Here is a 55,500-nt window from a genome sequence, read left to right as displayed (position 1 = left end):
TACTTCGTGCGGGTGGTGGAGCTGGGCTCCATGGGCCGGGCCGCGATCGACCTGGATCTGGTGCAGTCCGCCCTGAGCCAGCAGATCAGCCGTCTGGAGAGTGAGCTCAGCACCCGCCTGCTGCAGCGCACGCCGCGCGGCGTGGTGCCCACCGATGCCGGTGCCGCCTTCTTCCGCGAGGCCCAGCTCACGCTGCGCCACGCCGCCCAGGCCGTGCGCGCCGCGCAGCAGGCCCGCCTCTCGGGCACGGTGAGCGTGGGGCTGGCGCCCACGACCGCTGCCATGCTTGGCCTGCCGTTGATCCAGGCCATGCAGGCGCGATACCCGGATGTGCGCCTGCACATGGTGGAAAGCATGTCCGGCCACCTCGCGGCCATGCTCAACGCGCGCGAGCTCGATCTCGCCGTGCTGTTCGACGCCCGCCTGCAGACCCAGCCCGACGGCCGTGGCAGCCGCCTTTGGCAGGTGCAGCCGCTGTTGTCGGAAGACCTGTTCCTGATCGCGCCGCGGCACGACCCCCGACCGCGCCCGGCCAGCATGCGACTGGCCGACCTGGGCGACGAACCCCTGATCCTGCCCACCGGGCCGCACGGCCTGCGCAGCGCGCTGGACGCCGCGTTCGCCCGCGCCGGCGTGGTGCCGCGCGTGGTGCTGGAGGTGGACTCGCTCTCGCTGGTGATGCGGGCGGTCGACGCCGGGCTGGGTGCCACCCTGCAGCCGCATGCCGCCGTGGGCCCCGCACCCGACGCCGCGCACCGTTACGCGCTGGTGCGCATCGACGACGCGCAGGCCAACCGCGTCAACCTGCTGTGCAGCCTGTCCGAGGGCGAACTCTCGCCCGCCGCGCTGGCCACCCGGGTCGTGATCCGCGACACCCTGCAGGCGCTGGTGCAGGGCGGCCAGTGGCCCGGCACCCGGCTCTGGCATCACGATCCGTGATGCCCCCATGCCGCCGGTGAGCTTCACCGGCGGCCGTTCGCTCCCTACAGTGCGGGCCATGGTCGGGCGGTCCCGGCGAGCCGTGAGGAGCGATTTTTGTTGGAAGAACCCGATGTCCTGGTGATTGGGGGCGGCAATGCCGCCCTGTGCGCCGCCTTGATGGCGCGCGAAGCCGGCGCCCGCGTGCTGCTGCTCGAAGCCGCACCGCGCGAGTGGCGCGGAGGCAACTCCGGCCACACCCGCAACCTGCGCTGCATGCACGACGCGCCGCAGGACGTGCTGGTCGAGGCCTACCCCGAAGAAGAGTTCTGGCAGGACCTGCTCAAGGTCACCGGCGGCCAGACCAACGAACACCTCGCGCGCCTGACCATCCGTGCCTCGTCGAGCTGCCGCGACTGGATGCGCCGCCACGGCGTTCACTTCCAGCCGCCACTCTCGGGCGCGCTGCACGTCGCGCGCACCAACGCCTTCTTCATGGGCGGGGGCAAGGCGCTGGTCAACGCCTACTACCGCAGCGCTGAAAAGCTCGGCGTGCGCGTGCGCTACGAAACGCCGGTGGACCGCATCGAGGTCCAGGACGGCCGCTTCGTCGCCGCGCTCACGCGCAGCGGCGAGCGCATCACCGCCAGAAGCTGCGTGCTCGCCGCCGGGGGCTTCGAGTCCGACCGCGACTGGCTGCGCGAAGCCTGGGGCCAGAACGAGCGCGGCGAATGGCCGGCCGACAACTTCCTCATCCGCGGCACGGCCTACAACAAAGGCGTGTTGCTCAAGCACCTGCTGGACGACCACGGCGCCGACCGCATCGGCGACCCCACGCAGGCCCACATGGTCGCCATCGACGCGCGCGCGCCGCTCTACGACGGCGGCATCTGCACCCGCATCGACTGCGTCTCGCTCGGCGTGGTGGTCAACCGCGAGGCGCGCCGCTTCTACGACGAAGGCGAAGACTTCTGGCCCAAGCGCTACGCCATCTGGGGCCGCCTCGTCGCCCAGCAACCGCAGCAGATCGGCTACTCCATCATCGACAGCAAGGCCATCGGCCGCTTCATGCCGCCCGTGTTCCCGGGCGTGAAAGCCGACACCCTGCCCGACCTCGCGCGCCAGCTTGGCCTGGACGTGGACACCTTCATGCAGACCCTCGACAGCTACAACGCCGCCTGCCGCGTCGGCACCTTCGACCACACCGCGCTCGACGACTGCCACACCAAAGGCCTGACACCGGCCAAGACCCACTGGGCCCGCCCCATCGACACCGCCCCCTTCTATGGCTTCGCGCTGCGCCCCGGCATCACCTTCACCTACCTCGGCCTGCGCACCGATCACACCGCCGCCGTGCGCTTCAACGACCGGCCCAGCCCCAACCTCTTCGTGGCCGGCGAGATGATGGCCGGCAACGTGCTCGGCAAGGGCTACACCGCCGGCGTGGGCATGTCCATCGGCACCGCCTTCGGCCGCATCGCCGGCACGAACGCGGCGCGGGCCGCCGTGAAAGGAGCGCAGCATGCAGGCGCTTGAAGCCCTCGCGCGCGACGCGCGCGCGCTCGCCCAGGGCGAGGTCGTGCTCTCCGCACCCGAAACCGAGGTGGCGCGCCAGATGCAGATCTGCAACGCCTGCCGCTACTGCGAGGGCTTCTGCGCGGTCTTCCCGGCCATGACGCGCCGGCTCGAGTTCGGCAAGGCCGACATCCACTTCCTCGCCAACCTCTGCCACAACTGCGGCGCCTGCCTGCACGCCTGCCAGTACGCACCGCCGCACGAATTCGCCGTTAACGTGCCCCAGGCCATGGCCGAGGTGCGCGGGCAGACCTATGCCGACTACGCCTGGCCGCCCACGCTGGGCGGGCTCTACCAGCGCAACGGCCTCACGCTCAGCGTGGCACTCGCCGCCGGCCTCGCACTGTTCCTGCTGCTTGCCGTCGCGCTCAAGGGCAGCCTGTGGCCCAGCGACCTGGCCGGCAACTTCTACCACCTGTTCCCGCACAACCTGCTGGTCAGCCTGTTCGCGCCCGTGTTCCTGTTCGTGGTGTTCGCGCTCGGCATGGGCGTCACCCGCTTCTGGCGCGACGTCACCCCCGCCACCAGCGGCGGGCCCCTGAACTTGCCGGCCACCGGCGAAGCCGCGCACGACGCGCTGCGGCTCAAGTACCTCGACGGTGGCCACGGCGACGGTTGCCCCAACGAGGACGACGCCTACACCCTCTCGCGCCGCCGTTACCACCACTTCACCTTCTACGGCTTCATGCTGTGCTTCGCCGCCACCAGTGTGGCCACGGTCTACCACTATGTGTTCGGCTGGGTCGCACCCTACGAACTGCCCAGCCTGCCCAAGCTGCTCGGCGTGGTGGGCGGCGTGAGCCTGCTGATCGGCACCACGGGTCTGTGGCGACTCAACCGGCGCCGGCATCCGCTGCATGGCGACATCGCGCAGAAACCGATGGACCTCGGCTTCATCGCCCTGCTGTTCCTCACCAGCGCCACCGGCCTGGCGCTGTGGCTGTTGCGCGGCACGCCGGCGCTCGCCATCGCGCTGTGCCTGCACCTCGGTGCGGTGATGGCCCTGTTCGCCACGCTGCCCTACGGCAAGTTCGCGCACGGCGTGTTCCGCACCGCCTCGCTGCTGCGGTTCGCGGTGGAGAAGCGGCAGCCGAACCCCGTTGGCCTGAGCGCGGATTGAACTTCCCCACCCCAGAAAGAAGAGACCCACGATGAAGAAACGACAACTGCTGTGGGCCGCCGTGCTCGCGACCTCCACCCTGGCACTCGGCCACGCGCAAGCCCAGGACTTTCCGCCCAGGAAGCCGGTCACGCTGGTGGTGGGTTTTGCGGCCGGCGGCGCCGCCGATGCGGCCGCCCGCCTGATCGCGAAGAAGCTCGCGGCCAACATCGGCCAGTCGGTGGTGGTCGACAACAAAGGCGGTGCGGGCGGCAACATTGCCCACCAGTTCGTCGCCAACGCCGCGCCCGACGGCACGGTGCTGCTGTTCGGTTCGATCGGTCCGCTGACCATCGCCCCGCACCTCATGAAGCTGCCCTACGACCCGTTCAAGGACCTGGCCCCGGTCTCCGGTGGCGTGAACTTTCCGAACGTGCTGGTGGCGCGCAAGGGCCTGGGCGTGAAGACCCTGGCCGAGTTCGTGGCGCTCGAGAAGAAAAAGCCAGGCAGTCTGGACTTCGCCTCCACGGGCGCCGGCTCAGCCTCGCACCTGGCCGGTGAACTCTTCAACCAGCGCGCGGGCATCGACATGGTGCACGTGCCCTACAAGGGCGGCGCGCCCGCGCTGCAGGACCTGCTCGGCGAGCGGGTCGCGTCCTACTTCTCCGCGCCGCCCACCGCCCTGCCGCACATCGAAACCGGCAAGCTCGTGCCGCTGGCCACGACCGGGCCGACCCGGCCGGCCTACCTGCCCAATGTCCCCACCGTCGCCGAAGCGGGATACCCGGGCTTCGAGGCCTTGAACTGGTATGCCTTTGTCGCTCCCGGCAAGACGCCCGTGGCCTTGCTCGACCGCTGGAACCAGGAGATCGTCAAGGCGCTCAACGACGCCGAGGTGAAGGCGGCCCTCAACGAGCACGGGCTCACGCCTCAGCCCACGTCCCGCGCCGAACTCACCGAGTTCATGAAGAAGGAAGACGCCAAGTGGGGCGCGATCGTGCGAGAGCGCAAGATCACGGCGAACTGAGGCGCGGGGCGTTTCGCGGCCGAGGCCGCAGGGCGCCAGCTGCTAGCGCGTCGAGGCGACGCCCAGCGAGCTGCTCCACGAGGCCATCGCGCAGTCCACGATGCGCAGCAGCTGTTCCTCGCCCATGCCGTCGCGCGCCTGCATCGACAGGCCCTCGAGCACCGTGGTGTAGTACATCGCAAGCAGCGCCGAGTCGACCTGCGGCGGCACGTCGCCGTCGGCGATGCCGCACTCGATGCGGTGCTGGATCGCGTCCTGCGCGCGCAGGCGCAGCTCGCGCAGGTGGGCGCGCACCTTCTCGTTGGCCGGCACGCCCACGGTGGCGCCGAGCACCACCATGCAGCCGCTGGGCCGGCTCGGGTTCACGTAGGCGATGGCGTGGCTGCGCAGCATGGCCGCGATGGCCTCGAAGGCCGTGGGTTCGTCGGTCAGCGCCAGCTCGGCCTCGGGGTTTTCCGTGCGCTCGTAGAGATCCACCGCCTCGCGGAACAGCGCCTCCTTGGAGCCGAAGGCCGCGTAGAGGCTGGGCGGGTTGATGCCCATGGCCGTGGTGAGGTCGGCGATGGACGTGCCGTCGTAGCCGCGGTCCCAGAACACCAGCATGGCCTTGGCGAGCACGGCATCGCGCGCGAAACCGGGTGGGCGACCTCGGGTGGCCATGGCGTTTCCTTTCTGTATGAGTGGTCGAAGAATTCGGGCCGGGCGCGAACCGGCACGCCTTTCTACCATTTTGAAGTCATCACTACGAAAAGGACTCGACATGAAACCGCTCCAGGGCAAAGTGGCGCTCGTCACCGGCGGCAGCCGGGGCATCGGCGCGGCCATCGCGCGCCAGCTCGCGCAGCACGGCGCCGAAGTGGCCTTCACCCACCAGCACCCCTCGGCGCAGGCGCAGCGCACCCGCGACGGCATCGTGGCCGAGGGCGTTCGCTGCAGCGCCATCCAGGCCGACAGCGCGGACCGCCAGGCCCTGGCCGCCGCGGTGGACCGCGTGCGCGAGGTGCATGGCCGGCTGGACATCCTGGTCAACAACGCGGGCATCTATGCCGGCGGCGCCATCGACGAGACCACCGACGCGCAGCTCGACGCGCTGGTCGCCGTGCACATGGCCGCGACGGTGATCGCCACGCGCGCCGCAGTGCCGCACATGGCGCCGGGCGGCAGCGTGATCAGCATCGGCAGCTGCCTCTCGGAGCGCGTGCCGGAGGCGGGCTGGAGCCTGTACGCGATGAGCAAGGCCGCGCTGGTCGGCCTCACCAAGGGCCTGGCGCGCGACCTCGGGCCGCGCGGCATCACGGCCAACCTGGTGCTGCCCGGCCCGATCAACACCGACATGAACCCGGCGGACAGCCCGCAGGCCGAGGGCGAGCGCGCCCATGTGGCGCTGGGCCGGTACGGTGAGCCGCACGAGGTGGCGGCGCTGGTGGCCTTCCTGGCCGGCGATGGCGCGCGCTTCATCACGGGCGCATCGATCGCCGTCGATGGGGGGTACGCCGCATGATTGCCTCCCAGGAAAAAACCGCCTGGCTGATCCTGCTCTTCGCGGCCCTGCTGGAGCCCGTGTGGCTGATCGCGCTCAAACGCTCGCAGGAGTTCACCGTGTTCTGGCCCAGCGTGATCGGCCTGGGCGTGGTCGCGCTGAGCCTGGGCCTGCTGACGCTGGCCCTGCGGGACCTGCCCATGGGCACCGCCTACGCCGTCTGGGTGGGCGTGGGCTGCGTGACGGTGGCGCTGTCGGGCATCACCTGGATGGGGGAGAGCGGCGACCCGTTCCGGCTCGCCTGCATGGGCCTGATCCTGGTCGGCGTGGCCGGCCTCAAGGCCACCACGTAGCGCTGCTCAGGCGGCGGTGGCGAGCCTGCGCCGTGGCGCCGCCTTGCGGGCGCGCGGCGGCGCGGGCGCATCGACCATCTGCAGCAGCACCAGGCGCACGCCGGCCTGCATGGTGGCGATGGCTTTCCTGTCACCCGAGAGGTGCTTGAGCAGGGCTTGCTGGAACAGGCCGTCGAGCAGGGCGTAGGCCACCTCGCTCGGCACCTTCACCGGTGCCCCTGCGAGCTCCGAGAGGCGCTGCATCACGCGCCAGATCATCTTTTCCAGGCTCTTGTCGATGGCCTCCACATCGTCGCGCAGCGCCTCCTCGAACAGCGCCTGCGAGCGCAGGTCGTACCAGAGCCGGTGCATGGTGGTCTCGGTGCGCAGCGTCTCGCCGAGCGCCTCGACAAAACCGTCGAGCAGTTGTTCGAAGTGAGTGGAGGTCGTCGTGACCTCGTCGTAGCGCGTCACGCAGCGCGCCTTGTACTGGCGCACGCTGCACAGGATCAGGTCGAGCTTGTCGGTGAAGTAGTAGTGCAGCACGCCGTGCGAGAACGCCGAGTTCTGCGCGATCTCGCGCAGGCTGGTGCGCGCGTAGCCCAGGTCGGCCAGCGTCTGCAGCGCGGCCTCGCCGAGTTCGGCGCGGCGTTCGTTGAACTTGTCGTTGCGGGGGGGCGCTTTGCTCATCGGGCCATTGTAAGGACGGCCGACCACCCGCGCCAATCAAGTTTGGACAGTCGTCAAGAAAAATCTTGACACTTGTCAAGAAAGCTCCGTAGCATGGAGCCGTTCCTCGAAGAACACGGTCCACACACACAGGAGACAAACATGGCGAAGTTCGATCTGACCGGCCGCAAGGCCCTGGTCACCGGGGGCGCGCGCGGCCTCGGCGAAGGCATGGCGCAGGCGCTCGCGGCAGCGGGAGCCTCGGTGATGATTGGCGACGTGCTCACGTCGCTCGGCCAGGAGACAGCGGGCAAGCTCCCCGTCACCGGTGGCGCGAAGGCCGGTTTCGTGAAGCTCGACGTGACGCAGGAGGCCGACTGGCAGGCGGCGGTGAAAGCCACGGTTGACATGCTGGGCGGCTTCGACATCCTGATCAACAACGCCGGCATCGAGGTCACCGCGCTGGTGGCCGACATCGAGCCCGAGGCGCTGCGCAAGATGCTGGACGTGAACATCGTCGGCACCGCGCTGGGCCTCAAGCACGCCTTCCGCGCCATGCGACCCAACGGCGCCGCCGGGAAGGGTGGCGCGGTGGTCAACATCGCCTCGGTGGCCGCCACCATCGCCTTCCCCGCCATCGCCGGCTACTCGGCGACCAAGTCGGCGGTGGACCGCCTCACCCGCGTGGCCGCGATGGAAGCCGGCAAGCTTGGCTACGGCGTGCGCGTGAACTGCATCTACCCCGGCCTGGTGCCGACCGAGATGGGCATGAAGCTCGCCGGTGACGTGGTGGCCGCCGGCCTGTTCGCCTCGCCCGAGGCGGCAGTCGGCGCCATCATCGAGCAGACGCCTTCGGGCCGCCTCGGCGAGGTCGGCGACATGGCCGACGCGGTGGTCTTCCTCTGTTCCGATGCGGCCCGCTTCATCAACGGCGCGGGCCTGCCGGTCGACGGCGGCATGGGCATGTAGGGCCTGCTAACCCTATTTTTTCAAGATGCGTTGCGGATCAAAAAGGCCATGCGCAAGGCGCGAAACGCAGACGGGCCGGCGGCCCGGCGAGGCTTCGCAACGCGGCGCATGGCCTTTTTGGCCGCAACCCGAAGGGAAGGGGTTGAAAACAACGCCACTCTTCGTTGCACTCCTAGGCCAGACATCCAGTCTGGCCGTCGTCGCGCGCCTCGATTGGCGCTGTTTTCAACCCCTTCGCACTCGAAAAAAATAGGGTTAACAGGCCCTAGGAGAACACCATGAGCAGCAAGAAACCCGTCATCGTCTACGGCGCCTCCGGCTACACCGGCCGCCTGGTCTGCGAGTACCTGCGCGAGTACAACATTCCCTTCATCGCCGCCGGCCGCAGTGCCGACAAGCTCAACGCCGCGATGCAGGCCAACGTGCCCGGCGTCGAGACCGCGAGCTTCGAGGTGGTGGAGGTCGAGCATTCGGTCAAGGCGCTCACCGAGCTGTTCAAGGGCGCCTCGGTCGTGCTCAACACCGTGGGCCCGTTCGCGAAGTTCGGCCCCGAGGTGGTGCAGGCCTGCCTGGCCGCGAAGTGCCACTACACCGACACCACCGGCGAGCAGGACTGGCTGATCACGCTGGACGAGCAGTACGGCGAGAAGTTCGCCAACGCCGGCCTGCTGCTTTCGCCCGGCCTGGCGCAGATGTACACCACCGGCGAGATCGCCGCGCAGATCTGCCTGGAGACGCCGGGCCTGGACACGCTGGACATCGCGGTGTTCTGGGGCGGCAGCCCCACCATCGCGTCCACCCAGACCATCCTGGTCAACGCCGCCACCTCCAAGGCGTTCCACCTGCAGCAGAACCAGTACGTGGAATGGCAACCCGACGCCGGGCTCTACCAGCTCGCCATTCCCGGCCAGCACGAGATGGCGCTGGCCCTGCCCTGGGGCGGCACCTCGCACCCGGTGTGGTTCAGGCGCGACCCGCGCGTGGCCAACGTGAAGGTGCTGGGCGGCGTGTTCAACAAGCCGCTGATGCAGGGCGTGCCGCTGATCGTGGCCGCCGCGCTGGAGGCCACCAAGGACATGAACCCCGACGAGCGCTACGCCGCGCTCGCGCAGACCGCGGCCGGCGTGATGAACACCATGCCGCCGCGCGAGAACCCGCGCATCAACAAGTCGGTCGATTCGGTGCACGCCTCGGGTCCGCTGGGCCGCGCGCACTGCGTCATCTTCGGCAACTGCAACTACAAGCAGACCGGGATGATGCAGGCCTTCGCCGCCAACTGGCTGCTGCAGCAGCCACCGAAGCGCGTGGGTTTCGCCTCGGGCTGCCAGGCCTTCGGGCACCACGAGCTGCTCGGTGCGCTGCGCGGCTTCGGTCTGGTGCAGGCGCCGGTGCTGACCGTGCACGTGTGAAACAGGCCCTTCCATGCGGCTGATCGACTACCTCGACAAGGGGGCCATGCTCGGCCCGGACGCGCCCTGTCTCTCGATGGGTGGCATGGACCTGAGCTACGACGACGTGCGGCGCATCAGCCACCGCGTGGCGCGCGCGCTCGCGCGCACCGGCATCGAGCCCGGCGCCAAGGTGGCGGTGCTGTCCAGCAACGACGCGCTGGCGTTCGCCTGCGTGTTCGGCATCTCGCGCGCGGGCGCCGTCTGGTGCCCGGTGAACCCGCGCAACGAGGCCTCGGAAAACCGCCACGTGCTCGACGCCTTCGACTGCCGCTGCCTGATCTTCCACAGCGCCTACGCGCCCATGGTCGAGCAGATGCGCGCGCAGCTGCCCAAGGTGCGCGTGTGCGTGTGCCTCGACGCCGTGCTGCCCTTCGCGCCCTCCTGGGCGCAATGGACCGACGGCACCAGCGACGAGCCGCTGGAGGTGCCTCCGGTGGACGACCTGGCCATGATCGCGGGCACCGGCGGCACCACCGGCCAACCCAAGGGCGTGATGCTCTCGGGCCGCAACCTGGAGACCATGAGCGCGCTCACGCTCATGGGCTACCCGTTCGACGGCCGGCCCACCTACCTCGCGCTCGCGCCGCTCACGCACGCGGCCGGCGTGCTGTGCCTGCCGGTGATGGCCCTGGGCGGGCGCGTGGTCATCATGCCCAGGCCCGACCTGGGCGAGTTCCTGGCGCTGATCGAGCGCCACCGCGTCACCCACACCTTCCTGCCACCCACGCTGATCTACATGCTGCTGCAGCACGAGCGGCTGGCGACGACGAAGCTCGATTCGCTGCAGTGCTTCTGGTACGGCGCCGCGCCGATCTCGGCCGCGCGGCTGGAAGAGGCGCTGGTCAAGATCGGCCCGGTGATGGCGCAGCTCTTCGGCCAGACCGAGGCGCCGATGATGATTTCCATGATGTCGCCGCGCGAGCACTTCCACGCCGACGGCAGCGTGGCGCGCGAGCGCCTCTCGTCCGCCGGGCGGCCCGGCCCGCTGGTGCAGGTGGCGACCATGGACAGCGAAGGCGCGCTGCTGCCCCCGGGCGGCACCGGCGAGATCGTGGTGCGCAGCTCGCTGGTGATGATGGGTTACTACCAGGACCCCAAAGCCACGGAAGAGGCTGGCCGCTTCGGCTGGCACCACACCGGCGACATCGGCCGGCTGGACGCGGACGGTTTTCTCTACATCGTCGACCGCGCGAAAGACATGATCATCACCGGCGGCTTCAACGTCTACTCGGTCGAGGTCGAGCAGGCGCTGATGCAGCACCCCGATGTGCAGGACAGCGCCGTGATCGGCCTGCCCGACGAGAAGTGGGGCGAGGCGGTGGTGGCGGTGCTGCAGCCGCACGCGGGCCGCAGCCTGCAGCCCGAGGAGATCATCGCCTTCGTGAAGGCGCGCATCGGCAGCGTGAAGGCACCCAAGCGGGTCGAGGTCTGGCCCGACCTGCCGCGCTCCAAGGTCGGCAAGGTGATGAAGAAGGACATCCGCGCCGAGCTGCTGGCGCGGCTGAACCGTCAGACCGGCGCCTGAGCCAGCAGGGGCCCGGTGCGCTCCACGATGAAGTCGCGCAGGCAGCGCACCAGCGGCGTGAGCTGGCGCCGGCTGGGCAGCACCAGGAACAGCGGCACGGCTTCGGTGGTCCAGTCGGTGCACAGGGCCTGCAGGCGGCCTTGCGCCAGGTCATCGGCCACGTCGAAGAACGATTTGTAGGCGATGCCCTTGCCCAGCAGGGCCCAGCGCCGCACCGCGTCGCCGTCGTTGGAGACGTTGACGCTCTTCACGCGCACCGTGATCTCGGCCTCGGCGTCGCCGCGCGAGAAGCGCCAGCGGTCGTGCACCTCGTCGTAGAGCATGAAGCACAGGCAGTGATGCCCGCTCAGCTCGTGCGGCGTGGCGGGCGCACCGTGCCGCGCGAGGTAGGCCGGTGAGGCGCACAGCACGCGCCGGTGCGAGGCCGCCAGCGGCAACGCCACCAGGTTGGAATCGCGCGGCTTGCCGTAGCGGAAGGCCGCGTCCACCGGGTTGCTGTAGACGTTGGCGATGCTGTCCGAGAGCAGCAGGCGCACGTCCACGCGCGGGTGCGTGTCCTGGAACTCGTTGAGCCAGGGCAGCAGCAGGTTGCGCCCCAGGTCGGACGGCGCGGCGAGCTGCAGCACGCCTTGCAAGGCCTGCTCGCCCGCGCCGATCTGCTGGCTCGCCTGCTGCAGCGCCTCCAGTGCGGGGCGGCACTGTTCGAGGAAGCGCTCGCCCTGTTGCGTGAGCCGCAGGCTGCGCGTGGAGCGCACGAACAGCGGCACGCCGAGTTCCGCTTCCAGCCGCTTGAGGGCCGCGCTGGTGGCGGCGGGCGTGAGGTCGAGCGCGCGCGCCGTGGCCGACAGGCTGCCGCTGTCGACGGTGCGCACGAAGATGTCCAGGTCCTGCAGGGCTTTCATGATTTTCAAATTCTGCTTGAGGATGCATTCAAAAGCCAGGTGGTTTTTCAAATGAACGGATCGGGAGACCATGCTGTCCATTCCCACTTCACCGAAAGCCCACCATGCCCTCCCACCTGTTCCGCCCCCTTGAACTCGGCCCGCTGCAGCTGCCCAACCGCCTGGTGATGGCGCCGCTCACACGCAGCCGCAGCAGCCAGCCCGGCAACGTGCCCAACGCGCTCATGGCCACCTACTACGCGCAGCGCGCCGGTGCCGGCCTGATCGTGTCCGAAGCGACCCAGATCTCGCCGCAGGGCCAGGGCTACAGCTTCACGCCCGGCATCCACAGCGAGGCCCAGGTGGACGGCTGGCGCCGCGTGACCGACGCGGTGCACGCGGCGGGCGGGCGCATGGTGCTGCAGCTGTGGCACGTGGGCCGCATGTCGCACCCCAGCTTCCATGCCGACGGCCTGCCGCTCGCGCCCTCGGCCCTCTCGCCCGACGCCAAGGTCTGGGTGATGGGTGAGGACGGCGTGGGCCGCATGGTGGACGCCCCGGTGCCGAGGGCGATGACGCTGCAGGACATCCAGCGCACGATCGGCGACTACCGCCGCGCCGCCGCCAACGCCATGCGCGCCGGCTTCGACGGCGTGGAGATCCACGGCGCCAACGGTTACCTGATCGACCAGTTCCTGCGCACCACCTCGAACCACCGCACCGACGCCTACGGCGGTGGCATGCCGCAGCGCACGCGCTTCGCCGCCGAGGTGGCCGCTGCCGTGGCCAGCGAAGCCGGCGCCGAGCGCACCGGCATGCGGCTGGCGCCCTACATCACCCAGCGCAACATGGACTGCCCCGAGATCGTGCCCACCATCCTGCACTTGGCGAAGCAGCTGGACGAGATCGGCCTGGCCTACCTCCACCTGGCCGAAGCCGACTGGGACGACGCGCGCCAGGTGCCCGACGCCTTCCGCCACGACCTGCGCCGCGCCTACCAGGGCCGCGTGATCGTCGCGGGCAAGTACGACGCGCCGCGCGCCGAGGCCATCCTCCAGAGCGGGCTGGCCGACCTGGTGGCCTTCGGCCGCTCCTTCATCGCCAACCCCGACCTGCCGGCTCGCCTGGCCGCCAACCTCCCCCTGGCCGCGCTCGATCCGGCCACACTGTTCGGCGGCGGCGCGCGCGGCTACACGGACTACGCTGTCGCGGCCTGAATGCCTCCCTCTGTCACCTCCTCTGAAAGCAAGACCATGAAAGCCGTTGGATACCAGAAGCCCCAGGCCATCAGCGCCGCCGACTCGCTGATCGACATCACCCTGCCCGAGCCCGTGGCCACGGGCCGCGACCTGCTGGTCGAGGTGAAAGCCGTGTCGGTCAACCCGGTGGACACCAAGGTGCGCAAGAGCAGCGCGCCGGCCGAGGGCGAGGCTTACAAGGTGCTGGGCTGGGACGCCAGCGGCATCGTCAAGGCCGTGGGGCCGGAGGTCACGCTGTTCCAGCCGGGCGACCGCGTCTGGTACGCCGGCTCCATCGCGCGCCCGGGCACCAACAGCGAGCTGCACCGGGTGGACGAGCGCATCGTCGGCCACATGCCGAAGTCGCTCGATTTCGCGCAGGCCGCGGCGCTGCCGCTCACCGCCATCACCGCCTGGGAGATGCTGTTCGACCGCCTGGGCGTCGCCCCCGGCAAGGCGCCCAGCGCGCAGACGCTGCTCATCATCGGCGCCTCGGGCGGCGTGGGCTCCATCCTCACGCAGCTGGCCACGCGGCTGACCGGCCTCACCGTCATCGGCACCGCCTCGCGGCCCGAGACGCAGGCCTGGGTGAAGGCGCTGGGCGCGCACCACGTGATCGACCACGGCCAGCCGATCGCCGCCGAGTTGAAGCGCATCGGTTTCCCCCAGGTGGACCACATCGTGAGCCTCACGCAGACCGACGCGCACTTCGACCAGATCGTCGAGGCCATCGCGCCCCAGGGGAAGTTCGGCCTGATCGACGACCCGGCCTCGCTGGACGTGACCAAGTTCAAGCGCAAGTCGGTCTCGGTGCACTGGGAGCTGATGTTCACGCGCGCGCTGTTCGGCACGGCCGACATGGTCGGCCAGCACCGCCTGCTCAACGAGGTGGCCGCGCTGGTCGACGCCGGTCTGATCCGCACCACGCTGGCCGAGCACTTCGGCCCCGTCAACGCCGCCAACCTCAAGCGCGCCCACGCCCTGATCGAGTCGGGCCAGGCGCGCGGCAAGGTGGTGCTGGAAGGCTGGGCCTGAGGCTTTCCTAGCGCCTGGTCGCCTTCTTGTGCGCCGCGCGGGGCGTGGCGTCGGCGGGTGGCGACACGGTCTCGAAGAACGCGTGCACCATGCGCGCGCTGCGCCGCTCGGCCAGGCACAGCACGTGCGCGTAGGTGAAGATGTCCGCGTCGCTGATGCTCACCAGGTGCAGGCCCGGGCCGGGCACGAACTCCACCGTGGACACGGCGGCGATGCCGATGCCCTGTGACACGGCCTCGCGGATCACCTCGCGGCTGCTGATCTCCATCACCACCTCGGGCGCCACGCCGGCCTTGTTCAAGGCCTGCTCCAGCGCCTTGCGCGTGGTCGAGCCCTGCTCGCGCAGGATCATGCGCTCGCCCTGCAGCTCGGCCAGCCGGATGCTGCGGCGCCGCGCGAAGCGGTGCTCGCTGGCGGTGAAGATGCCCACCGGGTGGCGGCTGAACGGCACCGAGAGGAAACGGTCGTCCTTCACCAGCTGCGCGAGCACGCCCACGTCGGCGCGGTAGTCGAGCAGGCGGTCCAGCACGTCCTGCGAGTTGCCGGTGCTCACGCTGACCTTGATGTCGGGGTAGTGCTGGCTGAAGTCCGCCAGCATCCGGGTCACGTGGTACGGCCCCACGGCGGCCACGCGCAGCTGGCCGGTGCGCAACTCGCCCGCGTCGCGCAGCAGGCTCACCGCGTCGCCCTCCAGGCTGAAGATGTTCTGCGCCAGCTGCATCAGCTGTTCGCCCAGCTGCGTGAGCTGCACGCGGCGCCCGCTGCGGTGGAACAGCTCCACCTTGTAGCTCTCCTCGAGAAAGCGCACCTGCGTGGTGATGGTGGGCTGGCTCACGTGCAGGTGCTCCGCGGCCTTGGTGAAGCTGCCCATGCGGGCCACGGCGTAGAAGGATCGGAGCTGGGTGAGTCGCATAGAAAAATTGTATAGAACTCCGCCAATCTTTGAATTGGTCGCAGACCAGCGGCGGTGGTTTACTGACGTCCAGAGCAGTGCAGGAGTCGCCAGAACCACCGAATGCTCGTGATTTTTCATCGTTGTCACAGGCGCGTCACACCCGGCTGAAAAACTCCAAGCCGGGCACTTCCGCCCAGCCAAAGATGGAGAAATTTCATGCCCCTACAAACCCCCGGAGACAAGCTCATGATGAATCGCAGAAAGGTGCTGATCGGCACCGCCGCCACCGTGGCCGGCACGCTGGCCTTCCCGGCCCGCTCGCAACAGGTGCTCACCGTCGGCCTGATCCCGTCGGAAGATTCCCGCGCCATGATCGCCAACAGCCAGAAGATGATGGACATGCTGTCCGCCGCGCTGGGCATGCCGGTCAAGCCCTTCGTGGCGGCCGACTACAACGGCGTCATCGAGGCGCTGCGCTCCAAGCGCCTGGACGTGGCCTACCTCGGCCCGTTCTCCTACGTGCTCGGCGCCACCATCGCGCCCATCGAGGCCTTCGCCGTGGCCGAGACCAAGAAGGCCGGGCGCACCTTCTATCACAGCCAGGTCATCGCGCACAAAGACAGCGGCATCAAGACCGTGGCCGACCTCAAGGGCAAGACCTTCGCCTTCGTCGACCCCAGCTCCACCTCGGGCCACCTGTTCCCCAAGGCCGGTCTGATGAAGGCGGGCTTCGACACCGACAAGGACTTCGGCCGCGTGATCTTCTCGGGCTCGCACGACTCCAGCGCGATCGCGGTGCAGAACAAGAAGGTGGACGCCGCCGCCATCGCCGACCGCATCCTGGACGCCGCCATCGCCAAGGGCCTGGCCAAGCGCGAGGACCTGGTCGAGGTGTGGAAGTCCGACCCCATCCCCGAGTCGCCCACCGTGTGGCGCACCGACCTGCCGGCCGACCTCAAGAAGCGCGTGCAGGCCGCCTTCCTGCAGGTCAAGGACATCCCGTGGTCCGACCAGGGTCAGCTCAACGGCTTTCACCCCACCAACGACGCGGCCTACAACGTGATCCGCGACACCGCCAAGCTGCTCAACCTCGATCTGAGGAAGATGAAATGATCGAGATCCGCAACCTCACCAAGCGCTATGGCGACTTCGTGGCCTTGCACGACGTCAGCCTGAGCGTGGCCAAGGGCGAGTTCGTCGTGATCCTGGGCGCCTCGGGCGCGGGCAAGTCCACGCTGCTGCGCTGCATCAACCACCTCGCCGAGCCCTCGGGCGGCGAGATCCGGGTGGACGGCGAACTCTCGCGCGGCGACCGCGCCGGCCTGCGCAAGGTGCGCCGCGACGTGGCCATGATCTTCCAGCACTACAACGTGGTGCCGCGCCTCTCGGTGCTGAAGAACGTGCTCACCGGCCGCCTGGGCTCCATGCCCGCGCTGATGTCGTGGTTCCAGCTGTTTCCGCGCGAGGACATCGACGCCGCGCGCGAATGCCTGCACCGCGTCGAGCTCGAACACAAGGCCGATGTGCGCACCGACACGCTCTCGGGCGGGCAGAAGCAGCGCGTGGGCATCGCCCGCGCGCTGGCCCAGCACCCCAAGGTGATCCTGGCCGACGAGCCCGTGGCCAGCCTGGACCCGAAGACCTCGCGCAAGGTGCTGCGCTACCTGCAGCAGGCCAGCCGCGACTCCGGCATCACCGTCATCTGCAACCTGCACCAGGTGGACTACGCGCGCGAGTTCGGCCAGCGTGTGATCGGCGTGGCCGGTGGCCGCATCGTGTTCGAGGGCCGTCCCGACGAACTCACCGACGAGGTGCTGCAGCGCATCTACCCCGGTGGCCTTGAAGGCCCCACCCCGCCCGAAGCACCGGCGGCCTCGGTGGCCGTGCCGACCCCTGTCGCGGCGCACGCCGCTCCCCAACTGGCTCTGGAGCAACCATGATCGGCATCGGACGCTACAACCTGCTCGTCGCCAAGAGCGGCGGCAACGACGGCTGGTGGAAATACGCCGTCACCGGCCTGGCCCTGCTCGCCGTCATCTGGTGGGCCGCCATCGGCAGCCAGGTCAGCTTCAGTGAGCTGGTCAAGGGCGCACCCTGGATCAGCGACTTCCTCTCGCGCATGTTCCCGCCCAACTGGGAATTCGCGTCCAAGCTGGTCACGCCCGCCATCGAGACCGTGCAGATCGCGATCTGGGGCACGCTGCTGGCCTTCGTGCTCGCGGTGCCGGTGTGTTTCCTGGCCGCGCGCAACCTCTCGCCGCACCCCGTGGTGTTCCACTTCATGCGCCAGGTGCTCAACATCATGCGCGGCATCAACGAGATCATCCTCGCGCTGATCTTCGTCGCCGCCGTCGGTCTGGGCCCGTTCCCGGGTGTGCTGGCCCTCGCGCTGCACGGTGCCGGCATGCTGGGCAAGTTCTTCGCCGAGTCCATCGAGGACATCGACCAGGGCCCGATCGAAGCCCTGCGCTCCACCGGCGCGGGCCCGATCCAGATCATCATCTTCGGCGTGCTGCCGCAGGTGGTCACAACCTGGATTGCCGTCATCCTCTACCGCTTCGAGACCAACCTGCGCCAGGCCACCGTGCTGGGCATGGTGGGCGCGGGCGGCATCGGCTTCGAACTGGTGGGCAGCATGAAGCTGTTCCAGTACCAGGACACGGCCACCTGCATTCTCGTGATCGTGGCCATGGTCATGACCGCCGATTACGTTTCCAGCAAGCTTCGCGCTTGGATCCAACAAGGAGCACGTTGATGGCCCCGGACCAATTCAAACTCAAGGTCAATCACCGCGAGTACCACAAGCCGGCGCAGCCGGTGGTGGTGGTGTGTGTCGATGGCTGCGAGCCCGACTACATCACGCAGGCCATCCAGGCCGGCGTGGCACCCTTCATGAAGAAGATGCTCGCCAAGGGCACTTCGCTGGTCGGCGACTGCGTGGTCCCCAGCTTCACCAACCCGAACAACCTGTCCATCGTCACCGGCGCACCGCCCTCGGTGCACGGCATCTGCGGCAACTACTTCCTCGACACCGCCCTGGGCAAGGAAGTGATGATGAACGACCCGGCCTACCTGCGTGCCGAGACGCTGCTGGCCGCGTTTTCCCGGGCCGAGGCCAGCGTGGCCGTGGTCACCGCCAAGGACAAGCTGCGCACCCTGCTGGGCCACCAGCTGCTAGGCGGCATCTGCTTCTCGGCCGAGAAGGCCGACAAGGCCACCGTGGCCGACAGCGGCATCGACCGCGTGCTCGAGCTCGTGGGCAAGCCCGTGCCCTCGGTCTACAGCGCCGACCTGAGCGAGTTCGTGTTCGCCGCTGGCGTGAAGCTGCTGGAGACGCGCCGGCCCGACCTGATGTACCTCTCCACCACCGACTACGTGCAGCACAAGTGCGCGCCCGGCACCCAGGGCGCGAACGACTTCTACGCCATGATGGACGGCTACCTCGCCCAGCTCGACGCGCTCGGTGCGGTGATCGCGCTCACCGCCGACCACGGCATGAGCCCCAAGACCGATGCCGCCGGCCAGCCGCGCGTCGTCTTCCTGCAGGAGGTGCTGGACGACACCGCCGGTGCCAGCGGCAGCCGCGTGATCCTGCCCATCACCGACCCCTACGTGGTGCACCACGGCGCGCTCGGTTCCTTCGCCACCGTCTACCTGCCGCGCGGCGCCAACGCCCGCACCATCGCCAGCGCCCTGATGAGCCACGACGGCATCGAAGCCGTGCTCACGCGCGAGGAAGCCGCCGAGCGCTTCGAGCTGCCGCCCGACCGCATCGGCGACCTGGTGGTGATCTCCGACCACCTCACCGTGCTGGGCACGCGCGCCTCGGAGCACGACCTCAGCGGCCTCACCGTGCCGCTGCGCTCGCACGGCGGCCTGTCCGAGCAGAAGGTGCCACTGCTGTTCAACCGCAAGCTGCAAGGCCTCATCCCCGGGCGCCGGCTGCGCAACTTCGACATCTTCGACCTGGCGCTCAACCACGCCGTTCTCACGACCGCCTGAAGGCCTTTCATGACCTCGAACTACTTCAATCCCGTGCACAGCGTGTACGGGGCAGGGGCCCTGTTGTCGCTGCCGAAGCTGCTGGGAGGCCGCAAGGCCGCGCTGGTGACCTTCCCCGAGGCGCGCCAGCTCGGCCTGCTGGCCCGGCTGGAGGGCGTGCTCGGCGCCCAGCTGGCCTGCGTGATCGACCAGGTGCTGCCCAACCCCGATGTGGCCGAACTCGCCGCGACCCACGAGGCCTTCTGGCGCGCGCACGCCGACGTGGAGGTCATCGTGGCCGTGGGCGGTGGCAGCGCCATCGACACCGCCAAGGCGCTCATGGTCGGCACCGCCAGCGGCCGCTTCCAGGAACTGGTGGACCTGCTGGCCACCGGCGCGGCTTTCACCCCGCACGCGGTCAAGACTCTGATCGCCGTGCCCACCACCGCCGGCACCGGCAGCGAAGTCACGCCCTGGGCCACCATCTGGGACCGTGAAAGCCAGAAGAAGTACTCGCTGCACCTGCCGCAGACCTGGCCCAGCGCGGCCATCATCGACCCCGAGCTCATGCTCTCGCTGCCGGCCTCGGTCACGCTGCAGAGCGGGCTCGATGCCTTGTCGCACGCGCTCGAATCGATCTGGAACGTCAACGCCAACCCGATCTCGGACGCCTTCGCGATCTCCGCCGTGGGCGACATCCTGGACGTGCTGCCGCGCCTGATGCGCGAGCTCGGCAACCTGGAGCTGCGTGGTCGCATGGCGCTGGCCGCGCTCAAGGCCGGCATGGCGTTCTCCAACACCAAGACGGCGCTGGCGCACTCCATCTCGTACGAGATGACGCTGCGCTACGGCCTGCCGCACGGCATCGCCTGCTCGTTTCCCTTGCCCATGGTGCTGGCGCGCGCCATCGGCCGCCGCGCAGACCGCGACGCGGTGCTCGAACAGGCGCTGGGCGGGCCGCTGGCCAACGCACCCGTGCGCCTGGCCCGGTTCATCGAACAGTTCGGCGTCAAGACCCGTTTCAGCGACTACGGCGTGAGCGACGAGGAAGCCGAACAGATGGTGCGGCACGCCCAGGGCGGCGCGCGCGGCAAGAATTTCATTGGCAGCGCCGAGGAGACCCTGGCATGAACGCACGCAGCCCCCTGCGCGACAGCGAACACTTCCGCGCCGAGGCGCTGCGCATCGGCGGCGACCGCATCACTCGCGAGCGCACGCTCGACGTGATCAACCCCTACAACCGCGAGCGCGTGGGCACCGTGCCCCTGGCCACGCTGGACGACGTGCGCCGCGCGTACCACATCGCCCGGTCCTACCAGGCCACGCTCACGCGCTACGAGCGCTCCAGCATCCTGCAGAAAGCCTCGGCCCTGCTGCGCGCGCGCGCCGAAGAGGCTTCCACGCTGATCACGCTCGAATCCGGCCTGTGCAGGAAGGACTCGATGTACGAGATCGGCCGCGTGGCCGACGTGCTGGTGTTCGGCGCCAACGAGGCCTTGCGCGACGACGGTCAGGTGTTCTCCTGCGACCTCACGCCGCACGGCAAGAAGCGCAAGGTCATCACGATGCGCGAGCCGCTGCAAGGCGTGATCACCGCCATCACGCCGTTCAACCACCCCATGAACCAGGTGGCGCACAAGGTGGTGCCCAGCATCGCGACCAACAACCGCATGGTGCTCAAGCCGTCCGAGAAGGTGCCGCTCTCGGCCTACTTCCTGGCCGACATCCTGTACGAGGCCGGCCTGCCGCCCGAGATGTTCCAGGTGGTCACTGGCGACCCGCGCGAGATCGCCGACGAGATGCTGGTCAACGAGCACGTGGACCTGATCACCTTCACCGGCGGCGTGCCCATCGGCAAGTACATCGCGCAGAAAGCGGGCTACCGCCGCATCGTGCTCGAACTCGGCGGCAACGACCCGCTGATCGTGATGGAGGACGCCGACCTCGACAAGGCCTCCGACCTCGCGGTGCAGGGCTCGTACAAGAACTCCGGCCAGCGTTGCACGGCGGTCAAGCGCATGCTGGTGCAAGCCTCGGTGGCGGCCGAGTTCACCGAACTTGTCGTCGAGAAGACGCGGCGCTGGAAACACGGCGACCCCATGGACGGCGGCATGGACATGGGCACCGTGATCGACGCCGCCTCCGCCGAGCGTTTCCAGGGCCTGGTCAACGAAGCCGTGTCGCAGGGCGCGCGCCTGCTCACCGGCAACCAGCGCGAAGGTGCGCTCTACGCGCCCACGGTGCTGGACAACGTGCGGCCCGAGATGACCCTGGTGCGCGAAGAAACTTTCGGCCCGGTCTCGCCCATCATCGCGTTCCGCGACATCGACGAAGCCATTCGCATCTCCAACGGCACGGCCTACGGCCTGTCCTCGGGCATCTGCACCAACCGCATGGACCACGCCACGCGCTTCGCCAAGGAGCTGGTGGTGGGCACGGTGAACGTGTGGGAGGTGCCGGGTTACCGCATCGAACTCACGCCCTTCGGCGGCATCAAGGACTCGGGCCTGGGCTACAAGGAAGGTGTGCAGGAGGCCATGAAGTCCTTCTGCAACGGCAAGACCTTCACCCTGCCGTGGTGAACAGCCCCTTAGAGTGCCGGTGAACCGCCCGGCTCGCTGAGCCGGTTCCCCCAGCCCTCCACCGTCTCGCGCAGCATGCGCGCGACGATCTTGCTCGCTGGCGTGAGCTGGCCCTGTTTCGGCAGGGCCAGCGTCACGTGGCGCCGCAGGTCGGGGTTGACCACGCGCGAGGCGCGCAGCCGGCCCGCGCGCAGCTCGGCGTCGATGGAGAACGGCCCGAGCAGCGAGTACAGCCCGCGCGTGTGGGCCACCAGTTCGCGTTGCACGCGCAGCGAATCGGCCTCCACCTCGGCCTGCAGCACGAAGCCCTTGCTGCGCGCCGTCTCGTCCAGCACCGCCCGCCAGTGCGCGGGCCGCCGAGGCAGCACCAGGCGCAGCCCGGCCAGGCGCGCGAATTCGAAGGTGTCGTTCTGCGTCAGCGGGTCGTCCGGGCGCGACACCAGGTAGGTGCCGGCCACGGCCAGCAGCTGCTCGTCCGCGCTGGTGGGCTTCTGGTAGCGGAACAGGATGGCCATGTCCACGCTGCCCATGTCCAGCAGTGCGTCCAGCTCGCCGCCCTGGCCCTCGCGCACGTTGAGCTTGATCTTCGGAAACTCGGCCTGCAGGCGCAGGAACACGTGGGTGATCAGCGGGTGCGCCGCCGAGGGCAGGATGCCCAGCCGCACCTCGCCCATGGGTTCGCCGGCATCGACGCGGATGTCGGCCAGCAGCTGGTCCGTGTCGCGCACCCAGCCGCGCACGCGCGCCTCCACGTGGCGGCCCAGGTCGGTCAGCGTCACGCCGCGCCCGGTGCGCCGGAACAGCGCGCCGCCGCACTGTTTCTCCAGTTCGCCGATCTGCCGGCTGATGTGCGACTGCACCGTCTGCCGCAGTGCCGCCGCCTTGGTGAAGCTGCCGAGCTCGGCCACTTCAAGGAACAGGCGGAAGTCGTTCGGGTTCATCGGGAGTCTCCGGTTGAGGCATGCTTTTTTGGGCATGTCTGAAATCTCGGTTTGCATTCTAGGCAGATGGCGGGTGCTTTTCTAGACTGCGTTCCCATCACCCCACGGAGACACCCGCCATGCGTTTTGCCAGCTTCGAGGTCGACGGCCGAGCCACCTACGGGGTGGTCGGCGCCGATGGCCGCCACACCCCTGTTCCCGCCGCGTTCCAGGCCCGCCACGCCGACCTGAAGGCCGCCATTGCCGCCAACGCACTCGGTGAACTCAGCAGCCTGGGCGGCCCCTCGCTCGCGCCCGACCAGCTGCGCCTGCTGCCGGTGATCCCCAACCCCGGCAAGCTGATCTGCATCGGCCTGAACTACAAGAGCCATGTGGCCGAGACCAAGCGCGCCGACAGCGAGTACCCCTCGATCTTCCTGCGCTTCAACGACACCCTGGCCGCGCACGGCGACGAAGTGCTGCGCCCCGTGTTTTCCGACCGCTTCGACTGGGAAGGCGAACTCGCCTTCGTCATCGGCCAGGGCGGCCGCGACATCCCGAAAGACAAGGCCTTCGACCACATCGCCGGCTACGCCTGCTTCAACGACGTGAGCGTGCGCGACTGGCAGAAGCACACCCACCAGTTCACCCCCGGCAAGAACTTCCCCGGCACCGGCCCCTTCGGCCCCTACATGGCCACGCGAGACGAAGTGCCTGACGTGACGAAGCTGCTGCTGGAAACGCGCCTGAACGGCACCGTGGTGCAGCACGCCAGCGTGGGCGACCTGATCTTCGACATCCCCACCATCGTCAACTACGTCTCGCGCTTCACGCCGCTCTCGCCCGGCGACGTGATCGCCACCGGCACGCCCGGCGGCGTTGGCGACCGCCGCGAGCCGCCGCTGTACATGAAAGAAGGCGACGTGGTCGAGGTCGAGATCACGGGCCTCGGAGTTCTCCGCAACCCCATCGGCGTCACGGCCTGATCCGCGACACAACACCATGAGCAACACCCACCTCACCCCGCACGACGCGCGCCTGCGCGTCGCCGTCGACATCGGCGGCACCTTCACCGACATGGCCGCCTTCGACGAAGTCACCGGCCAGCTGCTGTTCGGCAAGGCCCTGTCCACCCACGGTCAGCTGGTCAACGGCATCCAGGCCACGCTGGACAGCGCCGACATCGACCTGCGCGACGGCCACCTGTTCCTGCACGGCTCCACCATCGCCATCAACACGCTGCTGGAGCGCAACGGCGCCAAGACCGCGCTGCTGATCACCGAAGGCTTTCGCGACATCTACGAGATCGGCCGCGTGAACCGGCCCGACGCCTACAACCTGTTCTTCAACAAGCACGAGCCGCTGGTCAAGCGCTCGCTGCGCTACGAGGTGGCCGAGCGCCTGCGCGCCGACGGCAGCACGCACAAGGCGCTGGACGAAGACGCGGTGCGCGAGCTGGCGCGCGAACTCGGCGGCAAGGACATCGAGGCCGTGGCCGTGCTGCTGCTGCACTCGTACCGCAACCCGGCGCACGAACAGCGCGTGAAACAGATCCTGCAAGAGGAACTGCCGGGCGCCTTCGTCTGCGCCTCGCACGAACTCAGCCAGGAATACCGCGAGTTCGAGCGCGTCTCCACCGCGGTGGCCAACGCCTACGTGGGCCCGCGCGTCTCGGCCTACCTCGGCCAGCTGGAAGACCACCTGAGCAACAAAGGCTTCAAGGGCGACTTCTACGTGGTGCAGTCCACCGGCGGCCTGTTCCCCAGCGAACATGCCCGGCGCGATTGCGTGCGCATGCTCGAGTCCGGCCCGGCGGCCGGCGTGATCGGCGCGCAGGCCATCTGCGCGCAGCTCGGCATGGGCGACGCCATCGCCTTCGACATGGGTGGCACCACCGCCAAGGCCGGCGTGATCAGCGAAGGCCGGCCGCTGACCACTGGCAGCGCCCTCATCGGCGGCTACGAGCGCGCCCTGCCGATCCAGATCCCGATGATGGACATCCACGAGGTCGGCACCGGCGGCGGCTCCATCGCCCGCGTGGAAACCGGCAACGCGCTGCGCGTGGGCCCGCAGAGCGCGGGCTCCATCCCCGGCCCCGTGGCCTACGGCCGTGGCGGCACCGAACCCACCGTGACCGACGCCAACCTCGTGCTCGGCCGCCTCGACGCCGACCACTTCCTGGGCGGCGAACTCAAGCTCGACCTCGCCGGCACGCAGCGCCAGATGGAAGAGCGCGTGGCCAAGCCCCTGGGCCTGGACGCCACCGCCGCCGCCGACGGCATCCTGCGCATCGCCGTCACCCAGATGTCGCACGCCGTGAAGGCCGTCACCACCGAGCGCGGCCTGGACGCCGGCAGCTTCACCATGGTGGTCTACGGCGGCGCCGGCCCGCTGCACGCCTCGGCCATCGCGCGCGAGATCGGCATCCGCAAGGTGCTCATTCCCTACGCGCCGGGTTATTTCTCGGCCTACGGCATGCTGTTCTCCGACCTGCGCTACGACTACGTGCGCTCGGTGTTCCGCAAGCTCAACGACGTGTCCTTCGACGAAATCGAAGCGCTCTACAAGGGCATGGAAGACGAAGGCCGCGCCGCGCTCGCCGCCTCGGGCATCACGCCCGACGGCATCGTCATCGAACGCGCCGCCGACATGCGCTACGTGGGCCAGGAGCACGCTGTCACGGTGGACCTGCCCGGTGCGTTCTTCGTGGACAAGGACCGCTCGGCCATCAAGAACCACTTCGACCAGGTGCACAAGGTGCGCTACGGCACCTCGGCGCCCCAGGAAGCGGCCGACCTCGTGAGCCTGCGCGTGACCGTGCTCGGCACCATGAAGAAGCCGCCGCGCCACCACGTGGACGAAGGTGCGGCACAGCCCGAAGCGGCCGCCCTGCGCGGTACCAAGCCGGTGTACTTCCGCGCCGGCGGCTGGGCCGACACGCCGGTCTACAAGCGCGACGCGCTGCGCGCCGGCAACGTCATCGCCGGCCCGGCCCTGATCGAAGAACACGCCTCCACCACCGTGGTCCAGCCCGGCGACGAACTGCGCGTCGACGGCCTGGGCAACCTGCAAATCGCCATCGGGAGCGACCGCTCATGAACACACGAGACAACCTGCCCAGCACGACGGTTGACCCCGTCACCGTCGAGATCATCCGCAACGGCCTCTTCGCCGTGACGGAGGAGATGAAGACCAACCTCACGCGCACCGCGTACAACCTCATCATCTATGAGGCGCTGGACTTCACGGTGGGCCTGTTCACCAAGGAAGGCGACACGGTCTCCATCGGCCTGGGCCTGCCCATGTTCATCCGTGGCATGGCCGAGACGGTGAAGGCGAAGATCAAACACTTCGGCTACGAGAACATCAAGCCGGGCGACATCCTCGTCACCAACGACGCCTACACCACCGGCAGCCACCTGAACCACTTCACCTTCACCATGCCGGTGTTCCACGAAGGGCAGCTCGAAGGCTTCACCTGCTGCATGGCGCACTGGCTCGACGTGGGCGGCACCCTGGGCAACGTGACCACCGACATCTTCAGCGAAGGCATCCAGATCCCGATCGTGAAGTACCAGCGCGAAGGCGTGGTCAACCAGGACCTGGTCGACATCATCGCGATGAACGTGCGCATGCCCGAGCGCGCGCTGGGCGACCTGCGCGCGCAGATCACCGCCATCACCACCGGCGAGCGCCGCTATGTGGAGCTGCTGCAGCGCTACGGCGCCGACGCGGTCAACGGCTCGATCCGCCAGATCATGGATTCGAGCGAAGCCGTGGCGCGCAAGAACACGCTGTCCATCCCCGACGGCGTGTACGAAGCCGAGTCCTACATGGACGACGACGGCCTGGAGATCGGCAAGCGCATCCCCATCCGCGTCAAGGTCACCGTGAAAGGTGACGAGATGACGGTGGACCTGTCCGACGTGAGCAAGCAGGTGCGCGGCTTCTACAACTCCGGCTTCACCACCGGCATCGCCTGCGCGCAAGTGGCCTACAAGTGCCTCACCACGCCCACCGACTACCCGGTGAACGACGGCAGCTTCCGCTCGCTGAAAGTGATCATGCCCATGGGCACCGTCATCAGCGCCGAGCGCCCGTACCCGATGCGCGTGTGGATGACCTTCCCGATGACGGTAATCGACACCATCTTCAAGGCCCTTGCGCCCGCGATTCCCGACCGCGCCATCGCCGGCCACCACGCTGACCTGGTGTTTCCCAACATCCACGGCATCTCGCCGGAGGACGGCCGCTTGTTCATCGTCGGCATCGGCCCGCTGGGCGGCGGCTGGGGCGCCAAGAGCACGGAAGACGGCGTGTCCGTTACCGTCTGCATCAACGACGGCGACACCCACAACAGCCCGACCGAACAGCTCGAAGCCAAGTACCCGGTGCTGGTCGAGAAATACGAGATCCGCAAGGACAGCGCGGGTGCCGGCAAGTACCGTGGCGGCCTGGGCGCGGAGATGGTGGTGCAGGCGCTCTCGCCCTTCACCGTCACCACCCGCATCGACCGCGTGCACTGCAAGCCCTGGGGCCTGGAAGGCGGCGGCGACGCCATGGGCAACGGCTTGGCCGTGCGCCACAAGGGCGTGTGGAAGGAGGACCACCTCAACGCCAAGATCTTCAACGTGCGCCTCGAACGCGGCGATGCCTACAAGATGCTCTCGGGCGGCGGCGGTGGCTTCGGCAGCCCGCTGGAGCGCGAGGCCGAGAAGGTGGCCGAGGACGTGCGCGAAGGCTATGTGAGCGCCGAGGTGGCGCGCGAGGTCTACCGCGTGGCGCTCGATGCGCAACAGCAGGTGGACGAGGCCGCCACGGCCCGCCTGCGGGCCTGACATGGACGCCGCCACCGTGGCAGCCGCCGACCCCCGCGCCGCCCGCCTGCTGGGTCTGTGGAGCCGCCTGAGCGCCCAGCACGTCACGCTGGGCTCGGGTTGCGGCTGCGGCGTGGGCGGGGTCAGCGTCTCGCTGCAGGACTTCGAGCTCGACATCGCCGACTACCTCTGGGCCGAGAGCGAGCGCCTGGGCGTGTCCAGCGTGGAAGCTTTCCTGCTGCAGCCCGGGCCGATCGCCGAACAGCCCCAGCCGGTGATGAACCTGCTCACGCGCCTGGAAGCGGGTGAGGCCGACGAGGCCGATGCCGACTGGCTGCTCACGCGGCTGGCGCGCACGCTCGAATCCTTCGCCAAGCTGCACGGCCCCATGGGCACCGCGACATGAAAGCCGTGCCCGTCACCGTGCTCACCGGCTTCCTGGGCAGCGGCAAGACCACGCTGCTCAACCGCCTGCTGCGCGCGCCCGGCATGCACGGCACGGCCGTGGTCATCAACGAATTCGGCGCCGTCGGGCTGGACCACGACCTCGTTGACCACACCGAAGAGAACATGGTGCTGCTGGCCAACGGCTGCATCTGCTGCACCATCCGGGGCGACCTGGTGGAGGCCTTCGAGCGCCTGGCCGCCACGCCCGCCGCCCAGCGAGGCGAACTGCGCCACGTGGTGCTGGAAACCACCGGCCTGGCCGACCCCGCGCCCATCCTGCACACCCTCATGGGCGACCCGCGCCTGCACGGCACCTGGCGGCTCGCCGGCGTGGCCTGCACCGTGGACGCGTGCCACGGCATGGCCACGCTCGACCAGCACCCCGAAGCCGTGAAACAGGCCGCCGTGGCCGACCGCCTGCTGCTCACCAAGACCGACCTGCAGCCCGTGCCCGAGGCGCTCATGCAGCGCCTGCGCGACATCAACCCGCTGGCCGAGATCCGCACCGATGCCGGGGGCGCGCTGTCGGCCCTGCAAGCGCTGCTGGTGCGGCCGGCGCCCGCCTTCACCGCGCTGCCCGACGCGGGCCGCTCCGACTTCTTCCCCGCCTCCGCACCCGATGCGAGCCGCCACGACGACCGCATCCGATCGCACGTCATCGTGCGCGAGCAACCGCTCTCGCGCGAGGGCTTCTTCGCCTGGCTGGACATGATCGCGAAGATGCGCGGCGACGACCTGCTGCGCGTCAAGGGCATCGTGCACCTGGACGACGACCCGGAGCACCCGCTCGTCATCCACGGCGTGCAGCACCTGTTCCACCCGCCCGAGACGCTGCCCCGCTGGCCCAGCGACGACCGGCGCACGCGCATCGTGTTCATCACGCGCGGCATCGATGCCGAAGACATCGACGCCACGCTGAGCGTTTTTGAACGGCGCCGCACGCGCCGAGCCCCTGCCCCTCAACCCGATTGACACAACCCCCAAGGAGACAAGCATGAAGTTGAAGATGAAGCACTGGATGACCGGCCTGGCCCTCGCCGCCGTGGGCGTGGCGCCCGCCCTGGCCCAGGGCAAGTTCCCCGACAACATGATCAAGCTCATCGTGCCCTTTGCAGCCGGCGGCGGCGTGGACGGCGCGGCGCGCCTGCTTGCCAAACAGCTGCAGACCGACCTGGGCGTGACCGTGGTGGTGGACAACCGCGCCGGCGGCAGCGGCACCATCGGCGGCAAGGCGGTGCAGACCGCGCACCCCGACGGCTACACCCTGCTGTTCTCGGCCGCCACGCACGTGCTCGCCAGCCACGTGCTGGCCACGCCGCCCTACGACCCGGTGACCGACTTCGTGCCCGTGGCCCGCACCGGCGAAGCGCCGCTGCTCATCGTGATCCCGCCCACCGCGCCGCAGAAGAACCTGCGCGAAGTGATCGACGCGGCGGGCAAAGGCGGCAACAACTGGAACGCCGCCATCCCAGCGCTCGGCGCGCCCAGCCACCTCGCCACGCTGCTGCTGGCCAAGCAGGGCAAGGTCAGCTTCACCATGACGCCCTACCGGGGCACCGCGCCCGCCGCCACCGACGTGGCCGGTGGCCACGTGCAGGTGCTGGTCGATTCCATCATCTCGCTGCAACCCATGGCCAAAGGCGGCCGCGTGAAGCCCATCGCCCAGACCGGCGCCAAACGCAGCAGCGTCGCGCCCGACGTGCCCACGGCGGCCGAGAGCGGCTACCCGGGCCTGGTGTACGTGTCGTGGTACGGCGTGTGGGCACCCAAGGGCACGCCGGACGACCGCGTGCAGTTCCTCAACAAGGCCATCAACAAGGCCACGGAAGAACTGGCCAAGGCCGGCTCGCTCGCCTCGCTGGGCGTGGAGCCGGTGGTGGAGTCGGTGGACACCTTCCGCAAGTACATCGCGACCGATGTGGCGCAGAGCGCGGGATTGTTGAAAGAGGCAGGATTCAAGCCGGAGTGAGGGCCTGCGCGAATCGCCCCGCGCCCGCTCAGAACACCGACAGCCCGGTGCGCGCGGCGAACAGTTCCAGCGCCTGCATGCCCAGCAGCGAGTTGCCCGTGGCATCCAGCGCGGGCGACCACACGCACAGGCTCAGGCGATCGGGCACCACCGCCACGATGCCCCCGCCCACGCCGCTCTTGCACGGCAGGCCGATCCGGAACGCGAACTCACCTGCCGCGTCGTAGGTGCCGCAGGTCAGCATCAGCGCGTTGATGCGGCGCGTCTGGCGCTCGCTCAGCAGGGACTCGCCGCTGAACGGGTGCCGGCCGTCGCGGCACAGGAAGCCGGTGGCGCGCGCCAGTTGCAGGCAGCTCATGCGCACCGCGCAATGGTGGAAATAGGCGTCCAGCACGGCCGCGACGTCGTTGTCGATCTTGCCGAAGCTCTTCATGAAGTTGCCCAGCGCGATGTTGCGAAAACCGGTCGCGGCCTCGGACGCCGCCACCTCCTCGTCGAAGTGCACGGGCTCGTTGCACAGGCTGGACACCAGCTCCAGCATGGCCGCCTTGGGATCGCCCTGGCTGACCAGCCGGTCCGTGACGGCGATCGCGCCGGCGTTGATGAAGGGGTTGCGCGGCGTGCCCTGTTCGGCCTCCAGCTGCACCAGCGAGTTGAAGGGGTTGCCCGAGGGTTCCCGCCCGATGCGTTCCCACAGGCGCTCGCCCATGGCGCGCATGCCCAGGGTCAGGGCGAAGAGTTTGGAAATGCTCTGGATCGAGAAGGGGGTGGTGCTGTCGCCGGCCTGCGCCTCCTCGCCGTCGCAGGTGCGCAAGGCGATGCCGAACTGCGCCGCCGGCACGCGCGCCAGCGCGGGAATGTAATCGGCCACCCGGCCCTGCGCCCCCAGGGCCGGGCGCAGGGTGGCGACGATGTCCTCGAGGATGGGCTGGAATGGCATGGCGACGATTGTCGGTCAGCGCGCGCCGAGCGCCGCCGCCAGATGGGGTGCCGTCGGGCTGGCGGGGCAGGCCGCCACCGCATCGGGCGTGCCCGCCACGACGATGCGGCCGCCTTCATGGCCGGCGCCCGGCCCCACGTCGATCACCCAGTCGCTGGCGGCCACGACGCGCATGTCGTGCTCCACCATCACCACCGTGTTGCCGGCGTCCACCAGCGCATTCAGCTGCGCCATCAGCCGATCCACATCGGCGGGATGCAGGCCGGTGGTGGGCTCGTCGAGCACGTAGAGCGTGTCTCCCCGGTTGGGCCGCTGGAGTTCCGTGGCCAGTTTGATGCGCTGTGCCTCGCCGCCGGAGAGTTCGGTGGCCGGCTGCCCCAGCCGCAGGTAGCCCAGGCCGATGTCCTGCAACAGTTTCAACGGGCGGTGGATCGCCGGGTCCTGCTGGAAGAAGGCCACGCCTTCCTCCACCGTCATGGCCAGCACCTGGGCGATGTTCTTGCCGGCATGGGTGATCTGCAAGGTTTTCTCGTTGTAGCGCTGCCCGCCGCAGGTGGCGCAGGGTGCGTACACGCTGGGCATGAAGAGCAGTTCCACGTGGACAAAACCTTCGCCTTCGCAGGTGTCGCAGCGCCCGCCCGGCACGTTGAATGAAAAGCGCCCCGCGCCCCAGCGCCGCGACCGCGCCGCCGGCTCGGCCGCGAAGCGTTTTCGCACCGCATCGAACAGGCCTGTGTAAGTGGCGAGGTTGGAGCGCGGCGTGCGGCCGATCGGTTTCTGATCGACCCGCACCAGGCGGCGAAAGGCGTCGGCGCCGGCCTCGATCCGGCCGCCGCTCACCACCGCCGCCGCGCTGCCGGGCTCGGTGTCCTCGGTCTCGCCCGTGTCGCGTTGCGCCGGTTCATGGCCCAGGTGGTCCGCCATGAGGTCGACCAGCGCATGGCCCACCAGGCTCGACTTGCCCGAGCCGGACACCCCGGTCACGGCGGTCAGCACGCCGAGGGGAAAAGCCGCGTCGAGACGGTGCAGGTTGTTGCAGCTGACGCCGCTCAGTTGCAGCCAACCCTGCGGTGGGCGCGCCGCCCGCCTGCGCCGTGGAGGCGCGGCGAAGAGGTGCCGCGCGGTGTGGGAGTCCGGCACGCGGCGCAGGCCCGCCGGCGGACCGCTGTACAGCACGCGCCCGCCGTTCTCGCCCGCTTCGGGGCCCACGTCCACGATCCAGTCGGCGTGTTTCATCACCGCGAGATCGTGTTCGACCACGAAGAGCGAGTTGCCGGCGCGCTTGAGGCGGTCCAGCGCCGCCAGCAGCGCCACGCCGTCGGCGGGGTGAAGGCCTGCCGAGGGCTCGTCGAGCACATAGAGCACGCCAAAGAGATTCGCGTGGATCTGCGTGGCCAGCCGCACGCGCTGCAGTTCGCCCGACGACAGGGTGGGTGTCTGCCGGTCGAGCGAAAGATAGCCCAGGCCGATGTCCTCCAAGGTCTTGACGCGCTCCAGCACGTTCTGGGCGATCCGCTGGGCGGCGATGCGTTTCTCTTCCGAGAGGTGGGGCGTTCGCCGCACGTCGGGCGCGCCTTCATGACCCGGGCGCGGGGCCACGGCCCGGCCGGCGCGGCCCCTGGGGGTGGCCGTTGGCGCCGAGGGGGATGCGAGCCGGCCGGCGGCCGCCGGTTCAAGCACCTGCGCGAGCCGCGTCAATGGCAAGCGGGAGAGCTCGCCGATGTCCAGGCCGGCGAAGGTCACCGAGAGCGCCTCTGCCTTCAGGCGCTTGCCCTGGCACGAAGGACACACCGTGCCGGACATGAAGCGCGCCACGCGGCGCTTCATCAGTTCGCTGGAGGTCGTGGCGAAGGTCTGCAACACGTACTTGCGCACGCCCGTGAAAGTACCCTGGTAGCTCGGCTCCATCTTGCGGCGCAACGCGGCCCGCGTCTCGGCCGGGGTGAAGCCGGCGTACACCGGCACGGTGGGCTGCTCTTCGGTGTACAGGATCCAGTCCCTGTCTTTCTTGGGCAGATCGCGCCACGGCGTGTCGACGTCGTAGCCCAGCGTGACCAGGATGTCGCGCAGGTTCTGCCCATGCCAGGCGGGCGGCCACGCGGCGATGGCGCGTTCGCGGATGCTCAGCGTGTCGTCGGGCACCATGGCCTTCTCGGTCACGTCGTAGACGAATCCCATCCCCTGGCAGACCGGGCAGGCACCCTGGGGCGTGTGGGGCGAAAAGTCTTCGGCGAACAGCATGGGCTGGCCCGGCGGGTACAGGCCTGCGCGCGAGTACAGCATGCGCAGCATGTTGGAGATCATGGAGACCGAACCGAGCGTGGAGCGCGAGCCCGCCGAGCCCCTGGGCTGCTGCAGCGCCACGGCAGGCGGCAGGCCCTCGATGCTGTCCACATCGGGCGTGCCGACCTGGTCGATCAGCCGGCGCGCGTAGGGCGATACCGAGTCGAAGTAGCGCCGCTGCGCCTCGGCATAGACCGTGCCAAAGGCCAGCGAGGATTTGCCGGAGCCTGAGATGCCGGTGAAGACGACCAGCGCGTTGCGGGGCGCGTCGACATCCACGTTCTTCAGGTTGTGTTCGCGTGCGCCGCGCACGCTCACGAACTCGGAGGTTTTGTTCACTGGCGCACTCTTGAAGTTGCCGGATCAAGCGAGGGTCCGGTGACATACAGCTTGACACGGTTGGAGGCGCAGCAACAGGGGGTGCCTGGCGGGGCCGTTTGTCGGAGGCGTCCGACCCGGACGCCACCGCCCACCCTCGGCAGACGGCTTTTCGCGCCGCACCCACGCCGTTTCGTCGCAATCTGCTCGCCAGTCGTGTCCGCGCCCGGCACAGTGCGGCCTCCATCCACCCCCTCTCGCGGAGCCCACCATGCTGCTGCAACTGCTCGCCAACCACCCCGAAGCCGTGGTCCCTGTCCTGCGCCAGACGCCGTCGTGGGTGTGGGGCCTGCTCGTGGCGCTGCTCGCGCTGGGCGCCAGCCAGCTGCGCGAGCGCAGCGCCAGCCTGGCCCGCGTGTCGCTGATGCCCTTGGCGATGATGCTCTTCTCGGTCTCGGGCACGGTATCGGCCTTCGGGGCGACGCCTCACCTGGCCCTGGCCGTTTCGGCCTGGCTCATCGCCGCGGTGCTGGCCTTCGCCCTGGTCGCGCGCGGCCGCGCCGATGGCGCCCGGTACGACCCGGCGCGGCGCCTGTACCGCCTGCCGGGCAGCGCCGTCCCGCTGGGGTTGATCGTGGGCATCTTTCTGGTGAAGTACGTGGTCGGGGTCGATCTCACCATGGCGCCGCAGCTGGTCCGGGACACGCCGTACGTGCTGTGCGTCGCCGCCCTGTACGGCGCGTTCACGGGTTTCTTCATCGGCCGCGCCGCGCGCCTGTGGCGCCTGGCGGTGCGCCCTGGCAAAGCCCTTTATTCACCATTGAGTGAATAAAGGGCTTTGCGGAGGAGTTCGGGTACGCTGTGGCGGCATTGCCCGCCCCCGTTTCCCCCGCACAAGGACCCCCGCCGTGACCGCCAGAAAGGCCCCCTCCGAGACCAGGATCCGCGACGCCGAGCGCTCCAAGGCCGCCATCCTGGTGGCCGCGCGCGAGGAGTTCGCCCGCGCCGGCCTGGGCGGCGCGCGGGTGGAGCGCATCGCCGAGCAGGCGGCGGTGGACAAGAAGCTCGTCTACTACTACTTCAAGGACAAGGACGGCCTCTTCGCTGCCGCGCTGGAAAGTGTCTACGCCGAGATCCGCAACGCCCAGCTGTACCTGGATCTGCAAGGCATGCCGCCGCTGATCGCGCTGCGCCGGCTGGTGGAATTCACCTGGGACTACTACATCGCCCACCCCGAGTTCATCACCCTGCTCAACAGCGAAAACCTGCACCTGGCGCGCCACCTGCATGGCTCGCAGCGCATCCGCGAGCTGAACTCGCCGCTGGTGCAATCGCTCGGCGACATCCTGGAGCGCGGCCAGAAAGCGGGCCTGTTCCGCGCCGGCATCGACCCGGTGCAGCTCTACATCACCATCGCCGGCTGCTCCTACTTCTACCTCTCCAACATCCACACCCTCTCGGCCGGTTTCAACCGCGACTTCAAGGCGCCCAAGCAGCTCGCGCAGCGCCTGGCCCACATCACCGAGGTGATCTCGGCTTTCGTGCTCGCCTGACGGCTTTCTTCACCGCTCAGGGAAAACCAGGGGCTTCTCGCCCCTTTTCTTTGCCCTACAATTCTCCAAATGGTGAATAAAGAGCGAGAAAAGCCCATGCGAAAGATCGACAGTTACGCCCACATCCTGCCGCGCAAGTATTTCGAGCGCATGGCCGAGCTGGCCAAGGACAAGGGTGCCATCAAGCGCTGGTTGACCATTCCGGTGCTGTACGACCTGGACGCGCGCCTGAAGATGATGGAAGGCTTTCCGGAGTACCAGCAGATCCTCACGCTGTCGAACCCGCCCATCGAGCTGATCGCCGGCCCCGAAGACTCGCCCGCGCTGGCCCGCCTGGCCAACGAGGAGATGGCCAAGATCCGCGACGCGCACCCGGACAAGTTCCCCGCCTTCGTGGCCTCGCTGCCCATGAACAACCCGGCGGCCTGCCTGGAAGAGATGGCATACGCCATCAAGGTGCTGGGCGCGCGCGGCATCCAGGTCTTCACCAACGTGAACGGCCGCCCGCTGGACGAGCCCGAGTTCTGGCCCATCTTCGAGGCCGCCGTGAACACCTACGACGTGCCGGTCTGGATGCACCCCGCGCGTGGCGCGAACATGGCCGACTACGCCTCGGAGAAGAAGTCCAAGTTCGAGATCTGGTGGACCTTCGGCTGGCCCTACGAGACCAGCGCGGCCATGACGCGCATGGTGTTCTCCGGCTTCTTCGACAGGCTGCCCGGGCTCAAGGTGATCACCCACCACATGGGCGCCATGATCCCGTTCTTCGACGGGCGCGTCGGCCCCGGCCTGGACCAGTTCGGCAGCCGCACCTCGGACGAAGACTACGAAGGCCTGCTCAAGCGCATGGCCAAACGCCCGATCGACTACTTCCGCATGTTCTACGCCGATACGGCGCTGGCCGGCGGCCGCTCCGGCCTGCGTTGCGGGCTCGACTTCTTCGGTGCGAAGCAGGTGGTGTTCGCCTCCGACTGCCCCTTCGATCCGGAGGGCGGCCCCATGTTCATCCGCACCATCCCCGAAGCCATCGACTCGCTGAACCTGCCTGAAGAAGAGCGGGAAGGCATCTACTTCCGCAACGCGCTGCGCCTGTTGAAGATGCCCTGCTGCTAGTCGCCACACCCACCTTTCAAGGAGACACGACGATGACGAAACCATGGATCCGCGCGCTGCTGGCCGGCCTGCTCGCCGCCACCGGCCTCGGCGCGCACGCGCAGGCCCCGACCTACCCCAACCGCCCGGTGCGCATCATCGTGCCGTACGTGCCCGGCGGCACGGTGGACCTGGTGGCGCGTGTGCTCGCGCAGCGCCTCACCGAGCAGATGGGGCAGCCCTTCGTGGTGGAGAACCGCGCCGGCGCCAGCGGCGTCATCGGCAGCGACCTCGTGGCCAAGGCCCCGGCCGACGGCTACACCCTGCTGGTGCAGTCCCCCACGCTGATCGCCAACCCGCTCATGGTGCGCAAGGTGCCCTACGACGTGGTCACGGATTTCACGCCGGTGTCGTTCCTGGGCTCGGTGCCCATGGTGGTGGCGGCGCACCCCAGCGTGCCGGCCGACGACCTCAAGCACTTCCTTGAAGCCGCGCGCGCCAAGCCGCAGGGCTTCAGCCTGGGCACCTCGGCCATCGGTTCGCCCATGCACGTCTCGCTCGAAGCCATCAAGTTCGGCGGCAAGCTGGAGATGCCCATCGTCGCCTACCGCGGCACGGCCGCCGCCCTGAACGACCTGCTCGGCGGCCAGATCAGCGTGATCATCGACGCCCTGCCGTCCACCGCGCCGCACATCGCCAGCGGCAAGCTCAAGGCCCTGGCCGTGACCACCAAGGCGCGCCTGCCCAGCATGCCGAACGTGCCCACGGTGGCCGAGTCCGGCATTGCCGGCTTCGAGATGGTGACCTGGTACGGCCTGTGGGCGCCGGGCAAGCTGCCCGAGGCGATCAGCAAACGCCTCACCGAAGAAAGCGCCAAGGCCATGCGCTCGGCCCTGGTGACGGAGCGCCTCGGTGCGCAGGGCTTCGTCGCCGCGCCCATGGGCCCGGCGCAGTTCGCGCCCTACATCACCAAGGAAATCGCGACCTACGCGCGCATCGTGCGCGACGCGAAGATCCAGATCGACTGAGGGGACTTGGGGGCGGCCCGTAAACTCCGGGCCATGTCACTCAAAATCGTCGTCTACTCCAAGTCCGCCTGCCCGCAATGCGAGTCGGCCAAGATGCTGCTCAAGTCCCGCTCGCTCGGTTTCGAGGAAATCAAGATCGACGACGAGGCGGAGCGCATCGCGTTCTACGAGAAGTGCGGGCCTTCGGTGCGGCAGATGCCGCAGATCTTCATCAACGACCAGCGCGTGGGCGGCCTGCAGGGGCTGCAGGCGGCGCTGGCGCAGCTGGGGCGGTAGGCCCGCTGGTCCCGATCAGGCGTTGTCCGACAGCCTTCGGGGCGTCGGACAGGCCCAATGGGGGTTTGCAAGGAGAACGCCATGAAGCTCGAAGGCTCTTGCCATTGCGGCCGCGTGCGCTTCTCGGTCGACTCGGCCGAGCCCGTGCCGTTCATGCGGTGTTATTGCTCCATCTGCCGCAAGACGGCGGGCACCGGTGGTTACGCGATCAACCTGGGCGCCGACCACCGCACCCTGAAGGTGACGGGCAAGCGCTACTTGCGCGTTTACCAGGCCACCATCCAGGAAGGTGACGAGGCGCGGCACAGCACCGGCCAGCGGCACTTCTGCGGGCACTGCGGCACCGCGCTCTGGCTGTACGACCCGAGCTGGCCCGACCTGGTGCACCCGCATGCAGGCGCCATCGACACGCCTTTGCCCGAGCCGCCAGCCCACGTGCACATCATGCTGGGCTCCAAGGCCCCATGGGTTCGTGTGGAAGGCCGCAAAGGCGACCAGCGTTTTGACGCGTACCCGGATTTTTCACTCAAGGACTGGCACCGCCAACACGGTCCGAAGAAGCCGTCAGGTTGAGGCCTCTGGCGCGTTGCTCATCTGCTGATCGAGGCGTTGTGCCGTGTCCAGGAGGCCCATCAAACCCAGGGCACCGCTGGAGATGCCGAGGTAGATCAGCGCGTTCCAGGGCGATTCATTCTGCCCCAGCGCCACCGCCAGATGCAGGATGGAGGCGATGGCCGCCATGCCGGCCACGGTGATCACGCACAGCTTGAAAAATTCTTTCATCGCCATCTCCTTGAATCAACGGTAACGGTCCGTGACAGCAGGAAACGAGTGTGGATTTGAACCTCGGGCGTCGTTGTAGGAAGAGCAAAAATGCGCGTGTAGGAGACGTCCCACACGGCAAAGCCCCCCCGCGAGGGAGGGGCGAAGGGCCGGGGGATCAGGCGGCCAGCATCCAGCGCGGGGGGCTGGGTTGGTGGGGCGTGCGATCTTCGGCAGTGCCGAGTTGCACCACGCGCAAGCCTTCGGGCAGCCGGGAGGACGAACGCGGGTAGAGGTACGGGCACTCGTCGAGCCAGAGGTCCGGCTGGTCCTGCAGATTCTTCACGCAGCTGTTGAAAATCAACCCTTCGGCAAAGCCGGGTTGTTCACCAAAAATCTTGTAGATAAACACGAAAGCACTCCCAGAGGCGATTGGACAAGGGGTGGGTCGCATGCACTTGAAACTTCTTTCGCACATGCTGCCACTGTTGCGCGGCAAGAATATGACGGCCAGCGCGATCGCGGTGTAGGAGTTGTGGCAATTTTCACGAGGGAGCTGGAGAGGCGGCGAGCGGCGAGGGCCTGTTTCACCGCCTTCGCCCGCACGCGCCCAGCCACGCCGCCGTGCCCTGGGTGGAAAACCCAGGCCACCTCAGGGCGATGAGACCGGCCCCTTGGAGGCGGTTTGCAGCATGGCGGTGGTGTCGCTCAGCTGGTTCACCATCTGCTGTAACTCCGCGTTGACGATGCGCAGCAGCGAACCTAGCTCTGCCCTGGAAGGGGCCACACCCTCGTCGACCTCGATGGCGTACAGAGGCGTGACGAGTTTTTCCAGAGCGTGATAAGCGTCGAGCGTCATGCTCAGGTGCATCACCTGATCGGCAGCCAACACGGCGAGGCTGGGGGTTCTGGGGTGTTGCGGCTTGGCGGCGATGGCGCCTTGAGGAGTGCGTTTGGTCATAGAGCTCCAGCGATGTTGCTTGCAAAGGCCGCCTTCCAAATCAATGGAGCGGCGGCAAGAACAAACAAGCCACAGAGCTTCTGCGGGCAGCGGGCAATGCGGCTTGCGACGCATGCGGATGTCTCAGGCTTCCTAGACCCGATCACGTCTGTTTTTGACGTGACTCTGGAAGTATAGCTAGCGGGTTCTGCGCTCAAGCTAAATGTTGATGCCACACATGACAACGAACCATAGTGCTGCGATGTGCCGCCGCCTTGAGAGCGCGATACTGCGTCAATAAAGGAGACCACTATGCCGTTTCAGCTGTTGAGTGACGATGGATCGCTGCTAGATGCGCGATTCGACTTGGATGCGGACAACATCGTTTTTCATAGCCGGGGCGGAAGCAAAGCTAAGAATGGGACGAATCTCGACTATTCGAGAGCTCTCACGCTTCTTATAAGACGGCTAGCAGCTGTGGGATGGCCCGTTGATCGCGCTTGGCTCGACAGCGCTCAGGTGCAAGCCATGCCGCTGGAGGAAAGGGTCATTCTTCATACCAGTGAATGCAATATGCCGGCACCCCAAATGGTGAGCTTGATGTCCCGGCGAATGCAAGGTATGGCGCGCAAACCCACCTCGAAGTCGAAGAATGGCAATTCGACCAAGCGCATTCGCTTGCTGATCCGTGCAGGCTCTAAGAGTAGTGAACTCATCCGATGGTTGAAGGCAGTGCCTGTGGCAGCAGATCTTCGAACTCAACAGCGCTTACCTGCCTCAGAGCTATCGAAGGTCACAGCGGAGCACCTCTGGAATGCGGTGGAACGATTTCGAACCGGATTCACGGATCATGGTTTCGACGAATCAACAAACTACGATTTGCTTCTGCACGATGGTTCTCGTCTACCGCCTAAGGCGGTGTTTGGAATTGCCCTCTCAGAAGCACTTGGTTTTAAAGCCACGCCAAAGCACTTTTCCGCAGGCGTAGACACACCATGCTTTTTGTCCCTGGAAGCCGCGGGCTATCTCATCGTTCCTAAGAACTCGTCAGAAGTCGGAGTGGGAGATCAGTCACAGCCAAAAAGCTCCGACCCGGAATGGCTTGAAGGCACGCCAAAAGTGCGTCTCCATCTCCAGCGGGAACGAGCGTCTGGATTGCGGGAAGCAAAAAAGGCGGAGTTCCGCAGAAAGCATGGCGGCAAGCTGTTTTGCGAGCGCTGCGGCAAAGACCCTGTTGACGAGTACAAGAGCCGCCATGCGGATGCATGCATAGAAGTCCACCATCGCAAGACACACGTTGCGGACATGGCGGATGGTCACAAGACGTCGCTTCAAGACCTAGCGTGTCTTTGCGCCAACTGTCATCGGCTAGAACACCGTCTGCTTCGACTTGAAGTGCAAGCAGAGGCTGCGTCGCAAACTCATCCAACCACCGGAAAGCTCTCCGCCAGATAAGCCTCCCCGCGCTCCAGCACGAAATAGCGGAACGCCTCCGCCGCCGGTGAAAGCAGCTTGGACTGCGTGTGCACCACGTTCCAGGCGCGCACCACCGGCGCGCCCTCCACGTCCAGCACCGTCAGCAGCTGGTTGCTCAGCTCCAGGCCGATGGTGTGCAGCGACAGAAAGCTCAGGCCCATGCCGGCCATCACGGCCTGCTTGATGGTTTCGTTGCTCGCCATCTCCATGATCACGCGCAGCTCCACGTGCTCGTCGGCCAGGAATTTCTCCAGCGCCGCGCGCGTGCCTGAGCCCTGCTCGCGCACGATGAAGTCGTATTCGCGCAGCAGCGCCGCCGGCACATGGCCCGCGCGCGCGAGCGGGTGGTCCACCGGCGCCACGAACACGTGCGGGTGCGCGGCGAAGGGCTCGGCGCGCGTGGCCAGCTCCTTGGGCGGGCGGCCCATGATCGCGATGTCCACCTCGTTGGCGTGCAGCATCTTCACCAGCTGCTCGCGGTTGCTCACCGCCAGGCGGATGTCGATGCTGCCGTGCTCGCGCCGGAACTCGGCCAGCAGGTGCGGCAGGAAGTACTTGGCCGTGCTCACCATGCCGATCACCAGCGTGCCGGTCTCCAGCTTCTGCAGCCGCGCGGCCGCGTCCTCCGCGTCCTTCAGCGTCGCCAGCACCTTCCTCGCGTAGACCAGCATGTACTCGCCCACGGTGGTCAGCGCCACCTTGCGGCCGTTGCGCTCGAAGAGCGGCATGCCCACGTGCCCTTCCAGTTCCTTGACCTGCATCGTCACCGCCGGCGGCGTGAGGTGCAGCACCTGCGCCGCCCGCGCAAAGCTGAGGTGGCGCGCCACCTCGCTGAACACGCGCAACTGCCGGAAGGTGGCGTTCTTCATTCAGTAATTCCTTAATCGACTTACAAGAAATCGTGAATTTACTTTATTCAGACCGAAATCTACAGTCCGCTCCACCCCAGACAAACCCCACTTTTGGAGCCACCGATGAGCAACGCCCCCACTGGTTCAACCGAGATCACCGACGCCAAGAAGCGCTACAGCGCGGGCGTGCTCAAGTACAAGCAGATGGGCTACTGGATGCCCGACTACGTGCCCAAGGACACGGACACGCTCTGCCTGTTCCGCATCACGCCGCAGGACGGCGTGGACCCCGAGGAAGCCGCCGCCGCCGTGGCCGGCGAGTCGAGCACCGCCACCTGGACGGTGGTGTGGACCGACCGCCTCACCGCCTGCGACAGCTACCGCGCCAAGGCCTACAAGGTCCAGCCCGTGCCCAACCGCCCGGGCGAGTACTTCGCCTGGGTCGCCTACGACCTGATCCTGTTCGAGGAAGGCTCCATCGCCAACATGACGGCGAGCCTGATCGGCAACGTCTTCAGCTTCAAGCCGCTGAAGGCCGCGCGGCTGGAAGACATCCGCATCCCCGTGGCTTACGTGAAGACCTTCAAGGGCCCGCCCACCGGCCTGGTGGTCGAGCGCGAGCGCCTGGACAAGTTCGGCCGCCCGCTGCTGGGCGCCACCACCAAGCCCAAGCTGGGGCTTTCGGGTCGCAACTACGGCCGCGTGGTGTACGAAGGCCTCAAGGGCGGGCTCGATTTCATGAAGGACGACGAGAACATCAACTCGCAGCCCTTCATGCACTGGCGCGACCGCTTCCTGTTCGTGATGGACGCGGTCAACAAGGCCAGCGCCGAAACCGGTGAAGTCAAAGGCAGCTACCTGAACGTGACCGCCGCCACCATGGAAGACATGTACGAGCGCGCCGAGTTCGCCAAGGAGCTGGGCTCGGTGATCGTGATGGTGGACCTGGTGATCGGCTACACCGCCATCCAGAGCATGGCCAACTGGTGCCGCAAGAACGACATGATCATGCACATGCACCGCGCGGGCCACGGCACCTACACGCGGCAGAAGAACCACGGCGTGAGCTTCCGCGTGATCGCCAAGTGGCTGCGCCTGGCGGGCTGCGACCACCTGCACACCGGCACGGCGGTGGGCAAGCTCGAAGGCGACCCGCTCACCGTGCAGGGCTACTACAACGTCTGCCGCGACAGCTACACCAGGACCGATCTGCCGCGCGGCCTCTACTTCGACCAGGACTGGGCCGACCTCAAGAAGGTCATGCCCGTGGCCTCGGGCGGCATCCACGCCGGCCAGATGCACCAGCTGATCGAGCTCTTCGGCGACGACGTGGTGCTGCAGTTCGGCGGCGGCACCATCGGCCACCCCATGGGCATCCAGGCCGGCGCGGTGGCCAACCGCGTGGCGCTCGAAGCCATGGTGAAAGCGCGCAACGAAGGGCGCGATCTGCTGCAGGAAGGCCCCTCCATCCTCAAGCAGGCCGCGCAGCACTGCAGCCCGCTCAAGGCCGCGCTCGATACCTGGGGCGAGATCAGCTTCAACTACCAGAGCACGGACAGCAGCGACTACGTGGCCACCCCGGTGGCGGCGTAACACCCCCTGCGCCGCTGCGCGGCTTCCCCCTCTCTCGCCTTCGGCGGGAGGGGGACGGCACCAGAGGCCCGGCAAAGCCGGTTCCTCGGTACCTCTGGAAGGCGCTACCTCTGGCCCACACCTTTGAATCTTTTGGAGTTCCTCACCATGATGACCAACGCCACCGGCCGCATCACGCAAGGCCAGTTCAGCTTCCTGCCCGACCTGACGGACCCGGAGATCACCGCGCAGATCGAATACGGCCTCAAGCGCGGCTACGCCTGGAGCGTCGAGTACACCGACGACCCGCACCCGCGCAACACCTACTGGTCGATGTACGGCCACCCCATGTTCGACCTGCACGACGCCGCCGGCGTGCTGCAGGAGCTGCAGGCCTGCCGCAAAGCCTTCCCGCGCCACTACATCCGCATGATGGCCTTCGACTCCACGCGCAACGTCGAGACCATCGCCATGAGCTTCATCGTCAACCGCCCGACCAGCGAACCCGGCTTCATGCTGGAGCGCCAGGAGGTCAACGGCCGCAGCCTGCGCTACACCACGCGCGGCTACGGCACCGACCGCCCCGAAGGTGAACGCTACCGCGACACCGCCGCCTGAGCGAAGGGGAGAGCGCCGCCATGTCGTACCTCATCCCCGGCAGCACGCCGCCGCCACCGACCGATGCCGCCGTGACCACCGCGGCGGCATCGGTGGCCGCGCCGGCCCAACCGCCCGCGCGCTCGGTCGGTGCGGTGCTGGCCGACACCCAGGTCGAGGCCGTGCTGCAGGAACTGGACGACGAGCTCGTGGGCCTGGCCCCCGTCAAGGCGCGCGTGCGCGACATCGCCGCGCTGCTCGTCATCGACAAGCTGCGCACCCACCTGGGCCTGCCCTCGCAGCCGCCCAGCCTGCACATGTGCTTCTCGGGCAACCCCGGCACCGGCAAGACCACCGTGGCCCTGCGCATGGCGCAGATCCTTCACCGCCTGGGCTACGTGCGCAAGGGCCACATGGTGGCCGTCACGCGCGACGACCTGGTGGGCCAGTACATCGGCCACACCGCGCCCAAGACGCGCGAGGTGCTCAAGCGCGCCATGGGCGGTGTGCTCTTCATCGACGAGGCCTACTACCTCTACCGCCCCGAGAACGAGCGCGACTACGGCCAGGAGGCGATCGAGATCCTGCTGCAGGTGATGGAGAACCACCGCGACGACCTGGTGGTGATCCTTGCAGGCTACGAGGACCGCATGAACACCTTCTTCCAGTCCAACCCCGGCATGCGCTCGCGCATCGCGCACCACCTCACCTTCCCCGACTACGATGCCGGCGAGCTGATGCAGATCTCGCGCCAGATGCTGGCCGAGCAGAACTACCGCTTCAGCCCCGAGGCCGCCGAGGCCTTCGAGCGCTACCTGGGCCTGCGCCTGCAGCAGCCGCACTTCGCCAACGCGCGCAGCGTGCGCAACGCGCTGGACCGCGCGCGCCTGCGCCAGGCCAGCCGCCTGTTCGCGCAGCCGCAGCGCGAGCTCACCGCCGAAGAACTCACCACCCTGCAGGCGCCCGACATCCTGGCCAGCCGCCTGTTCAGCGAAGCAGAAGGGGCCGGCCATGCTTGAGGCCCTCATCTTCGACGTGGACGGCACCCTGGCCGACACCGAGGCCGCGCACCGCGCTGCCTTCAACGACGCCTTCGCCGAAGTGCGCCTGGACTGGCACTGGGACGACGCCACCTACACCCGCCTGCTGCAGGTCTCGGGCGGCAAGGAACGCATCGCCCACCACTGGCGCATGGTCGAGCCCGACGTGGCCGGCGGCAAGGCCGCGCAAGCCACCATCGAGCGCGTGCACGCCATCAAGACGCGCCTGTACGAAAGCCGCGTGAGCGGCGGCCAGCTCGCGCTGCGCCCCGGCGTGCTGCGCCTCCTGCGCGAAGCCCTGGCCGGCGGCCTGCGCCTGGCCATCGCCACCACCACCACACCCGCCAACATCGACGCCCTGCTGCGCACCCCGCTCGGCCCCGACTGGAAGCGCCACTTTGCCGCCATCGGCGACGCGTCCACCGCGCCGCGCAAGAAACCCGACCCGCTGGTCTACCAGCAGGTGCTCGCCGCCATGAGGCTGCCGGCCAGCGCCTGCTTGGCTTTCGAGGACTCCGCCAACGGCCTGCGCGCGGCCACCGCCGCCGGCCTGCAGACCCTGGTCACGCCCACCGTGCACACCGCCGACCACCGCTTCGACGACGCCCTGCTCGTGCTGCCCCACCTGGGCGACGTGAACCAGCTGCTGCCCAGCGGCGTGGCCGGCATGGAGCAGCGCTGGGTCACCGTGGACGCGCTGCGGCGCTGGCACGCCGGCACCACGCTGTTCGAGTCGGCCTGAGCCCCCTTTCTTTTCAAAACACAGCGTCGCCCCACGATGTCCCGCCCGCCCAAGTTCAACCCGTCGCCCGCCGTGCGCCTGGCGCCCTCCCTCCTTTCGGCCGACTTCGCGCGCCTGGGCGAAGAGGTGCGCGCCATCGAAGCCGCCGGCGCCGACTTCGTGCACTTCGACGTGATGGACAACCACTACGTGCCCAACCTCACCATCGGCCCGCAGGTCTGCGAAGCCATCCGCCCGCACGTGCAGATCCCCATCGACGTGCACCTCATGGTGGAGCCGGTGGACGCGCTGGTCCCCCTGTTCGCCAAGGCCGGCGCCAACTGCATCAGCTTCCACCCCGAGGCCTCGCGCCACGTGGACCGCACGCTGCAGCTGATCCGCTCGCACGGCTGCAAGGCCGGCCTCGCGCTCAACCCCGCCACGCCGCTGGCCTGGATGGACCACGTCATGGACAAGCTGGACCTGGTGCTGCTGATGAGTGTCAACCCGGGCTTCGGCGGCCAGGCCTTCATCCCCCACACCCTGCACAAGCTGCGCGAAGCGCGCCGCCGCATCGACGCCCACACCGCCACCGGCGGCCAGCCCATCTGGCTGGAGGTGGACGGCGGCGTGAAGCTGGACAACATCGGCGAGATCGTCCAGGCCGGCGCCGACATCTGCGTGGCCGGCAGCGCCATCTTCGGCGCCGCCGACGCGGCGGGCGGCTACCACGGCGTCATGAGCGCGATGCGCCACGCCGCCGCCACCCCGGACTTCCATTCCAGCAACGCCCCGCGGAGAACCACGCCATGCCACTGACCGGCCGCAAGACCCTCACCCAGTACCTCATCGAAGAACGCCGCCGCTTCCCCGAAGCCAGCGGCGATTTCAACGCCCTCATCCTCGACGTCGCCATGGCCTGCAAGGCCATCGCGCGCGCCGTGGCCTTCGGGGCCCTGGGCGACGTGCTGGGCAACCACGCCGCCGCCGCCGGCGGCTCGGTCAACGTGCAGGGCGAAACGCAGGAGAAACTCGACGTGCTGAGCAACGATTACTTCCTGCGCATCACCGAGTGGGGCGGCCACCTCGCGGGCATGGCCTCCGAAGAGATGGACGCGCCGTACCAGATCCCCAGCACCTACCCGCGCGGCAAGTACCTGCTGGTGTTCGACCCGCTCGACGGCTCCAGCAACATCGACGTGAACGTCTCCGTGGGCAGCATCTTCTCGGTGCTGCGCGCGCCGGCCGGCGAAGACCGCGAAGTCACCGAAGCCGACTTCCTGCAGCCCGGCACGCAGCAGGTGGCCGCCGGCTACGCGCTCTACGGCCCCACCACCATGTTCGTGCTCACCGTGGGCAACGGCGTGACCGGCTTCACCCTCGACCCCAACCTGGGCGAGTTCATGCTCACCCACCCCGACCTCACCGTGCCCGCCGACACGCAGGAGTTCGCCATCAACGCCTCCAACAGCCGCTTCTGGGAGGCCCCGGTCAAGCGCTACGTGGACGAATGCCTGGCCGGCAAGACCGGCCCGCGCGCCAAGGACTTCAACATGCGCTGGATCGCCAGCATGGTGGCCGAGGCGCACCGCATCCTCATGCGCGGTGGCGTTTTCCTGTACCCGCGCGACTGCAAGGACCCCGCCAAGCCCGGTCGCCTGCGGCTGCTGTACGAGGCCAACCCCATCGGTTTCATCATGGAACAGGCCGGTGGCCGCGCCAGCACCGGGCGCGTGCCCATGCTCGGCGTGCAGCCCGATGGCCTGCACCAGCGCATCGGCCTGGTGTTCGGCTCGAAGCACGAGGTCGAGCGCATCGAGCGCTACCACGCCGAGCCGCCGGCGCGCAAAGACCTGGACAACCCCCTGTTCCACGAGCGCAGCCTGTTCCGCGTCTGACCTGCGCCGGCACCGATTCTTCAACTCCACGGGACATCACCATGTCTGAGCGCCACCCCATCATCGCCATCACCGGCTCGTCGGGCGCGGGAACCACCTCGGTCACCCGCACCTTCGAGAACATCTTTCGTCGCGAAGGCGTCACCGCCGCCCTCATCGAAGGCGACAGCTTCCACCGCCACGACCGCCAGGAAATGAAGCAGCGCCAGGCCGAGGCCGAGCGCGCGGGCAACGGCCACTTCAGCCACTTCGGCCCCGAGAACAACCTGTTCCCCGAACTCGAAGCGCTGTTCGCCAGCTACGGCCGCAGCGGCACCGGCCAGTCGCGCAAGTACCTGCACGACGCCGAAGAGGCCGCGCCCTGGAAACAGGCGCCCGGCACCTTCACGCCCTGGCAGGAACTGCCGCAAGACACCGACCTGCTGTTCTACGAAGGCTTGCACGGCGCCGTGGTCACGCCCGAGGTCAACATCGCCCAGCACCCCGACCTGCTCATCGGCGTCGTGCCCGTCATCAACCTCGAATGGATCCAGAAACTCTGGCGCGACAAGTCCAAGCGCGGCTACAGCACCGAGGCCGTCACCGACACCATCCTGCGCCGCATGCCCGACTACGTGAACTACATCTGCCCGCAGTTCGCGCACACGCATGTGAACTTCCAGCGCGTGCCTTGCGTGGACACCTCCAACCCCTTCATCGCGCGCGAGATCCCGGCGCCCGACGAAAGCTTCGTCGTGATCCGCTTCGCCAAGCCCAAGGGCATCGACTTCCAGTACCTGCTGAGCATGGTGCACGACTCCTTCATGTCGCGCGCCAACACCATCGTCGTGCCCGGCGGCAAGATGGAACTGGCGATGCAGCTCATCTTCACGCCGTTCATCTGGCGCATGATGGAGCGCAAGCAGAGGGCAATGGCATGAACGCCCGGCAACCCCCCAACCTCGACCTCGCGCGCCGCATGGCCAACGCCATCCGCCTGCTCGCGGTGGACGCGGTGGAGGCCGCGCAGTCCGGCCACCCTGGCGCGCCCATGGGCATGGCCGACATCGCCGAGGTGCTGTGGAACCGCCACCTGCGCCACAACCCGGCGAACCCGCACTGGTTCGACCGCGACCGCTTCGTGCTCTCCAACGGCCACGGTTCCATGCTGCTCTATGCGCTGCTGCACCTCACCGGCTACGCGCTGTCCATGGACGACCTGCGCCAGTTCCGCCGCCTGCACAGCAAGACCGCCGGCCACCCCGAGGTCGGTGTGACACCCGGCGTGGAAACCACCACCGGTCCGCTCGGCCAGGGCCTGGCCAACGCGGTCGGCATGGCGCTGGCCGAGCAGCTGCTCGCCACCGAGTACAACCGGCCGGGCCACGCCATCGTGGACCACCACACCTACGTCTTCCTCGGCGACGGCTGCCTGATGGAAGGCATCAGCCACGAAGCCTGCTCGCTCGCGGGCACGCTGCGCCTCTCGAAACTGATCGCGCTCTACGACGACAACGGCATCTCCATCGACGGCCACGTGCAGGGCTGGTTCACCGACGACACGCCGCGCCGTTTTGCCGCCTACGGCTGGCGCGTGGTCAGCGTCGACGGTCACGACCCCGACGCCGTCGACGCCGCGCTGCGGCGCGCGCGCAGCGCCAGCGCGCAGGCCGAAGGCCGGCCCACGCTGATCTGCTGCAAGACCCTGATCGGCAAGGGCTCGCCCAACAAACAGGGCGGCCACGAGGTGCACGGCGCCGCGCTCGGCGCGGCTGAGGTGCAGGCCACCCGCGAAGCCCTGGGCTGGACCGCCGCCCCCTTCGAGATCCCGGCCGACATCGCCGCCGCCTGGAACGCCACCGAGCGCGGCGCCACGCTGGAGACCGACTGGCAGGCGCGCTTCGCCGCCTACCGCGAGGCCTACCCGGCCGAAGCCGCCGCTTTCGACCGCCGCCTCGTGGGTGAACTGCCCGAGGGCTTTGCCGACGGCCTGCCCGCGCTCGTCGCGGCCCTGGGCCGGCGCACCGACGCCGTCGCCACGCGCAAGGCCAGCCAGCTCGCGCTCGACGCCATGGCGCCGCAACTGCCCGAGATCTTCGGCGGCAGCGCCGACCTCACCAGCTCCAACCTCACCAACTTCAAAGGCTGCGTCACCGCCGGCCCCGACGCGACCGGGCGCTTCACCGGCGGCAACCACCTGAGCTACGGCGTGCGCGAGTTCGGCATGGCCGCCATCATGAACGGCCTGGCCCTGCACGGCGGCTTCATCCCCTACGGCGGCACCTTCCTCGCCTTCAGCGACTACAGCCGCAACGCGGTGCGCATGGCCGCGCTGATGAAGCTGCAGGTCATCCACGTGTTCACGCACGACAGCATCGGCCTGGGCGAGGACGGCCCGACCCACCAGCCGGTGGAGCACGTGCCCAGCCTGCGCCTCATCCCGGGGCTGGACGTGTGGCGGCCCGGCGATGCGCTCGAAACCGCCGTGGCCTGGGCCCACGCGCTGCAGCGGCGCGACGGCCCCAGCGCGCTCGCGCTCTCGCGCCAGAACCTGCCGCCGCTGGGCGACGAGACCCGGGCCGCCGCCGTGCAGCGCGGCGGCTACGTGCTCTCGGACATGCCGGGCGCGCAGGCCGTGATCGTCGCCACCGGCTCCGAAACCGTGCTGGCCCTGCAGGCGCAAACCGCGCTCGCGGCCGAAGGCATCGCCACGCGGGTCGTCTCCATGCCCTGCACCAACGTCTTCGACCGGCAGGACGCCGCCTGGCAGGACGCGGTGCTGCCGCCCGCGCTGCCCGCCGTGGCGGTGGAGGCCGCGCACCCCGACTTCTGGCGCAAGTACGTGGGCCGCACAGGCCGTGTCGTGGGCATGAGCAGCTTCGGCGAATCGGCCCCCGCGAAAGACCTGTACGCGCACTTCGGCATCACCGCCGCCCGCGTGGCCGACGAGGTGCGCGCGCTGCTGCACCCGCGCCCGCGCGTTCGTGCGGGCATCGAGACGGTGGCGGCATGAGCGCTGCAGATCTCGTCATGTTCGACCTCGATGGCACCCTGGTCGCCACCGCTGGCGAGATCGGCGACGCCGTCAACGACACCCTGATCCGCTTCGAGCTGCCCGCGGTGTCGCAGGTGCAGGTGGAGCGCTGGATCGGCCACGGCACGCGCGAACTGCTGATCCAGGCCCTGGCCTCGGCCGGCAAGACCGGGGTGGACGTGGTGCGCGCCAGCAGCGCCCTGCCGCTGATCGCCGCCGAGTTCGACCGCCACTACCAGCGCCGCTGCGGTACGCGCAGCCAGCTCTACCCCCAGGTGCGCGAAACCCTCACCGCCTTGCGCGAGCGCGGCGTGAAGCTCGCCGTCGTCACCAACAAGGAAAGCCGCTACACCGCCACCGTGATGGACGCGCACCGCCTCGCGCCCCTGTTTCACCGCGTGGTCAGCGGCGACACCCTGCCCACCAAAAAACCCGACCCCGCCGGCATCCACAGCTGCCTGTCGCTGTTCCAGGTGCCGCCGGAGCGCGCGCTCTTCGTGGGCGATTCGTCCATCGACGTGGCCACCGCGCGCAACGCCGGCGTGCGCGTCTGGGCCCTGCCCTATGGCTACAACATGGGCGAGCCCATCACCGCCTGCGCGCCCGACCGCGTGATTCCCGACATCTCCGCCCTTCTGCATTGACCATGACCACCCGACAACCCCTCCGCCTCGGCATCAACGGCTTCGGCCGCATCGGCCGCAACGTGCTGCGCAGCGCCATCCAGAACTTCAACGACATCGAAGTGGTGGCGATCAACGACCTGCTCGAACCCGAGTACCTGGCCTACATGCTGCAGTACGACAGCGTGCACGGCCGCTTCAAGGGCACGGTCTCGGTCGAAGGCAACACGCTGATCGTCAACGGCAAGAAGATCCGTCTCACGCAGGAGCGCGACCCCGCCAACCTGAAGTGGAACGAAGTCGGTGCCGACGTGGTCATCGAATCCACCGGCCTGTTCCTGGACAAGGTCACGGCCCAGAAGCACCTGGACGCGGGTGCGAAGAAGGTCATCCTCTCGGCCCCCTCCAAGGACGACACCCCGATGTTCGTCTTCGGCGTGAACGACAAGACCTACAAGGGCGAGGCCATCATCTCCAACGCCTCGTGCACCACCAACTGCCTGGCGCCGATCGCCAAGGTGCTCAACGACAAGTGGGGCATCAAGCGCGGCCTGATGACCACGGTGCACGCGGCCACGGCCACGCAGAAGACGGTGGACGGCCCGAGCAACAAGGACTGGCGCGGTGGCCGCGGCATCCTGGAAAACATCATCCCCAGCAGCACGGGCGCGGCCAAGGCCGTGGGCGTGGTGATTCCCGAGCTCAACAAGAAGCTCACGGGCATGAGCTTCCGGGTGCCGACCTCCGACGTGTCGGTGGTGGACCTGACGGTGGAGCTGAACAAGGAAGCGACCTACGAAGAAATCTGCGCGGAGATGAAGGCGCAGAGCGAAGGCGCCTTGAAGGGCGTGCTGGGCTACACGACGGACAAGGTGGTGGCCACCGACTTCCGGGGCGACACGCGCACCTCGATCTTCGACGCCGACGCCGGCATCGCGCTGGACAAGACCTTCATCAAGGTCGTGAGCTGGTACGACAACGAGTGGGGCTACTCCAACAAGTGCCTGGAGATGGCGCGCGTCGTGGGCGGTCTCGCATGAGCGCGCTGCGTTTCGGTGACGTGTGCGCGAGCGGCTTCGCGCGCGGCAAGCGCGTCTTCATCCGTGCGGACCTCAACGTGCCCTTGTCGCCCGGCGGCGAGATCACCGAAGACACGCGCATCCGCGCGAGCCTGCCGGCCATCCAGATGGCGCTGGGCGCGGGCGCGGCGGTGATGGTCACCAGCCACCTGGGCCGCCCCACCGAAGGCGCCTTCAAGCCCGAGGACTCGCTCGCGCCCGTGGCCGCGCGCCTGGGCGAGCTGCTGGACCGCCCGGTGCGCCTGGTGGCCAACTGGATCGACGGCGACTTCTCCGTCGCCCCCGGCGAAGTCGTGCTGCTGGAGAACTGCCGCCTCAACGTGGGCGAGAAGAAGAACAGCCCCGAGCTGGCGAAGAAGCTGGGCGCGCTGTGCGACATCTTCGTGCACGACGCCTTCGGCACCGCGCACCGCGCCGAAGGCACCACCTACGGCATCGCCGAGACCGCGCCCATCGCCTCGGCCGGCCCGCTGCTGGCCGCCGAGATGGACGCGATTGCCAAGGCCCTGGCCGCCCCGAAACGGCCCTTGGTCGCGATCGTCGCCGGCAGCAAGGTCAGCACCAAGCTGACCATCCTCAAGAGCCTGGCGAACAACGTGGACAACCTGATCGTCGGTGGCGGCATCGCCAACACCTTCATGCTGGCCGCGGGCCTGAAGATCGGCAAGAGCCTGGCCGAGGCCGACCTGGTGAACGAGGCCAAGGCGGTGATCGAGGCGATGAAGGCGCGTGGTGCGGAGGTGCCGATCCCCACCGACGTGGTGACGGCCAAGGCCTTCGCGGCGGATGCGCCGGCCACGGTGAAGAAGGCCACGGACGTCGCGGACGACGACCTGATCCTGGACATCGGCCCCGAGACGGCGGCGAAGCTGGCCGCGCAGCTGATGCAGGCCGGCACTATCGTGTGGAACGGCCCGGTGGGCGTGTTCGAGTTCGCGGCTTTCGAGGGCGGCACCAAGGCCATCGCCGACGCCATTGCGAAGAGCAGCGCGTTCAGCATCGCCGGTGGTGGCGACACGCTGGCGGCGATCGCCAAGTACGGCATCGAGAAGGACGTGGGCTACATCTCCACCGGTGGCGGCGCCTTCCTTGAAGTGCTCGAAGGCAAGACCCTGCCGGCCTTCGAGATCCTCGAACGCCGCGCGGCCTGACTTTTTCTTTCACTTCATCCAGGAGCTTTCCCATGGCGCTCGTTTCCCTTCGCCAGGTGCTGGACCACGCGGCCGAACACGGCTACGGCGTGCCCGCCTTCAACGTCAACAACCTCGAACAGATCCTGGCCATCATGGAGGCCGCGCAGGAGACCGACAGCCCGGTGATCCTGCAGGCCTCGGCCGGCGCGCGCAAGTACGCGGGCGAGGCCTACCTGCGCCACATGGTGCTGGCCGCTGTCGAGGCCCACCCGGACCTGCCCGTGGTGCTGCACCAGGACCACGGCGCCACGCCGGCCGTGTGCATGCAGTCGATCCGATCCGGCTTCACCAGCGTGATGATGGACGGTTCGCTGCGCGAGGACGGCAAGACCCCCGCCACCTACGACTACAACCTCGCGGTGACGCGCCGTGTCTGCGAACTCGCGCACGCCGTGGGTGTGTCGGTGGAAGGCGAGCTCGGCTGCCTGGGCTCGCTCGAAACCGGCGAGGCCGGCGAGGAAGACGGTGTGGGCGCGGCCGGCAAGCTCACGCACGACATGATGCTCACCGACCCCGAACAGGCCGAAGACTTCGTGCGCCGCACCGGCGTGGACGCGCTGGCCATCGCCATCGGCACCAGCCACGGCGCCTACAAGTTCACGCGCCAGCCCACCGGCGACATCCTCGCCATCGACCGCATCGCCGCCATCCACGCCCGCGTGCCCAACACCCACCTGGTGATGCACGGCAGCTCCAGCGTGCCGCAGGAGTGGCTGGCCATCATCCGCGAGCACGGCGGCGACATCAAGGAAACCTACGGCGTGCCGGTGGAAGAGATCCGCCGCGGCATCCAGAACGGCGTGCGCAAGGTCAACATCGACACCGACATCCGCCTGGCCATGACCGGCGCCATGCGCCAGACCTTTGCGAAGGAGCGCAGCGAGTTCGACCCGCGCAAGGCGCTGCTGGCGGCCAAGAAGGCGGCGCGCGGCGTCTGCAAGGAGCGCTTCGAGGCCTTCGGCAGCGCGGGCCAGGCGAGCCGGATGAAACCGGTGCCGCTGGACGCGATGGCGGAGAGCTACGCCTGAGGGAGTTCGAGCACGAACTCCGCGCCACCGCCCTCGGCGTTGCGCGCACTCAGCCGCCCGCCGTGCTGTTCCACGATGCCGTAGCTGATCGACAGGCCCAGGCCCGTGCCCTTGCCCACCGGCTTGGTGGTGAAGAAGGGGTCGAAGATGCGCAGCAGGTGCTCGGGCGGGATGCCCGGGCCGTTGTCGCGCAGCGTCACGCGCACGGTGCCGTCTGCGCGCTCCAGCGACACCACGATGCGCGGCGCCTCGCGCTGGCCCACGGCGTCGAAGCCGTTTTGCAGCAGGTTCATCATCACCTGCTGCAGCTGGCCGGCGCTGCCCATCACCGTGCAGGTCTCGCCGGCCTGCCACTGCACCTCCACCGGTGCCGAGCGGCCTTTCTGCACCCAGTGGATCGCGCGCTGAATCACCTCCACCAGGTTCACCGGCTTGCGCTCTTCCGAGTCCATGGCCGAGAAGCGCTTGAGCCCGTGCACGATGTCGGCCGTGCGCTGCGCGCCCTCCAGCGTGCCCTCGATCAGCGAAGGCAGGTCGGCCAGCAGGTGCTCGATGCGCAGCTTGCGACGCATCTCGTCCAGCACCGCCTCGGGCTCGTTCGCGTGCACCGCCGCGATGTAGCTGCGCAGGCGGTCGCTGTACTTGCTGAGCGCGTGCACATTGCCCAGCACGAAGCTGATCGGGTTGTTGAGCTCGTGCGCCACGCCCGCCACCAGCTGGCCCAGCGAGGCCATCTTCTCCGAGTGCAGCAGCTGCTGCTGCGTGCGCTTGAGGGCCTCGTGCGCGGCGCGCATCTCGTGGTACGCGCGCTTGAGCTCGGCCGTGGGCCGGCCCACCCACACCGTGCCCACGCGCCGGCCCTTGCCGCCGATGCGCGGCGTGCAGTTGGCGTCCACCGACACGGCCTGGCCCTGGCGGTCGAGCAGGTTGAGCTCGATCGCCTCGCCCGCGCGCGGCGCGTCGGCCTTCTCCATGGCGGCGCGCGCCAGCTCGCGGCTCGGCTCGTCGGCCAGCAGCGCGTACAGCGGCGTGCCGCTGAGCTGTTCCTCGGGGCGGCCGGTCAGCTCGCACAGCGCGGCGTTGGCCTGCTCGATCACGCCGTTCGCGTCGCACACCACCAGCACGTCCGACATCGAGGTCAGCACGCTGAAGATGAACTGCTGCGACTGCTCCAGCTCGGCGTTCTTTTTCTCCAGCTCGACCTCGTCGTCGATCAGGCGGGTGTAGACCTCGTCCATCTTCTGGATCACGTCCATCCAGGTGGACTCGTCCACACCTTCCATCGGCACGGTGGGCAGGGGGCTCGGGGAGCGCGGCTTCTTCATGCGGATGTCCGGCGAGAGAGGCAGTCACCCAGGGGCGTCGAGGGTCCGGCTCCGCCGGCCCCAGACGCCGTCCCCCCTCGAA

At 68.4% G+C, this 55,500-nt stretch carries 54 protein-coding genes (1 of these 54 only partly in view); 42 read left to right on the top strand and 12 right to left on the bottom strand.

The features are described 5' to 3' along the window. The 4 genes from ACODTB_RS16180 to ACODTB_RS16165 form a co-directional block, all read left to right on the top strand. Positions 1-939, top strand: partial view of a LysR family transcriptional regulator gene (locus ACODTB_RS16180; RefSeq protein WP_291111662.1) — the 3' portion only. It extends 21 nt beyond the left edge of the window; 939 of the gene's 960 nt are visible here — the last part of the coding sequence; the start codon falls outside the window, past its left edge; the stop codon is at positions 937-939. A gap of 96 nt (positions 940-1,035) precedes the next feature. Next, positions 1,036-2,454 (top strand): FAD-dependent tricarballylate dehydrogenase TcuA, encoded by a 1,419-nt coding sequence (tcuA, locus tag ACODTB_RS16175; protein WP_488929480.1) that lies wholly within the window; start codon positions 1,036-1,038, stop codon positions 2,452-2,454. Continuing rightward, on the top strand, positions 2,441-3,613 hold the full coding sequence (gene tcuB, locus ACODTB_RS16170) for a tricarballylate utilization 4Fe-4S protein TcuB (RefSeq protein WP_291111666.1): 1,173 nt from the start codon (positions 2,441-2,443) through the stop codon (positions 3,611-3,613). Before tcuA ends, tcuB begins: the two co-directional genes overlap by 14 nt. Positions 3,614-3,644: 31 nt before the next feature. Continuing rightward, positions 3,645-4,619, top strand: coding sequence for a Bug family tripartite tricarboxylate transporter substrate binding protein (locus tag ACODTB_RS16165; protein ID WP_291111668.1), 975 nt, complete (start codon positions 3,645-3,647; stop codon positions 4,617-4,619). 42 nt (positions 4,620-4,661) lie between these two features. Here ACODTB_RS16165 and ACODTB_RS16160 read toward each other — a convergent pair whose 3' ends face one another. After that, positions 4,662-5,279 carry a TetR/AcrR family transcriptional regulator gene (locus ACODTB_RS16160; RefSeq protein ID WP_291111670.1) on the bottom strand — a complete coding sequence of 206 codons (618 nt, stop codon included), beginning with the start codon at positions 5,277-5,279 and terminating at the stop codon, positions 4,662-4,664. A gap of 100 nt (positions 5,280-5,379) precedes the next feature. Here ACODTB_RS16160 and ACODTB_RS16155 point away from each other — a divergent pair, with 100 nt between their 5' ends. Both ACODTB_RS16155 and ACODTB_RS16150 read left to right on the top strand, forming a co-directional pair. After that, on the top strand, positions 5,380-6,120 hold the full coding sequence (locus ACODTB_RS16155; protein ID WP_291111672.1) for an SDR family NAD(P)-dependent oxidoreductase: 741 nt from the start codon (positions 5,380-5,382) through the stop codon (positions 6,118-6,120). After that, entirely contained in the window at positions 6,117-6,452 is a 336-nt protein-coding gene (locus ACODTB_RS16150) for a DMT family transporter (protein WP_291111674.1), read from the top strand. Before ACODTB_RS16155 ends, ACODTB_RS16150 begins: the two co-directional genes overlap by 4 nt. A 6-nt stretch (positions 6,453-6,458) precedes the next feature. On the opposite strand, the gene ACODTB_RS16145 is transcribed toward ACODTB_RS16150, so the two are convergent. Then, the gene (locus tag ACODTB_RS16145) at positions 6,459-7,121 is read right to left on the bottom strand and encodes a TetR/AcrR family transcriptional regulator (protein ID WP_291111676.1); all 663 of its coding nucleotides are present in this window, start codon (positions 7,119-7,121) and stop codon (positions 6,459-6,461) included. A 141-nt stretch (positions 7,122-7,262) separates the two neighbouring features. Here ACODTB_RS16145 and ACODTB_RS16140 point away from each other — a divergent pair, with 141 nt between their 5' ends. From ACODTB_RS16140 to ACODTB_RS16130, 3 genes are all read left to right on the top strand, one after another. Next, a complete protein-coding gene (locus ACODTB_RS16140; RefSeq protein ID WP_291111678.1) occupies positions 7,263-8,069 on the top strand; it encodes an SDR family NAD(P)-dependent oxidoreductase in 807 nt (268 codons plus the stop codon). Positions 8,070-8,347: 278 nt separating this feature from the next. Then, a complete protein-coding gene (locus ACODTB_RS16135) occupies positions 8,348-9,478 on the top strand; it encodes a DUF5938 domain-containing protein (RefSeq protein WP_291111680.1) in 1,131 nt (376 codons plus the stop codon). Between the two features lie 13 nt (positions 9,479-9,491). Beyond that, positions 9,492-11,045 carry an AMP-binding protein gene (locus ACODTB_RS16130; RefSeq protein ID WP_291111682.1) on the top strand — a complete coding sequence of 518 codons (1,554 nt, stop codon included), beginning with the start codon at positions 9,492-9,494 and terminating at the stop codon, positions 11,043-11,045. Here ACODTB_RS16130 and ACODTB_RS16125 read toward each other — a convergent pair. Next, on the bottom strand, positions 11,030-11,947 hold the full coding sequence (locus ACODTB_RS16125; protein ID WP_291111683.1) for a LysR family transcriptional regulator: 918 nt from the start codon (positions 11,945-11,947) through the stop codon (positions 11,030-11,032). The two genes, ACODTB_RS16130 and ACODTB_RS16125, sit on opposite strands and share 16 nt — an antisense overlap. A 104-nt stretch (positions 11,948-12,051) precedes the next feature. Here ACODTB_RS16125 and ACODTB_RS16120 point away from each other — a divergent pair, with 104 nt between their 5' ends. Beyond that, the gene (locus ACODTB_RS16120) at positions 12,052-13,143 is read left to right on the top strand and encodes an alkene reductase (protein ID WP_291111685.1); all 1,092 of its coding nucleotides are present in this window, start codon (positions 12,052-12,054) and stop codon (positions 13,141-13,143) included. Between the two features lie 36 nt (positions 13,144-13,179). After that, on the top strand, positions 13,180-14,199 hold the full coding sequence (locus tag ACODTB_RS16115; protein ID WP_488929479.1) for a zinc-binding alcohol dehydrogenase family protein: 1,020 nt from the start codon (positions 13,180-13,182) through the stop codon (positions 14,197-14,199). 7 nt (positions 14,200-14,206) lie between these two features. Here ACODTB_RS16115 and ACODTB_RS16110 read toward each other — a convergent pair whose 3' ends face one another. Then, positions 14,207-15,112: a LysR substrate-binding domain-containing protein gene (locus tag ACODTB_RS16110; protein WP_291111689.1), complete on the bottom strand. Its 906-nt coding sequence runs from the start codon at positions 15,110-15,112 to the stop codon at positions 14,207-14,209. Positions 15,113-15,343: 231 nt separating this feature from the next. On the opposite strand from ACODTB_RS16110, the gene phnD reads away from it, so the two are divergent. The 6 genes from phnD to phnY are packed head-to-tail and all read left to right on the top strand — an operon-like array spanning position 15,344 to position 21,657. Then, positions 15,344-16,207 (top strand): phosphonate ABC transporter substrate-binding protein, encoded by an 864-nt coding sequence (gene phnD / locus ACODTB_RS16105; RefSeq protein WP_291111717.1) that lies wholly within the window; start codon positions 15,344-15,346, stop codon positions 16,205-16,207. Continuing rightward, positions 16,204-17,034: a phosphonate ABC transporter ATP-binding protein gene (gene phnC / locus ACODTB_RS16100; protein ID WP_291111691.1), complete on the top strand. Its 831-nt coding sequence runs from the start codon at positions 16,204-16,206 to the stop codon at positions 17,032-17,034. The genes phnD and phnC overlap by 4 nt, the downstream gene beginning before the upstream one ends. Beyond that, positions 17,031-17,849, top strand: a complete 819-nt coding sequence (gene phnE / locus ACODTB_RS16095) for a phosphonate ABC transporter, permease protein PhnE (protein WP_291111693.1) — start codon at positions 17,031-17,033, stop codon at positions 17,847-17,849. Before phnC ends, phnE begins: the two co-directional genes overlap by 4 nt. Continuing rightward, positions 17,849-19,096 (top strand): phosphonoacetate hydrolase, encoded by a 1,248-nt coding sequence (gene phnA / locus ACODTB_RS16090; RefSeq protein WP_291111695.1) that lies wholly within the window; start codon positions 17,849-17,851, stop codon positions 19,094-19,096. Before phnE ends, phnA begins: the two co-directional genes overlap by 1 nt. A 9-nt stretch (positions 19,097-19,105) precedes the next feature. Beyond that, positions 19,106-20,206 carry an iron-containing alcohol dehydrogenase PsrA gene (gene psrA, locus ACODTB_RS16085; RefSeq protein WP_488929478.1) on the top strand — a complete coding sequence of 367 codons (1,101 nt, stop codon included), beginning with the start codon at positions 19,106-19,108 and terminating at the stop codon, positions 20,204-20,206. Next, positions 20,203-21,657 (top strand): phosphonoacetaldehyde dehydrogenase, encoded by a 1,455-nt coding sequence (gene phnY / locus ACODTB_RS16080; RefSeq protein WP_291111699.1) that lies wholly within the window; start codon positions 20,203-20,205, stop codon positions 21,655-21,657. The genes psrA and phnY overlap by 4 nt, the downstream gene beginning before the upstream one ends. An 8-nt stretch (positions 21,658-21,665) precedes the next feature. On the opposite strand, the gene ACODTB_RS16075 is transcribed toward phnY, so the two are convergent. Beyond that, complete coding sequence (locus ACODTB_RS16075) at positions 21,666-22,598, bottom strand: LysR family transcriptional regulator (protein WP_291111701.1); 933 nt, start codon at positions 22,596-22,598, stop codon at positions 21,666-21,668. A gap of 119 nt (positions 22,599-22,717) precedes the next feature. Here ACODTB_RS16075 and ACODTB_RS16070 point away from each other — a divergent pair, with 119 nt between their 5' ends. From ACODTB_RS16070 to ACODTB_RS16045, 6 genes are read left to right on the top strand one after another with little or no spacing between them, the layout of a single operon-like run. Further along, positions 22,718-23,563, top strand: a complete 846-nt coding sequence (locus tag ACODTB_RS16070; RefSeq protein ID WP_291111703.1) for a fumarylacetoacetate hydrolase family protein — start codon at positions 22,718-22,720, stop codon at positions 23,561-23,563. Positions 23,564-23,579: 16 nt separating this feature from the next. Then, the gene (locus ACODTB_RS16065; RefSeq protein WP_291111705.1) at positions 23,580-25,676 is read left to right on the top strand and encodes a hydantoinase/oxoprolinase family protein; all 2,097 of its coding nucleotides are present in this window, start codon (positions 23,580-23,582) and stop codon (positions 25,674-25,676) included. Continuing rightward, positions 25,673-27,415 carry a hydantoinase B/oxoprolinase family protein gene (locus ACODTB_RS16060; RefSeq protein WP_291111707.1) on the top strand — a complete coding sequence of 581 codons (1,743 nt, stop codon included), beginning with the start codon at positions 25,673-25,675 and terminating at the stop codon, positions 27,413-27,415. Before ACODTB_RS16065 ends, ACODTB_RS16060 begins: the two co-directional genes overlap by 4 nt. A 1-nt stretch (position 27,416) precedes the next feature. Further along, a complete protein-coding gene (locus ACODTB_RS16055) occupies positions 27,417-27,800 on the top strand; it encodes a hypothetical protein (protein ID WP_291111709.1) in 384 nt (127 codons plus the stop codon). Then, positions 27,797-28,813 carry a CobW family GTP-binding protein gene (locus ACODTB_RS16050; protein WP_291111711.1) on the top strand — a complete coding sequence of 339 codons (1,017 nt, stop codon included), beginning with the start codon at positions 27,797-27,799 and terminating at the stop codon, positions 28,811-28,813. Before ACODTB_RS16055 ends, ACODTB_RS16050 begins: the two co-directional genes overlap by 4 nt. Before the next feature lie 22 nt (positions 28,814-28,835). After that, positions 28,836-29,810 (top strand): Bug family tripartite tricarboxylate transporter substrate binding protein, encoded by a 975-nt coding sequence (locus tag ACODTB_RS16045; protein ID WP_444687756.1) that lies wholly within the window; start codon positions 28,836-28,838, stop codon positions 29,808-29,810. 28 nt (positions 29,811-29,838) lie between these two features. Here ACODTB_RS16045 and ACODTB_RS16040 read toward each other — a convergent pair whose 3' ends face one another. Further along, the gene (locus ACODTB_RS16040; RefSeq protein ID WP_488929477.1) at positions 29,839-30,750 is read right to left on the bottom strand and encodes a glutaminase; all 912 of its coding nucleotides are present in this window, start codon (positions 30,748-30,750) and stop codon (positions 29,839-29,841) included. Positions 30,751-30,765: 15 nt separating this feature from the next. Next, positions 30,766-33,372 carry an excinuclease ABC subunit UvrA gene (locus ACODTB_RS16035; protein WP_488929476.1) on the bottom strand — a complete coding sequence of 869 codons (2,607 nt, stop codon included), beginning with the start codon at positions 33,370-33,372 and terminating at the stop codon, positions 30,766-30,768. A gap of 250 nt (positions 33,373-33,622) precedes the next feature. On the opposite strand from ACODTB_RS16035, the gene ACODTB_RS16030 reads away from it, so the two are divergent. From ACODTB_RS16030 to ACODTB_RS16005, 6 genes are all read left to right on the top strand, one after another. Beyond that, the gene (locus ACODTB_RS16030) at positions 33,623-34,183 is read left to right on the top strand and encodes a DUF6622 family protein (protein WP_291111722.1); all 561 of its coding nucleotides are present in this window, start codon (positions 33,623-33,625) and stop codon (positions 34,181-34,183) included. 76 nt (positions 34,184-34,259) lie between these two features. Beyond that, entirely contained in the window at positions 34,260-34,904 is a 645-nt protein-coding gene (locus ACODTB_RS16025) for a TetR/AcrR family transcriptional regulator (protein WP_291111724.1), read from the top strand. 96 nt (positions 34,905-35,000) lie between these two features. Continuing rightward, a complete protein-coding gene (locus ACODTB_RS16020) occupies positions 35,001-36,017 on the top strand; it encodes an amidohydrolase family protein (protein WP_291111726.1) in 1,017 nt (338 codons plus the stop codon). A 32-nt stretch (positions 36,018-36,049) separates the two neighbouring features. Then, entirely contained in the window at positions 36,050-37,024 is a 975-nt protein-coding gene (locus ACODTB_RS16015; RefSeq protein WP_291111728.1) for a Bug family tripartite tricarboxylate transporter substrate binding protein, read from the top strand. 33 nt (positions 37,025-37,057) lie between these two features. Continuing rightward, the gene (locus ACODTB_RS16010) at positions 37,058-37,300 is read left to right on the top strand and encodes a glutaredoxin domain-containing protein (RefSeq protein ID WP_291111729.1); all 243 of its coding nucleotides are present in this window, start codon (positions 37,058-37,060) and stop codon (positions 37,298-37,300) included. An 81-nt stretch (positions 37,301-37,381) separates the two neighbouring features. Continuing rightward, positions 37,382-37,873, top strand: coding sequence for a GFA family protein (locus tag ACODTB_RS16005; RefSeq protein WP_291111731.1), 492 nt, complete (start codon positions 37,382-37,384; stop codon positions 37,871-37,873). On the opposite strand, the gene ACODTB_RS16000 is transcribed toward ACODTB_RS16005, so the two are convergent. The 3 genes from ACODTB_RS16000 to ACODTB_RS15990 all read right to left on the bottom strand — a co-directional run bounded on the left by ACODTB_RS16000 (position 37,865) and on the right by ACODTB_RS15990 (position 39,137). Further along, entirely contained in the window at positions 37,865-38,083 is a 219-nt protein-coding gene (locus ACODTB_RS16000) for a hypothetical protein (RefSeq protein ID WP_291111733.1), read from the bottom strand. The genes ACODTB_RS16005 and ACODTB_RS16000 overlap by 9 nt on opposite strands. A gap of 157 nt (positions 38,084-38,240) precedes the next feature. Then, positions 38,241-38,474, bottom strand: a complete 234-nt coding sequence (locus ACODTB_RS15995; RefSeq protein ID WP_291111735.1) for a hypothetical protein — start codon at positions 38,472-38,474, stop codon at positions 38,241-38,243. 240 nt (positions 38,475-38,714) lie between these two features. Continuing rightward, positions 38,715-39,137 (bottom strand): hypothetical protein, encoded by a 423-nt coding sequence (locus ACODTB_RS15990; protein ID WP_291111737.1) that lies wholly within the window; start codon positions 39,135-39,137, stop codon positions 38,715-38,717. A 177-nt stretch (positions 39,138-39,314) separates the two neighbouring features. Here ACODTB_RS15990 and ACODTB_RS15985 point away from each other — a divergent pair, with 177 nt between their 5' ends. Further along, on the top strand, positions 39,315-40,457 hold the full coding sequence (locus ACODTB_RS15985; protein WP_291111738.1) for an HNH endonuclease: 1,143 nt from the start codon (positions 39,315-39,317) through the stop codon (positions 40,455-40,457). Here the strand turns inward: ACODTB_RS15985 and ACODTB_RS15980 are convergent. After that, positions 40,424-41,347 carry a LysR family transcriptional regulator gene (locus tag ACODTB_RS15980; protein WP_291111740.1) on the bottom strand — a complete coding sequence of 308 codons (924 nt, stop codon included), beginning with the start codon at positions 41,345-41,347 and terminating at the stop codon, positions 40,424-40,426. The genes ACODTB_RS15985 and ACODTB_RS15980 overlap by 34 nt on opposite strands. A gap of 105 nt (positions 41,348-41,452) precedes the next feature. Here ACODTB_RS15980 and ACODTB_RS15975 point away from each other — a divergent pair, with 105 nt between their 5' ends. The 12 genes from ACODTB_RS15975 (at position 41,453) to fba (ending at position 54,093) form a co-directional block, all read left to right on the top strand. After that, positions 41,453-42,922, top strand: a complete 1,470-nt coding sequence (locus tag ACODTB_RS15975; RefSeq protein ID WP_291111742.1) for a form I ribulose bisphosphate carboxylase large subunit — start codon at positions 41,453-41,455, stop codon at positions 42,920-42,922. Positions 42,923-43,069: 147 nt separating this feature from the next. Then, the gene (locus ACODTB_RS15970; RefSeq protein WP_291111744.1) at positions 43,070-43,519 is read left to right on the top strand and encodes a ribulose bisphosphate carboxylase small subunit; all 450 of its coding nucleotides are present in this window, start codon (positions 43,070-43,072) and stop codon (positions 43,517-43,519) included. A 20-nt stretch (positions 43,520-43,539) separates the two neighbouring features. Beyond that, positions 43,540-44,517 carry a CbbX protein gene (gene cbbX / locus ACODTB_RS15965; protein ID WP_291111746.1) on the top strand — a complete coding sequence of 326 codons (978 nt, stop codon included), beginning with the start codon at positions 43,540-43,542 and terminating at the stop codon, positions 44,515-44,517. After that, positions 44,510-45,280, top strand: a complete 771-nt coding sequence (locus ACODTB_RS15960) for an HAD-IA family hydrolase (RefSeq protein ID WP_291111748.1) — start codon at positions 44,510-44,512, stop codon at positions 45,278-45,280. Before cbbX ends, ACODTB_RS15960 begins: the two co-directional genes overlap by 8 nt. A 36-nt stretch (positions 45,281-45,316) precedes the next feature. Beyond that, entirely contained in the window at positions 45,317-46,078 is a 762-nt protein-coding gene (gene rpe / locus ACODTB_RS15955) for a ribulose-phosphate 3-epimerase (protein ID WP_291111750.1), read from the top strand. Then, positions 46,069-47,157: a class 1 fructose-bisphosphatase gene (locus tag ACODTB_RS15950; RefSeq protein ID WP_291111752.1), complete on the top strand. Its 1,089-nt coding sequence runs from the start codon at positions 46,069-46,071 to the stop codon at positions 47,155-47,157. The genes rpe and ACODTB_RS15950 overlap by 10 nt, the downstream gene beginning before the upstream one ends. 41 nt (positions 47,158-47,198) lie before the next feature. Then, the gene (locus ACODTB_RS15945; protein ID WP_291111754.1) at positions 47,199-48,077 is read left to right on the top strand and encodes a phosphoribulokinase; all 879 of its coding nucleotides are present in this window, start codon (positions 47,199-47,201) and stop codon (positions 48,075-48,077) included. Further along, a complete protein-coding gene (gene tkt, locus ACODTB_RS15940; protein WP_291111756.1) occupies positions 48,074-50,149 on the top strand; it encodes a transketolase in 2,076 nt (691 codons plus the stop codon). The genes ACODTB_RS15945 and tkt overlap by 4 nt, the downstream gene beginning before the upstream one ends. Then, a complete protein-coding gene (locus tag ACODTB_RS15935; protein ID WP_291111758.1) occupies positions 50,146-50,814 on the top strand; it encodes an HAD-IA family hydrolase in 669 nt (222 codons plus the stop codon). The genes tkt and ACODTB_RS15935 overlap by 4 nt, the downstream gene beginning before the upstream one ends. Before the next feature lie 2 nt (positions 50,815-50,816). After that, positions 50,817-51,833 carry a type I glyceraldehyde-3-phosphate dehydrogenase gene (gene gap / locus ACODTB_RS15930; RefSeq protein WP_488929475.1) on the top strand — a complete coding sequence of 339 codons (1,017 nt, stop codon included), beginning with the start codon at positions 50,817-50,819 and terminating at the stop codon, positions 51,831-51,833. Further along, complete coding sequence (locus ACODTB_RS15925) at positions 51,830-53,023, top strand: phosphoglycerate kinase (RefSeq protein ID WP_488929474.1); 1,194 nt, start codon at positions 51,830-51,832, stop codon at positions 53,021-53,023. Before gap ends, ACODTB_RS15925 begins: the two co-directional genes overlap by 4 nt. A 32-nt stretch (positions 53,024-53,055) precedes the next feature. Beyond that, positions 53,056-54,093: a class II fructose-bisphosphate aldolase gene (gene fba, locus ACODTB_RS15920; RefSeq protein ID WP_291111448.1), complete on the top strand. Its 1,038-nt coding sequence runs from the start codon at positions 53,056-53,058 to the stop codon at positions 54,091-54,093. Here the strand turns inward: fba and ACODTB_RS15915 are convergent. Further along, positions 54,084-55,418, bottom strand: a complete 1,335-nt coding sequence (locus tag ACODTB_RS15915) for a sensor histidine kinase (RefSeq protein WP_291111447.1) — start codon at positions 55,416-55,418, stop codon at positions 54,084-54,086. The two genes, fba and ACODTB_RS15915, sit on opposite strands and share 10 nt — an antisense overlap. Between the last annotated feature and the right edge of the window lie 82 nt (positions 55,419-55,500).

The sequence above is a fragment of the Hydrogenophaga sp. FG152 genome, from assembly GCF_057809615.1.
This window is presented reverse-complemented; position numbering and strand designations above follow the sequence as displayed.

Bases quoted from the DNA above. Each gene is read 5' to 3' on its own strand.
- tcuB (WP_291111666.1), top strand. From the start codon at position 2,441: ATGCAGGCGCTTGAAGCCCTCGCGCGCGACGCGCGCGCGCTCGCCCAG.
- ACODTB_RS16165 (WP_291111668.1), top strand. From the start codon at position 3,645: ATGAAGAAACGACAACTGCTGTGGGCCGCCGTGCTCGCGACCTCCACC.
- ACODTB_RS16160 (WP_291111670.1), bottom strand. From the start codon at position 5,279: ATGGCCACCCGAGGTCGCCCACCCGGTTTCGCGCGCGATGCCGTGCTC.
- ACODTB_RS16155 (WP_291111672.1), top strand. From the start codon at position 5,380: ATGAAACCGCTCCAGGGCAAAGTGGCGCTCGTCACCGGCGGCAGCCGG.
- ACODTB_RS16150 (WP_291111674.1), top strand. From the start codon at position 6,117: ATGATTGCCTCCCAGGAAAAAACCGCCTGGCTGATCCTGCTCTTCGCG.
- ACODTB_RS16145 (WP_291111676.1), bottom strand. From the start codon at position 7,121: ATGAGCAAAGCGCCCCCCCGCAACGACAAGTTCAACGAACGCCGCGCC.
- ACODTB_RS16140 (WP_291111678.1), top strand. From the start codon at position 7,263: ATGGCGAAGTTCGATCTGACCGGCCGCAAGGCCCTGGTCACCGGGGGC.
- ACODTB_RS16135 (WP_291111680.1), top strand. From the start codon at position 8,348: ATGAGCAGCAAGAAACCCGTCATCGTCTACGGCGCCTCCGGCTACACC.
- ACODTB_RS16130 (WP_291111682.1), top strand. From the start codon at position 9,492: ATGCGGCTGATCGACTACCTCGACAAGGGGGCCATGCTCGGCCCGGAC.
- ACODTB_RS16125 (WP_291111683.1), bottom strand. From the start codon at position 11,947: ATGAAAGCCCTGCAGGACCTGGACATCTTCGTGCGCACCGTCGACAGC.
- ACODTB_RS16120 (WP_291111685.1), top strand. From the start codon at position 12,052: ATGCCCTCCCACCTGTTCCGCCCCCTTGAACTCGGCCCGCTGCAGCTG.
- ACODTB_RS16115 (WP_488929479.1), top strand. From the start codon at position 13,180: ATGAAAGCCGTTGGATACCAGAAGCCCCAGGCCATCAGCGCCGCCGAC.
- ACODTB_RS16110 (WP_291111689.1), bottom strand. From the start codon at position 15,112: ATGCGACTCACCCAGCTCCGATCCTTCTACGCCGTGGCCCGCATGGGC.
- phnD (WP_291111717.1), top strand. From the start codon at position 15,344: ATGAATCGCAGAAAGGTGCTGATCGGCACCGCCGCCACCGTGGCCGGC.
- phnC (WP_291111691.1), top strand. From the start codon at position 16,204: ATGATCGAGATCCGCAACCTCACCAAGCGCTATGGCGACTTCGTGGCC.
- phnE (WP_291111693.1), top strand. From the start codon at position 17,031: ATGATCGGCATCGGACGCTACAACCTGCTCGTCGCCAAGAGCGGCGGC.
- phnA (WP_291111695.1), top strand. From the start codon at position 17,849: ATGGCCCCGGACCAATTCAAACTCAAGGTCAATCACCGCGAGTACCAC.
- psrA (WP_488929478.1), top strand. From the start codon at position 19,106: ATGACCTCGAACTACTTCAATCCCGTGCACAGCGTGTACGGGGCAGGG.
- phnY (WP_291111699.1), top strand. From the start codon at position 20,203: ATGAACGCACGCAGCCCCCTGCGCGACAGCGAACACTTCCGCGCCGAG.
- ACODTB_RS16075 (WP_291111701.1), bottom strand. From the start codon at position 22,598: ATGAACCCGAACGACTTCCGCCTGTTCCTTGAAGTGGCCGAGCTCGGC.
- ACODTB_RS16070 (WP_291111703.1), top strand. From the start codon at position 22,718: ATGCGTTTTGCCAGCTTCGAGGTCGACGGCCGAGCCACCTACGGGGTG.
- ACODTB_RS16065 (WP_291111705.1), top strand. From the start codon at position 23,580: ATGAGCAACACCCACCTCACCCCGCACGACGCGCGCCTGCGCGTCGCC.
- ACODTB_RS16060 (WP_291111707.1), top strand. From the start codon at position 25,673: ATGAACACACGAGACAACCTGCCCAGCACGACGGTTGACCCCGTCACC.
- ACODTB_RS16055 (WP_291111709.1), top strand. From the start codon at position 27,417: ATGGACGCCGCCACCGTGGCAGCCGCCGACCCCCGCGCCGCCCGCCTG.
- ACODTB_RS16050 (WP_291111711.1), top strand. From the start codon at position 27,797: ATGAAAGCCGTGCCCGTCACCGTGCTCACCGGCTTCCTGGGCAGCGGC.
- ACODTB_RS16045 (WP_444687756.1), top strand. From the start codon at position 28,836: ATGAAGTTGAAGATGAAGCACTGGATGACCGGCCTGGCCCTCGCCGCC.
- ACODTB_RS16040 (WP_488929477.1), bottom strand. From the start codon at position 30,750: ATGCCATTCCAGCCCATCCTCGAGGACATCGTCGCCACCCTGCGCCCG.
- ACODTB_RS16030 (WP_291111722.1), top strand. From the start codon at position 33,623: ATGCTGCTGCAACTGCTCGCCAACCACCCCGAAGCCGTGGTCCCTGTC.
- ACODTB_RS16020 (WP_291111726.1), top strand. From the start codon at position 35,001: ATGCGAAAGATCGACAGTTACGCCCACATCCTGCCGCGCAAGTATTTC.
- ACODTB_RS16015 (WP_291111728.1), top strand. From the start codon at position 36,050: ATGACGAAACCATGGATCCGCGCGCTGCTGGCCGGCCTGCTCGCCGCC.
- ACODTB_RS16010 (WP_291111729.1), top strand. From the start codon at position 37,058: ATGTCACTCAAAATCGTCGTCTACTCCAAGTCCGCCTGCCCGCAATGC.
- ACODTB_RS16005 (WP_291111731.1), top strand. From the start codon at position 37,382: ATGAAGCTCGAAGGCTCTTGCCATTGCGGCCGCGTGCGCTTCTCGGTC.
- ACODTB_RS16000 (WP_291111733.1), bottom strand. From the start codon at position 38,083: ATGAAAGAATTTTTCAAGCTGTGCGTGATCACCGTGGCCGGCATGGCG.
- ACODTB_RS15990 (WP_291111737.1), bottom strand. From the start codon at position 39,137: ATGCGTCGCAAGCCGCATTGCCCGCTGCCCGCAGAAGCTCTGTGGCTT.
- ACODTB_RS15985 (WP_291111738.1), top strand. From the start codon at position 39,315: ATGCCGTTTCAGCTGTTGAGTGACGATGGATCGCTGCTAGATGCGCGA.
- ACODTB_RS15980 (WP_291111740.1), bottom strand. From the start codon at position 41,347: ATGAAGAACGCCACCTTCCGGCAGTTGCGCGTGTTCAGCGAGGTGGCG.
- ACODTB_RS15975 (WP_291111742.1), top strand. From the start codon at position 41,453: ATGAGCAACGCCCCCACTGGTTCAACCGAGATCACCGACGCCAAGAAG.
- ACODTB_RS15970 (WP_291111744.1), top strand. From the start codon at position 43,070: ATGATGACCAACGCCACCGGCCGCATCACGCAAGGCCAGTTCAGCTTC.
- cbbX (WP_291111746.1), top strand. From the start codon at position 43,540: ATGTCGTACCTCATCCCCGGCAGCACGCCGCCGCCACCGACCGATGCC.
- ACODTB_RS15960 (WP_291111748.1), top strand. From the start codon at position 44,510: ATGCTTGAGGCCCTCATCTTCGACGTGGACGGCACCCTGGCCGACACC.
- rpe (WP_291111750.1), top strand. From the start codon at position 45,317: ATGTCCCGCCCGCCCAAGTTCAACCCGTCGCCCGCCGTGCGCCTGGCG.
- ACODTB_RS15950 (WP_291111752.1), top strand. From the start codon at position 46,069: ATGCCACTGACCGGCCGCAAGACCCTCACCCAGTACCTCATCGAAGAA.
- ACODTB_RS15945 (WP_291111754.1), top strand. From the start codon at position 47,199: ATGTCTGAGCGCCACCCCATCATCGCCATCACCGGCTCGTCGGGCGCG.
- tkt (WP_291111756.1), top strand. From the start codon at position 48,074: ATGAACGCCCGGCAACCCCCCAACCTCGACCTCGCGCGCCGCATGGCC.
- ACODTB_RS15935 (WP_291111758.1), top strand. From the start codon at position 50,146: ATGAGCGCTGCAGATCTCGTCATGTTCGACCTCGATGGCACCCTGGTC.
- gap (WP_488929475.1), top strand. From the start codon at position 50,817: ATGACCACCCGACAACCCCTCCGCCTCGGCATCAACGGCTTCGGCCGC.
- ACODTB_RS15925 (WP_488929474.1), top strand. From the start codon at position 51,830: ATGAGCGCGCTGCGTTTCGGTGACGTGTGCGCGAGCGGCTTCGCGCGC.
- fba (WP_291111448.1), top strand. From the start codon at position 53,056: ATGGCGCTCGTTTCCCTTCGCCAGGTGCTGGACCACGCGGCCGAACAC.
- ACODTB_RS15915 (WP_291111447.1), bottom strand. From the start codon at position 55,418: ATGAAGAAGCCGCGCTCCCCGAGCCCCCTGCCCACCGTGCCGATGGAA.